The 57671-nt window shown below is 60.9% G+C and carries 52 protein-coding genes and 5 pseudogenes (2 of these 57 only partly in view); 29 read left to right on the top strand and 28 right to left on the bottom strand.

Features of this window, described 5'->3' with window-relative positions; genetic code table 11:
• The 5 genes in view from H8B03_RS06740 to H8B03_RS06720 are tightly spaced (at most 40 nt apart) and all read left to right on the top strand, a layout consistent with a single transcriptional unit that may run on beyond the window.
• Positions 1-220, top strand: partial view of a B12-binding domain-containing radical SAM protein gene (locus H8B03_RS06740; RefSeq protein ID WP_193140964.1) — the end only. It extends 1370 nt beyond the left edge of the window; only the last 220 of its 1590 coding nucleotides appear in the window; its start codon lies beyond the left edge, outside the window; the stop codon is at positions 218-220.
• Positions 217-1353 (top strand): fatty acid desaturase, encoded by a 1137-nt coding sequence (locus H8B03_RS06735; RefSeq protein ID WP_193140963.1) that lies wholly within the window; start codon positions 217-219, stop codon positions 1351-1353. Before H8B03_RS06740 ends, H8B03_RS06735 begins: the two co-directional genes overlap by 4 nt.
• Entirely contained in the window at positions 1353-2519 is a 1167-nt protein-coding gene (gene cfa / locus H8B03_RS06730) for a cyclopropane fatty acyl phospholipid synthase (protein WP_193140962.1), read from the top strand. The genes H8B03_RS06735 and cfa overlap by 1 nt, the downstream gene beginning before the upstream one ends.
• On the top strand, positions 2503-3978 hold the full coding sequence (locus H8B03_RS06725) for an NAD(P)/FAD-dependent oxidoreductase (protein ID WP_193140961.1): 1476 nt from the start codon (positions 2503-2505) through the stop codon (positions 3976-3978). The genes cfa and H8B03_RS06725 overlap by 17 nt, the downstream gene beginning before the upstream one ends.
• 40 nt (positions 3979-4018) lie before the next feature.
• Complete coding sequence (locus tag H8B03_RS06720; protein ID WP_193140960.1) at positions 4019-4351, top strand: hypothetical protein; 333 nt, start codon at positions 4019-4021, stop codon at positions 4349-4351.
• Positions 4352-4520: 169 nt separating this feature from the next.
• Here H8B03_RS06720 and H8B03_RS06715 read toward each other — a convergent pair whose 3' ends face one another.
• From H8B03_RS06715 to H8B03_RS19105, 9 genes are all read right to left on the bottom strand, one after another.
• Entirely contained in the window at positions 4521-6104 is a 1584-nt protein-coding gene (locus tag H8B03_RS06715) for a hypothetical protein (RefSeq protein WP_193140959.1), read from the bottom strand.
• 65 nt (positions 6105-6169) lie between these two features.
• A complete protein-coding gene (locus H8B03_RS06710; protein ID WP_193140958.1) occupies positions 6170-9412 on the bottom strand; it encodes an AMP-binding protein in 3243 nt (1080 codons plus the stop codon).
• Positions 9409-10791, bottom strand: a complete 1383-nt coding sequence (locus H8B03_RS06705) for a cytochrome P450 (protein ID WP_193140957.1) — start codon at positions 10789-10791, stop codon at positions 9409-9411. Before H8B03_RS06705 ends, H8B03_RS06710 begins: the two co-directional genes overlap by 4 nt.
• A gap of 587 nt (positions 10792-11378) precedes the next feature.
• A protein-coding gene (locus tag H8B03_RS06700; protein ID WP_226925753.1) for an IS3 family transposase occupies positions 11379-12514 on the bottom strand; the annotation gives its coding sequence in 2 pieces (ribosomal slippage) (positions 11379-12247 and positions 12247-12514; 1137 coding nt in all).
• Between the two features lie 112 nt (positions 12515-12626).
• Entirely contained in the window at positions 12627-14876 is a 2250-nt protein-coding gene (locus H8B03_RS06695; RefSeq protein WP_226925752.1) for a type I restriction endonuclease subunit R, read from the bottom strand.
• 88 nt (positions 14877-14964) lie between these two features.
• Positions 14965-15675 (bottom strand): IS6 family transposase, encoded by a 711-nt coding sequence (locus H8B03_RS06690; RefSeq protein ID WP_193140956.1) that lies wholly within the window; start codon positions 15673-15675, stop codon positions 14965-14967.
• A gap of 183 nt (positions 15676-15858) precedes the next feature.
• Positions 15859-16575 carry a response regulator gene (locus H8B03_RS06685; RefSeq protein WP_193140955.1) on the bottom strand — a complete coding sequence of 239 codons (717 nt, stop codon included), beginning with the start codon at positions 16573-16575 and terminating at the stop codon, positions 15859-15861.
• Positions 16572-18791: an ATP-binding protein gene (locus tag H8B03_RS06680; protein ID WP_193140954.1), complete on the bottom strand. Its 2220-nt coding sequence runs from the start codon at positions 18789-18791 to the stop codon at positions 16572-16574. Before H8B03_RS06680 ends, H8B03_RS06685 begins: the two co-directional genes overlap by 4 nt.
• Entirely contained in the window at positions 18788-18916 is a 129-nt protein-coding gene (locus H8B03_RS19105) for a hypothetical protein (protein ID WP_264299179.1), read from the bottom strand. The genes H8B03_RS06680 and H8B03_RS19105 overlap by 4 nt, the downstream gene beginning before the upstream one ends.
• A gap of 146 nt (positions 18917-19062) precedes the next feature.
• Between H8B03_RS19105 and H8B03_RS06675 the strand changes: the two genes are divergently transcribed.
• The 12 genes and pseudogenes from H8B03_RS06675 to H8B03_RS06625 all read left to right on the top strand — a co-directional run bounded on the left by H8B03_RS06675 (position 19063) and on the right by H8B03_RS06625 (position 28744).
• A complete protein-coding gene (locus H8B03_RS06675; protein ID WP_193140953.1) occupies positions 19063-19233 on the top strand; it encodes a hypothetical protein in 171 nt (56 codons plus the stop codon).
• A 30-nt stretch (positions 19234-19263) separates the two neighbouring features.
• Positions 19264-20301: pseudogene (gene cysK / locus H8B03_RS06670) on the top strand (cysteine synthase A); the annotation flags it as partial.
• Positions 20302-20397: 96 nt separating this feature from the next.
• Entirely contained in the window at positions 20398-20739 is a 342-nt protein-coding gene (locus H8B03_RS18960; protein ID WP_319022450.1) for a glutaredoxin domain-containing protein, read from the top strand.
• 217 nt (positions 20740-20956) lie between these two features.
• On the top strand, positions 20957-21172 hold the full coding sequence (locus H8B03_RS06665; protein WP_193140951.1) for a hypothetical protein: 216 nt from the start codon (positions 20957-20959) through the stop codon (positions 21170-21172).
• A gap of 324 nt (positions 21173-21496) precedes the next feature.
• On the top strand, positions 21497-22078 hold the full coding sequence (locus H8B03_RS06660) for an OsmC family protein (RefSeq protein WP_193140950.1): 582 nt from the start codon (positions 21497-21499) through the stop codon (positions 22076-22078).
• A 177-nt stretch (positions 22079-22255) separates the two neighbouring features.
• Positions 22256-22396: a hypothetical protein gene (locus H8B03_RS06655; protein WP_193140949.1), complete on the top strand. Its 141-nt coding sequence runs from the start codon at positions 22256-22258 to the stop codon at positions 22394-22396.
• A gap of 29 nt (positions 22397-22425) precedes the next feature.
• Positions 22426-23676 carry an NAD(P)/FAD-dependent oxidoreductase gene (locus H8B03_RS06650; protein ID WP_193140947.1) on the top strand — a complete coding sequence of 417 codons (1251 nt, stop codon included), beginning with the start codon at positions 22426-22428 and terminating at the stop codon, positions 23674-23676.
• Between the two features lie 15 nt (positions 23677-23691).
• Positions 23692-24864: an NAD(P)/FAD-dependent oxidoreductase gene (locus H8B03_RS06645; RefSeq protein WP_193140946.1), complete on the top strand. Its 1173-nt coding sequence runs from the start codon at positions 23692-23694 to the stop codon at positions 24862-24864.
• Positions 24865-24953: 89 nt separating this feature from the next.
• Entirely contained in the window at positions 24954-25805 is an 852-nt protein-coding gene (locus H8B03_RS06640; protein ID WP_193140944.1) for an alpha/beta fold hydrolase, read from the top strand.
• A 38-nt stretch (positions 25806-25843) separates the two neighbouring features.
• Positions 25844-26203, top strand: a complete 360-nt coding sequence (locus tag H8B03_RS06635) for a truncated hemoglobin (protein WP_193140943.1) — start codon at positions 25844-25846, stop codon at positions 26201-26203.
• Between the two features lies 1 nt (position 26204).
• Complete coding sequence (locus H8B03_RS06630) at positions 26205-27260, top strand: adenylate/guanylate cyclase domain-containing protein (RefSeq protein WP_193140942.1); 1056 nt, start codon at positions 26205-26207, stop codon at positions 27258-27260.
• A gap of 8 nt (positions 27261-27268) precedes the next feature.
• Positions 27269-28744, top strand: coding sequence for a sensor histidine kinase (locus H8B03_RS06625; RefSeq protein WP_193140941.1), 1476 nt, complete (start codon positions 27269-27271; stop codon positions 28742-28744).
• Positions 28745-29081: 337 nt separating this feature from the next.
• On the opposite strand, the pseudogene H8B03_RS06620 reads toward H8B03_RS06625, so the two are convergent.
• A pseudogene (locus H8B03_RS06620) lies at positions 29082-29702 on the bottom strand (transposase); the annotation flags it as partial.
• Between H8B03_RS06620 and H8B03_RS06615 the strand changes: the two are divergent.
• Positions 29699-30259 (top strand): annotated as a pseudogene (locus tag H8B03_RS06615) (transposase); the annotation flags it as partial. The pseudogenes H8B03_RS06620 and H8B03_RS06615 sit on opposite strands and share 4 nt — an antisense overlap.
• 1384 nt (positions 30260-31643) lie before the next feature.
• Here H8B03_RS06615 and H8B03_RS06610 read toward each other — a convergent pair.
• Both H8B03_RS06610 and H8B03_RS06605 read right to left on the bottom strand, forming a co-directional pair.
• Complete coding sequence (locus H8B03_RS06610; protein WP_193140940.1) at positions 31644-32045, bottom strand: DUF2442 domain-containing protein; 402 nt, start codon at positions 32043-32045, stop codon at positions 31644-31646.
• Positions 32038-32277 carry a DUF4160 domain-containing protein gene (locus tag H8B03_RS06605; protein WP_193140939.1) on the bottom strand — a complete coding sequence of 80 codons (240 nt, stop codon included), beginning with the start codon at positions 32275-32277 and terminating at the stop codon, positions 32038-32040. The genes H8B03_RS06610 and H8B03_RS06605 overlap by 8 nt, the downstream gene beginning before the upstream one ends.
• Positions 32278-32489: 212 nt before the next feature.
• On the opposite strand from H8B03_RS06605, the pseudogene H8B03_RS06600 reads away from it, so the two are divergent.
• Positions 32490-33465: pseudogene (locus H8B03_RS06600) on the top strand (IS21 family transposase); the annotation flags it as partial.
• Between the two features lie 676 nt (positions 33466-34141).
• Here H8B03_RS06600 and H8B03_RS06595 read toward each other — a convergent pair.
• From H8B03_RS06595 to H8B03_RS06575, 5 genes are all read right to left on the bottom strand, one after another.
• Complete coding sequence (locus H8B03_RS06595) at positions 34142-34828, bottom strand: helix-turn-helix domain-containing protein (protein ID WP_193140938.1); 687 nt, start codon at positions 34826-34828, stop codon at positions 34142-34144.
• A gap of 485 nt (positions 34829-35313) precedes the next feature.
• Entirely contained in the window at positions 35314-36621 is a 1308-nt protein-coding gene (locus tag H8B03_RS06590; RefSeq protein ID WP_193140937.1) for a HipA domain-containing protein, read from the bottom strand.
• A 1-nt stretch (position 36622) separates the two neighbouring features.
• Positions 36623-36844 carry a helix-turn-helix domain-containing protein gene (locus tag H8B03_RS06585; RefSeq protein WP_193140936.1) on the bottom strand — a complete coding sequence of 74 codons (222 nt, stop codon included), beginning with the start codon at positions 36842-36844 and terminating at the stop codon, positions 36623-36625.
• 244 nt (positions 36845-37088) lie between these two features.
• Positions 37089-38207 carry a ParB/RepB/Spo0J family partition protein gene (locus H8B03_RS06580; protein WP_193140935.1) on the bottom strand — a complete coding sequence of 373 codons (1119 nt, stop codon included), beginning with the start codon at positions 38205-38207 and terminating at the stop codon, positions 37089-37091.
• Positions 38204-39514, bottom strand: a complete 1311-nt coding sequence (locus H8B03_RS06575; protein WP_193140934.1) for an AAA family ATPase — start codon at positions 39512-39514, stop codon at positions 38204-38206. The genes H8B03_RS06580 and H8B03_RS06575 overlap by 4 nt, the downstream gene beginning before the upstream one ends.
• A gap of 440 nt (positions 39515-39954) precedes the next feature.
• On the opposite strand from H8B03_RS06575, the gene H8B03_RS06570 reads away from it, so the two are divergent.
• From H8B03_RS06570 to H8B03_RS06560, 3 genes are all read left to right on the top strand, one after another.
• Positions 39955-40647: a hypothetical protein gene (locus H8B03_RS06570; RefSeq protein WP_193140933.1), complete on the top strand. Its 693-nt coding sequence runs from the start codon at positions 39955-39957 to the stop codon at positions 40645-40647.
• A 156-nt stretch (positions 40648-40803) separates the two neighbouring features.
• The gene (gene arsB / locus H8B03_RS06565) at positions 40804-41841 is read left to right on the top strand and encodes an ACR3 family arsenite efflux transporter (RefSeq protein WP_193140932.1); all 1038 of its coding nucleotides are present in this window, start codon (positions 40804-40806) and stop codon (positions 41839-41841) included.
• 233 nt (positions 41842-42074) lie between these two features.
• Positions 42075-42455, top strand: coding sequence for a hypothetical protein (locus H8B03_RS06560; RefSeq protein ID WP_193140931.1), 381 nt, complete (start codon positions 42075-42077; stop codon positions 42453-42455).
• Positions 42456-42472: 17 nt separating this feature from the next.
• On the opposite strand, the gene H8B03_RS06555 is transcribed toward H8B03_RS06560, so the two are convergent.
• Both H8B03_RS06555 and H8B03_RS06550 read right to left on the bottom strand, forming a co-directional pair.
• A complete protein-coding gene (locus H8B03_RS06555) occupies positions 42473-42748 on the bottom strand; it encodes a DUF6522 family protein (protein ID WP_193140930.1) in 276 nt (91 codons plus the stop codon).
• Between the two features lie 23 nt (positions 42749-42771).
• On the bottom strand, positions 42772-43200 hold the full coding sequence (locus tag H8B03_RS06550; RefSeq protein ID WP_193140929.1) for an Rrf2 family transcriptional regulator: 429 nt from the start codon (positions 43198-43200) through the stop codon (positions 42772-42774).
• Positions 43201-43377: 177 nt separating this feature from the next.
• Here H8B03_RS06550 and H8B03_RS06545 point away from each other — a divergent pair, with 177 nt between their 5' ends.
• The gene (locus H8B03_RS06545) at positions 43378-43632 is read left to right on the top strand and encodes a hexameric tyrosine-coordinated heme protein (protein WP_193140928.1); all 255 of its coding nucleotides are present in this window, start codon (positions 43378-43380) and stop codon (positions 43630-43632) included.
• 78 nt (positions 43633-43710) lie between these two features.
• Here H8B03_RS06545 and bla read toward each other — a convergent pair whose 3' ends face one another.
• Positions 43711-44535 carry a class A beta-lactamase gene (gene bla / locus H8B03_RS06540; RefSeq protein WP_394355451.1) on the bottom strand — a complete coding sequence of 275 codons (825 nt, stop codon included), beginning with the start codon at positions 44533-44535 and terminating at the stop codon, positions 43711-43713.
• 314 nt (positions 44536-44849) lie between these two features.
• Here bla and H8B03_RS06535 point away from each other — a divergent pair, with 314 nt between their 5' ends.
• Together H8B03_RS06535 and H8B03_RS06530 are read left to right on the top strand one after the other, a co-directional pair.
• On the top strand, positions 44850-45392 hold the full coding sequence (locus H8B03_RS06535; RefSeq protein ID WP_193140926.1) for a hypothetical protein: 543 nt from the start codon (positions 44850-44852) through the stop codon (positions 45390-45392).
• A gap of 64 nt (positions 45393-45456) precedes the next feature.
• The gene (locus H8B03_RS06530; protein ID WP_193140925.1) at positions 45457-46560 is read left to right on the top strand and encodes an AI-2E family transporter; all 1104 of its coding nucleotides are present in this window, start codon (positions 45457-45459) and stop codon (positions 46558-46560) included.
• Between the two features lie 31 nt (positions 46561-46591).
• On the opposite strand, the gene H8B03_RS06525 is transcribed toward H8B03_RS06530, so the two are convergent.
• The 4 genes and pseudogenes from H8B03_RS06525 to H8B03_RS18955 form a co-directional block, all read right to left on the bottom strand.
• On the bottom strand, positions 46592-48085 hold the full coding sequence (locus H8B03_RS06525; protein WP_193140924.1) for an efflux transporter outer membrane subunit: 1494 nt from the start codon (positions 48083-48085) through the stop codon (positions 46592-46594).
• A 35-nt stretch (positions 48086-48120) separates the two neighbouring features.
• Positions 48121-49269 (bottom strand): HlyD family secretion protein, encoded by a 1149-nt coding sequence (locus tag H8B03_RS06520; RefSeq protein WP_193140923.1) that lies wholly within the window; start codon positions 49267-49269, stop codon positions 48121-48123.
• 3 nt (positions 49270-49272) lie between these two features.
• The gene (locus H8B03_RS06515; RefSeq protein ID WP_226925751.1) at positions 49273-49749 is read right to left on the bottom strand and encodes a DUF3302 domain-containing protein; all 477 of its coding nucleotides are present in this window, start codon (positions 49747-49749) and stop codon (positions 49273-49275) included.
• Between the two features lie 228 nt (positions 49750-49977).
• Positions 49978-50085 (bottom strand): annotated as a pseudogene (locus H8B03_RS18955) (IS5/IS1182 family transposase); the annotation flags it as partial.
• A 319-nt stretch (positions 50086-50404) separates the two neighbouring features.
• Between H8B03_RS18955 and H8B03_RS06510 the strand changes: the two are divergent.
• Positions 50405-50794, top strand: coding sequence for a hypothetical protein (locus tag H8B03_RS06510; protein WP_193140922.1), 390 nt, complete (start codon positions 50405-50407; stop codon positions 50792-50794).
• Positions 50795-50807: 13 nt separating this feature from the next.
• On the opposite strand, the gene H8B03_RS19200 is transcribed toward H8B03_RS06510, so the two are convergent.
• From H8B03_RS19200 to H8B03_RS06490, 4 genes are all read right to left on the bottom strand, one after another.
• Entirely contained in the window at positions 50808-51080 is a 273-nt protein-coding gene (locus H8B03_RS19200) for a transposase (RefSeq protein WP_394355450.1), read from the bottom strand.
• 66 nt (positions 51081-51146) lie between these two features.
• The gene (locus H8B03_RS06500) at positions 51147-52460 is read right to left on the bottom strand and encodes a sorbosone dehydrogenase family protein (RefSeq protein ID WP_193140920.1); all 1314 of its coding nucleotides are present in this window, start codon (positions 52458-52460) and stop codon (positions 51147-51149) included.
• A 652-nt stretch (positions 52461-53112) separates the two neighbouring features.
• Complete coding sequence (locus H8B03_RS06495) at positions 53113-54525, bottom strand: amidase (protein ID WP_193140919.1); 1413 nt, start codon at positions 54523-54525, stop codon at positions 53113-53115.
• Position 54526: 1 nt separating this feature from the next.
• Complete coding sequence (locus H8B03_RS06490) at positions 54527-55180, bottom strand: TetR/AcrR family transcriptional regulator (RefSeq protein ID WP_226925750.1); 654 nt, start codon at positions 55178-55180, stop codon at positions 54527-54529.
• 80 nt (positions 55181-55260) lie between these two features.
• Between H8B03_RS06490 and H8B03_RS06485 the strand changes: the two genes are divergently transcribed.
• The 3 genes in view from H8B03_RS06485 to H8B03_RS06475 are tightly spaced (at most 7 nt apart) and all read left to right on the top strand, a layout consistent with a single transcriptional unit that may run on beyond the window.
• Positions 55261-56259 carry a TRAP transporter substrate-binding protein gene (locus H8B03_RS06485; protein ID WP_193140917.1) on the top strand — a complete coding sequence of 333 codons (999 nt, stop codon included), beginning with the start codon at positions 55261-55263 and terminating at the stop codon, positions 56257-56259.
• A gap of 7 nt (positions 56260-56266) precedes the next feature.
• Positions 56267-56755 carry a TRAP transporter small permease gene (locus H8B03_RS06480; protein WP_193140916.1) on the top strand — a complete coding sequence of 163 codons (489 nt, stop codon included), beginning with the start codon at positions 56267-56269 and terminating at the stop codon, positions 56753-56755.
• Positions 56755-57671, top strand: partial view of a TRAP transporter large permease gene (locus H8B03_RS06475; RefSeq protein ID WP_193140915.1) — the 5' portion only. It continues 346 nt past the right edge of the window; the window shows 917 of its 1263 coding nt (coding positions 1-917); its start codon is at positions 56755-56757; its stop codon lies beyond the right edge, outside the window. The genes H8B03_RS06480 and H8B03_RS06475 overlap by 1 nt, the downstream gene beginning before the upstream one ends.

The following is a 57671-nucleotide window of genomic DNA, read 5'->3' as shown; positions in this document are numbered from 1 at the left end:
GCGATTATCACGCACTTACCCTCAGTTCATCCGACCCTTCGGATTGGTAGCGCTGAAGGTTTTGTTTTCGCGTCCGCGAAGCCTGAAGTCGGTCATGGTGATGATGGCAATGTATACTCACCTCGCTGGTTACACTAAACTGGCAATTGGCGAACTCGACCGAGCGTTGGTCTATGAAGGCAATAGGATGGCCGTACTTCCGGAACTAGAGACAACGTGAACCACACCAGAGGTGACAGAAAGGGCCTGGCCCAAAACGCAATGCGCCCAAAGTTTATTTTAGAACCGTGCCTGTATCGGCAACTTAAACAGAGGGTTTCAGAATTTTTTGACGAGACCGGTCAAAGCCGTCAAGGCGGGATCGTGGGTAAAGCGCTAATAATGCTTGGCTGGTTTGCGCTGAGCTACACGACCATGCTCCTCGCTGAAACCATCGAGATGCGGCTCACCGCCGCGGTTTCACTCGGTGCAGCAGCTGCAGGAGTTGGCTTCAATATCTTCCACGATTCCAACCATCATGGCTTCTCCCGCAGCAAGGCCTGCAACGATACCACAGCCATTTTCTGCTGTCTTCTGCTGGGACCGTCGAGGTTTCTTTGGCAACAAAAGCACCATGTATTCCACCACCGCTTTACAAACCTTCACGCTTGGGACGACGATATCGAGACCCGTGGCAGCTTACGACTCTCACCCGACCAGCCGCACCAGCCGTGGCACCGACTGCAACCCTTCTACTGGCCCGTGATCTACGCAGCAGCGACCGTGGAGTGGTTCTTCATCAAGGACTTCAAGCAGTATTTTACCGGCCGGCTAAACCCTTATCTCGACCTGCCGACGATGACTCTGGCCCAGCACTCGGAATTCTGGCTTACGAAGTTCGTTTATGTGGTCGGCTTCGTCGCCTTGCCAGTCTGGGTTCTCGGCGTTTGGTCGGCGTTGGGCGCACTAGCGCTATTCCATGTCGTCTTCGGCCTGATCCTCACCTGTGTATTCCAGCTCGCCCACATGAATGACGTCACCGAGTTCCCGCACCTCTCCGCCGACGAGCGCACGGTGGAGGAGGAATGGGCGGTGCACCAGTTGCGCACTACCGCCGATTTTGCACCTGACAACGTTCTTGCGGCTTGGTATTTTGGCGGGCTAAATTTCCAAGTCGAACACCACCTCTTTCCGGGCGTGAGTCACCGGCACTATCCCGCCCTGGCAAGGATTGTCGCCGAGGCTGCGCGAGATCATGGGCTTCCCTACAACGTCTATCCGAGCTGGCGTGCGGCGCTCCGCGGGCATATGAACAACATTGGCAGGCTCGCGCATCCGTCTGGCAACGGAGTGAGCAACAGAGAGGCAGTCTAATGACCGCCACTTCCCGTTCAAGTCGGGCCGAAGCACTCGTGACTGAGCTGATGGCCAGCGCCGACGTGCACGTGAACGGCGACCGCCCCTGGGACATCAGGGTGCACGATCCGCGCTTCTTCGACAGGATGATCCGCTACGGGCAGCTCGGCATCGGCGAGGCCTACATGGAGGGCTGGTGGGACTGCGAGCAGATCGACGAGATGTCGGCCCGGTTCATCCGCGCCAACCTGCACCAAGAGTCGGTCCGCGACCCGCGCTTCGTGGGCTACTATCTCAGGCAGCGGCTGAAGGGGGTCGGGCGCAAGGCACTCGCCTACGAGGTGGGCGAGGCGCATTACGACCTCTCCAACGACCTGTTCGCAGCCTTTCTCGACGATACGATGAGCTACAGCTGCGCCTATTGGCACGAGGCGCAGACCCTGGAGGAGGCGCAGCGGGCCAAGCTCGACCTGATCTGCCGCAAGCTCGACCTGAAGCCGGGAATGAAGGTGCTGGAGATCGGCTGCGGCTGGGGCGGCTGGGCCCGCCATGCCGCTGAACACTACGGCGCCGAGGTGGTTGGGATCACTGTCTCGAAGGAGCAACTCGCCTGGGCGCGGGAACGCAGTGTCGGCCTGCCGGTGCGTTTTGAGCTTATGGACTACCGCGACGTGAGCGGCAGCTATGACCGGGTCGTGTCGATCGCCATGTTCGAGGCGGTTGGGCAGAAATACTTCCGTACCTTCATGCAGACTGTCGAGCGGGTGCTGAAACCCGACGGCCTGTTCCTGCTGCACAGCATCGTCTCGAACACCCCGATCGAGGCGGCGCAATCGCGCTGGCTTAACACCTACATTTTTCCCAACGGCGAGCTGCCGTCGCTGGCGCAGGTCTACAAGGCCGCCGAGGGGCTGTTCGTGGCCGAGGCCGCGCACCACCTCGACGGCGATTATGCCCGCACGCTGGCGGAATGGGACCGCAGGTTCGTCACCAACTGGCCGCAGATCGAAGCCGATTTCGATCAGCGGTTCTACCGCATGTGGCGGTTCTACCTGCAGATCAGCCAGGGCATCTTCACCTCACGGCTGTGCCACCTGTGGCAGTTTGTGTTCTCCAGGGACGGCATTACCTGTTTGGACATTTCCCGCACTGGAGCGACCTATCCGCATGCCGACAGCCGCTGACCTCGATATCGCCGTGATCGGCGCAGGCTTCAGCGGCATCGCCGCGGCGATCGCGCTGAAAGACGCGGGGCGGCAGCGCTTCGCGGTGTTCGAGCGGGCCGCAGGGGTCGGCGGGGTCTGGCGCGACAACATCTACCCCGGCTGCCGCTGCGATGTGCCGTCGCAACTCTATGAACTGGCTGCCCGGCCCAACCCCGGATGGAGCCGCAATTTTGCCCCGCAGCCCGAGATCCTCGCCTATCTCAGGCAGGTGAGCGCCGAGCCCGGTCTTGCCGACCACTTTCGCTTTGGGCACGACGTGACCGAAGCCCGGTTCGATGCCGCAAAAGGGTTGTGGCGGCTCAAGATCTTTGGTCGCGCCGCAGTCACTGCCCGGGCTCTGATCGTGGCGTTTGGGCCGTTGAGCCGTCCGCGCATTCCCAACATTCCCGGCCGCGAGAGCTATGGCGGCCTGCAGCTGCACTCGGCGCGCTGGGGCCCGGGCGCCGATTTCGCGGGCAAGCGGGTCGCCGTGATCGGCACCGGGGCGAGCGCGATCCAGATCGTGCCCGAGATCGCCCGCGACGCGGAACAGCTCTACGTGGTGCAGCGCAGCCCGGCCTGGATATTGCCGCGCGGCGAGCGCCGGTTTACCGCCGCTGAGCGTGCGCTTTACCGCCGCCTGCCAGCGCTGCACCGGCTGGGTCGCGCCTTTCATTACTGGAAGCTCGAGTTCTTTGGCCATGCCTACCTGCACAAGGGGCTCGCCTATGGCGCGCTCACCGGCGCCGCGCGCTTCAAGCGGTGGCGCGAGGTGCGAGACCCGGAGCTGCGCCGGCGCCTCACCCCCAGCGACCGGATCGGATGCAAGCGCGCGGTGCTGTCTGAAGACTACCTCTCCACTTTCAACCGCCCGAACGTGACGCTCATCGATTCCGCGCTCGACCGGCTCGACGCGGCCGGTGTGATCTGCGCCGACGGCCGGCGGGCCGATGTCGACGCGGTGATCTGGGCGACCGGCTTTCACGTTACCGACCCGGCCGACCTGCTGCCGGTGGTCAATGCCGAGGGGGTGGAGCTGGCTGGGCTGTGGCAGCGCGAGGGGCCGCAGGCCTACCGTGGCACGGTGGTGGCCGGGTTTCCCAACTTTGCCTACCTGCTCGGCCCCAATGGCGGGCTCGGGCATTCCTCGGCGGTGCATTTCGTCGAATCGCAACTGCGCTACGTGCTGGCATATCTCGACCGGCTCAACACTCTGACGGCCCCCGCCGCCCTCGACCTGCCGCGCGACCGGCAGGACGGCTACAATGCTTGGGTGCAGGCCGAACTCGCCAATACGGTCTGGGGGGGCGCGGCCTGCAACAGCTGGTATGTCGATGCGCACGGAGTGAACCGGGCGATTTTTCCAGGGCTGTGCGAGGACTATCGCCGCCATATGCTCAGCTTTGATGGGACGGATTTCAATGTACAGAAATTTTAGTTATTGTCGCATCAATCCATCTTTGTAGGAGAGCAGTTAGATGTTGAGTGAGACACAAAAAAATGTGATTATTTGGGTGGTTGGCACAATTTTTGTTTTAGCGACGGCCGGCTTGGCAACTATATGGGTCTTATTTGCCTATTGGTCAATCACCTTAAATTTCGATGTCGTGTTTGAGAATTTCTTTGTTGCTCTTATTGGGTTGCCTCTTGCTGCTGGAGCTTCAACCGCACTTGTTGTTCTTTTTAGTGAGTTCGTTGGTCAAATAGAATTGGACATTCTTGCTTTGAAATTTAAAGGTGCATCGGGTCCGATCATTATGTGGTGTCTGTCTTATCTTACCATTGTTGTCGGAATTGCCGCGCTCACGTAAAGGATATTATCCTAGCCGATGCATAGTTGCACTCCTTAACATCAACAACAAGATAATTGAAAGGCATCTGAGATAGTAAACCGCGGTGAAGGGCGATTCGATATGGCGGGTACACTCTGGGATGCGCCATTGAATTTTTCTTTGGAAGACTTTTCAGATCGTTGCGCGCTTAACTTGAGTAGCAACCGTTTGGTCCAAAAACTCCAGCTACATGGTTGGAAATCCATTCGGATAGCCGACAAGTGTCATATGCATACTCCACGAAGTAAATAAATCCTACGACCAGCCAAATAGAAACCAATAGGCTGCGTAGCCTGGTGAGAGAAATCGAAATAAACACCCGGCGGTCAATGGATGAGATTTCGGCACCAGCCTTCAACTCCTTACTTATTGAATCAAGGTTGAAAAATAGAAAGACCGTCAAGACTGATACAGCAAGAGCAATAGGGTGCCAAGGTTGGATCTGGGAAAAATCCAGGACCAAAAATAGGCTAAAAACTGTCAATGGCATATCTCCCAGCCGTGATGCGGATATAACTTCTTGAACCGTTTCGGGCGACAAGAGTGAAAGTATGGCAACGGTTAAGGAAAATAGGGAAACTATCAACCGTACCCATTCGTAGACTTTTGCAGTCTGGCTTAGAGCAAATATTGAACGGCCTTGGGAAGTTTGCATTTTTTTGGGAAGGTAGACGACGTAAACTAAAAGACAGTAGAACCATGATGTCGATTTGATGATTAATCTGTAAACGATTGCTGGAGCGAACACCACCGCACTTACAAAGAAGCCCAATACAAGATCACCCAACGCACTTTTAACAAAGAAGGCTCTAACGGCATTTTTAAATTCAAATATTGGTTCGATTCGACCAAGTCCCGGGACTAATTCTGGAGGCGAGAATGCACTCTGCTGAAGCGTCGCGAACAAGAAGTTCCTTGGCAACGATCTTATTCCGTCAGGTAAGAAACGTAATGACGCATACATTCTCGTGAGGAATGCTCTTAGTAGTAGCCCGCCGCAAAAGCCTAGGCCGAGCATTGCATATGGCAGCAAGCCGATACCCTCGGTCGGCGACGGCCCAGATGTTCCAATCGCACGTGCATGAATATTGGCTCGGGTTCGTTCGGTGCCCGGTTGACCTCTTAGAGGCAGCAGCGAGGAAGCGATCGCCAACACCATCCCAATCACGACCGGTAATACAGCGTCCGGCATATATTGCATGGATGCGAAGAAGTTAGCGATCACTGATGCAGTTGTTGTGGCGTATGTTAGGGGCCTAGGAATTCGGACCGAGATCGTTGTAGCAATGGCCAAACCAATATTGATAGAAAAAATACCAATAAAAATGTAGTGTAAGAATTCAAGCGACCAAGCGTGTGTAGATGAAAAGTAGATAAAGTATAAGGCGCAGAATAGGCCAGACCCAATTGATGGAAGCACCGCAATCAATATTGCCTTCACAGACACCAATTCCACCCATGGACTATTCCAGTACGAGGAATAAATCTCTGCGCCGAGTCTCACCGATTTCTCGCTTCTGATAAGAACAAGGCAAACAGCAACCAATCCAGTAAGGGCTAGAACCAAATTTTCTGTGATACCGATGCTGAGCCAAGTGATTGCAACCGCGCAAACTGTCTGAAGGGTGGCGACAATCGAAATCCGCCCAGACGGTCGTTCATTCGATCGAATGCGCCATACTACAAACGATCCGCTGTGGCTCTGGTTCTGTGTCTTATAACTTTCATTCATTCACGATCCTTTGAAAAACCCGCTTTATTGCGAGGTGGCCATCTAACGTGCGATCGATGCTCGCTTCAACAAAGCTTCCTGGAAGCAATGAACTTCATTATTCCGCAAATGATCTCCTCCAGCGGAGGATCCGCACGGCCCATCGACGAGCGGTCGCGCGCTGCGCGGTAGGCGTTACTGTTGTAGCGCTTGAACTCCATTGACGAAATGTTGTCGACTGAATCCACGAGAAAGTCTAGGAGCGGATAGATAGGGTCGGCGCGGGTGCATCGGCGGATCACCTCCGGCACGAAATCGGGCAGGTCGAACATGTCGAACTCGCTGCCGATTTCGCTGCCGATCAGCTCTGTGATCATCGACATGGTTTCGAGCGCGTCGCGCACGACGTGGAAGCTCTGGCCCAGCGTATCGTCGAGCCCGGCAATGGCGACCATATTGTCGGCGGTCACATCGGCGGGCATGAAGCTGACCTGGTTGCCTGCCGTGACCCCGAGCCCATGTTTGATCATGAAACTCAGGAGTCGAATGGTGATGTCGAGATTGCCGCCTCCGCCGCTCAGCGCCGGGGTGATCAGCGCCGGGCGGAACACCCGCGCTCGGAGACCCTGCTCCATCGCCGAAAAGACCTTTTGCTCGGCAACCCATTTCGACTGGCTGTAGCCAAAGTCGAGCTTGTCCATTCCGTCGTTGCGGTCACTCTCATACAGAAAATCCCTAGAGGCCCAGCCGAAAATGAAAGTGGTCGAGACATAGTTGAGCACCTTGGCGCGCCCGTCAAAGCAGAGGTCGAGCACAGCCGAGGTGCCTTGCACGTTGGCCTCGCGCATGTGGTCGTAGTTGAGCAGGTAATTCACCAGAGCGCCATTGTGCCAGATCGTGTCGATCCCGGCAGCGAGCCGCTCCCAGTCTGCCTGCGCAAGCCCGAGGCGCGGCTGTTCGAGGTCGCCCAGAACGACGTGGACGCGGCTCTCGAACGCAGAGCGGCTTTGTGGGTCGGCGATGTTTTCGGCAAACGCTCGGGCCAGCCGCTGATGGGCATCGGTCATGTTGCGCCCGCGCACCAACACGTGGAGGTCGGCCTCGGACTGACGCAACAGCGTGTCAATCAGGAACGGGCCCAGAAAACCCGTGCCGCCGGTGACCAGGGTCCCGAGCGCCGGTGCGTCGGTCGGCACCCGCATGCGGTGGCGCGGTGTCTGGTAGGCGCAGTCGGCCAGCATCTTCGCGCGTTCGGCGTCTAGCTGCGCTTCAAAGGCGTGAGCGAAGAACTCTGTCATCATCGCGGTGGCGGCTTCGGGTGCGCTGTCGAACAGGCGGGCGATGCTGAACAGCTCGCGGATCGAGATCGCCGAGAGCAGGCGCGGGTTGACCCGTTCGGCCAGCGCCGGCGCGCCGCGCTCAAGCAGCGAATCCTTGATCCAATTGAGGAAAACAACAAGGTCGAGTGAGTCGATGCCGACATCGAACAGAGTGAATGCCTCCTCGCCGGTCAGGCCATAGCGGTCTTTGAGAAGCTCGAGTTCATAGACGTCGGCCGCGCCCTTCGTGTCCTGCCCGCCGAGCGCATGGCGGGTGTCAACCAGAACCTGGAGCCCGCCGGTCTGCAACAATTCGCGGGTGCGGGCCCGGCGCACTTTGCCCGAACTGGTCCGCGCAACCGAGCGTGGCGGCACAAAGACCACCCGCGCCACCGGCACCTGCAACCCTTCGCGGATCGCCCGCACGATCCCGGTCTCGTCCGGCATCTCGCGGCCGCGCGCGACCTCGGCGACCAAGGTGATATCATTCTCGGAGTCGTCGCCAGAGGCGAAAGCGACGACACCGTTGCGGCGCAACTCGGGCAGTGCCTGCCGCGCCAGTGCCTCGATGTCTTCTGGATAGATGTTCTGGCCGCGGATGATGATCATGTCCTTGAGGCGGCCGCAGACGAACAGCTCACCGTCGTGGAGGAAGCCAATGTCGCCAGTACGCAGGAAACCTGCCGGGGTGTCGGGCGCATCGACCAGCCTTGCTTCGAAAGTGTCGCGGCTGAGCTCGGGTTTCTGCCAGTAGCACTGCGCGCGCCCCGCGCCCGCCAGCCATATCTCTCCGGTGTGCCCTTTGGCGACCTCGATGCCGCTGTCCGCATCTACGATGCGGATCTCGGTATCGCCCAGGGGCCGACCACAGCTCATCAACGGCAGCGCGTGGCTGACGCCGGTGGTCTCGGTGATCAGCGACACCTGCCCCTGGGCAAGATGCCGACGGTCGACCGAGACCGCGTGGCGGCCATAGCTCGTGACCGCGAGAGTGAATTCGGCCAGACCGAAAGCCACGTAGAACGCCTCGTGTTTCAGTCCGCAGACGGCGAACTTGCGGCGGAATGCTTCGAAGTTTTCCGGCAACACAGGTTCGGCGGCGACCATGAAGAACCGCAGCGACGACAGATCATAACGGTCGAGGTCGGTGGTGGGCACACGGCGTTCGTTGAGGCAGAGTTCAAGCGCGAAATTGGGCACCGAGGTCGCCGTCGCCCGGTAGCGCGACAAAAGCTCGAGCCAGATCGCCGGCTTCTGGATAAACGACTTGGGCGAGAGGCCATAGGTCGTCCCGCCCGAGAGCGCGATGTAAATGAAATACCCGATCAGCCCCATGTCGTGGTGCTGTGGCAGCCAGGTGACCGCAACCGGGTGGGCGTGATCGACGACAGCGCGGCAATTGGCGATCAGGTTTTTATGGCTCACACAGACTCCCTTGGGGTGGCTGGTAGAGCCCGAGGTGTATTGCAGAAACGCAATCGGGTGGGGCCGGTGTTGCACCTGCGCCTGCGAGTCGGTGGCGCGTGCTGTCGTGTCGATCACCGGCAGCGCCCGCAGTCGCCTGGCAGCGGCCTGCGGCACCGGGTCGGTGTGACGGTGGCAGCCCTCTTCGAACAACTCCAGAGTGCGGTTGCAGGCGAGCCAGGCGGCGGCGGCGCTGTCTTCGAGTATATGATCGAGGCGGCCGGTCCAGGCGACGAAATCGAACGGGCTGAGCGGCGGCGTCGGCACGGCAACGAGGCCAACCTTGGCGCAGGCGAAGAGCGCGGTGATGATCTCGATGCCCGGCTGGTAGGCAAGGATTACCCGGTCGCCGACTGCTAGCGCCTTGTTTGCGGCCAGGTCTGCGGCGATTGTGTCGACCCGCTGCGCAAAGGCCGCGTAGCTGAAGTTTTCCAGGGTCTCCCCGCGGACGTCGAGAAAGGCGAACAGAAGGCGGTCCGGCTGGCGCGCGCCCCAATCCTCCAGGATGGCATTGATGTTTGCAGTCGGCGATGGAGGAAGGTTCACTGTGTCTGGTGCTTTCGGGTGATATGGGCCCGAACAGGCCCCAGCGGACTGAGGATGAATTTTGGATCGATGCCGGGTGTATTTCCGTCCAAAAATGTGACGTCATATTGGTCAACAAAGCGATGGAGCAAAGTGAAAATCTGAAGCTTCGCGTAATTGACCCCGATGCACCGGCGCGGGCCGGCACCGAACGGGATGTGGAAAAACTCGCGGTGCTGCCACAGGCTGTTGTCGAACCGGTCGGTTTGGAACTGGTCGGGTTGGGACCACAGCGTCGGGTCGCGGTGCAAACCATAAAGGAATATCACGATTGTGGTGCCACGCGGGATCGGCACGCCCGCGATCATGTCGTCGGCCAGCGCCACCCGGTCGATCATCCAGAACGGCGGGAACATCCGCAACGCCTCCTCAACGATCGAATTGGTCCGCGGCAGGTTCTCGATATCGGAGAACACCGGCGCGCGTTGCCCAAGCACTTCGGCAAACTCAGCGGTGACAATGTCGCGCTCCCTTGGGTTGGCATCGAGCAACAGCATCAGCCAGGTGAAGGCGTTGGACGAGGTTTCGTGCCCGGCCACGAGAATCTGCATCGCTTCCGCCAAAACCTGGGGCAGGGTGAGTCGCGCGACGCTGTCGGTGTCGGGATCGGCCATCTCGAGCAGGAGGTCGAGCAGATCGGGCGTGTCGCTAGCCGGGGCCTCCAGCCGTTCTTCGATCCGCGCCTGCAACAGCGCATCACCGCTTGCGCGGTCGCGCTGCTGGCGGGCCAACTCGCCGCTCAGCTGCCACCACGGCCGCAGGAACGGCATCACCACCAGCTTAGTCATGAACGCCTGGATCGACTTGATCAATCCGCTCAGGGTGCCGATGTCGTCCAGGGGGAAGGACATGCCGAAGAACGAGCGGGCCGCCATCGCAAAGGTGATCAGCGTCACCTCTTCCTTGAACGAGACCTGACCCGCCGCCGCCCGCGCCTCGAGCCCTAGGAGCGCGTCCTGAAGCGCCGCCTCGATCGCCGGGCCGAGGCCGTCAAGGCTGTGTGGGTGGAACGCTTTTGCCAGCCGCTGGCGCTTCGGTCGCCAGTTTTCCCAGCGGTCCGTTAGCAGGCCCTCACCGAGAAACTCGGCCATGATCCCGGTCTGGATCTCGGATTTGTGGAAATTTTTGTGGTTGGTCTTGAGCACATGGCGGGCGAAGACCGGATTGGTTGTGATCAGGGCATCGCGCACGCCGCCGAAACTGTAGTGAAAGCTCGGGCCGAGCCGGTCGACGTGGCGGGCGAGCACCGACACCGGGTTGGCGATCATCGCCCGGGCATCCCGCACGCCCTGCCAGCGAGGCACACGCGGAACCGGTGTGTGTCTGGCCGGTTCAGACATTGAGGACTCTCCGCGCCCTGCCTGCCTGTTGGCCGGTTGCGAGCCGCGCGACCGGCCAACACGGCCTGATGGTTTGGCGGGTGTTCATCGATCCAAGTCTCGGTCAAAGCACGGTGGATCGGGGCGGGCGCGAAGGCTGCCGAAACGTCTTGCCGCCTGCGGAGCTGGGACGGGTCTTGGAGGCAAAAAAAGGCCTCGCACTAAGTAGCCAGCGTACTGTTTCATCCGCGCAGCATGCCACCGTTCATCGGGTGTCGGCAAGTCTCCCGAAGATTGCTCAATGACTTGATTTCCACCACTTCCACGAAAAGACTCATGGGCGTAGAGTCAAGCCGGAAAAAACGTCTGAGACGCAATCAAATTAATAATGCTAGGACAGATTCTTCAATAGCCCATCCATCGTAGATCCAAAAGAGTATTTTAAGGTCCTATGTGAAGTGGTTAGGGCCAACTGTATAATCGGGGGGAAATTGATCGTCGGTCGCGTATCCGTGCCGGCAAAGGTATAGATGGGGTTGATGCCGAGAGGTGGTCCTGAATTTTCGACCAGTTTGCCGCCGGTCTAAGCTATAGCATGGGTTTCATTTTCAGGCAGCGGCTTTCAGGTTCGGGGCCCGACTATCATATGCCTCGCCCGGCGTCAGCAGCCCGTGGGATGAGTGCGGGCGCTTTTCGTTGTAATAGGCGATCCAGGCGCCGAGCCCCTCTCGGGCTTCAGAGCCGGTCTCGAAGGCGTTCAGGTAGACGCACTCGTATTTCAATGATCGCCAGAAGCGCTCGATCATCCGATTATCGATCCAGCGACCGCGGCCGTCCATCGAGATCTTCACCTTGGCGTCGTGCAGCACGTCAGTGAAGTCGGTGCTGGTGAACTGCGAGCCCTGGTCGGAGTTGAATATTTCTGGCGGGCCGTATCGGGCCAGCGCCTCCTTCAGCGCCTCGACGCAGAACCCGGCATCCATGCTGTTCGACAGCCGCCAGCTCAGAACTTTCCGGCTGTGCCAGTCCATGACCGCCACAAGATACAGGAAGCCCCGGCGCATGGGGATATAGCTGATGTCGGTACACCAGACCTGATTGCGGCGGGTTATGGCCAGCCCCTTGAGAAGGTACGGGTAAATCTTGTGCTCGGGATGCTTCCTGCTGGTCTTCGGCTCCTGGTAGATCGGAACCAGCCGCATGAGCCTCATCAGCCGCCGGACCCGGTGGCGCCCGCATCTGTGCCCTTCCCGCTGCATGTGACGGGCCATTTGCCGCGAGCCGTACCAGGGCGTCTCGAGGAACTGCCGGTCGATGATTTCCATGAACGCCAGGTTCTCAGCGCTTTCGCCGCGCGGGTGATAGTAGAGGCTGGAGCGCGCCAGCGACAACAGGCTGCACTGCCGCCGGACGCTGAGATCGGGATGATCCTGCTTCACCGCTTTCTGCCTCCAGCGCCGAGGATGAGACTGGAGGCATCGGCCAAAAAATCCCGCTCCACGACCAGCTGGCCGATCTTGGCGTGGAGCTTCTCGACATCCTTCTCGGAAATCGCCGGCTCGGCCGAGGCGCCACCGCCAAACGCCGATGCCATGTTCTCGATCACCGTTCTCTTCCATCCGCTGATCATGGTCGGATGGACGCCGTACTTCTTGGCCAGCTCGGCCGTCGTCAACTCTTCACGGATAGCTTCAAGCGCAACCTTGGCCTTGAACTCCGCAGAATAGCGTTTCCGCTTCGTCATATGGTGGTGTTCCTTCGTCAGTCGCTACAGCTTAGCAACTGGTCCGAAATCCTGCGACCACCTCTATCTAACCGGCTCAATCCTGCTTCCTCAATGCTTGTTGGCCTGCTGACTAGCCGCGCAGAGTGCTGTTCCGCAGCATTTCCTTGATGCTCTGGTACAAGGAGGCTTTGAAGGACGGGTCTTGGGAGTGGAGTTTGTACAGCTCGAGCTCTTCTTTCCGTCGCCGTAACATGACATCTTTCATGATCTTCTCGAATGCTAGATCGCGCGAGAATGGATCCGGATTTTCGCTAAACTTTTCGTCGTAATCGGGATGCGCCTGCACGCTGTCGACGATGTTAAGAAACTTCACGCGTTGCTCTTCCGGTGTCGCGCTCCATCCCTGAAACCAGCGTTCATTGAAGCTTCGGACGATCTCTTCGAGCGGATCTTCCTGGACCTCGCCTTCACGATACCCACGCGGATTGGGGTTTTGTGGCTCAAGTTCTGACTCAGAAGCGTCCAGCCCGATGGCGTGGTTCAACTTCGTTCGCTCAAGGCCGTACGAGGAGAGGTCGACGGCTTCGAGCAGTTCGTCGAGTGCATCTTGGTTCGGATCCTGAATCTTCAGTTTCGGGATGAGGAACTTAATGAACCAGAATAGCTTCTCCCAGGCCAGCACCTCGAAGGGCATTATGGATGCCATCTGGCCGTAGACCTTCACGAACTGCTTGGCTTTGATCTTGTAGTCGATCTTATCCTTGTCCTCGAGATCCAGCTCTACGTTGAACCGCTCCGCCGCAGCGTCAATCAGGGGGCTGAGCGTCTGCGCATCTTCCCCATCAAAAAAACGGGTACAGAACTCCTCGACTTCGGACCACTCGTAGACGCCCGCCTCGTCGAGTGTCGCCTTCAGCTCGTGCAACACGTTTACGTCGGTTGCCTCTGACAGCGTTGTCACGGTGAAGAATGGATCGAAGGCAGCCTTGATGTCATCGGTAGAGTTGAAGAAGTCGAGAACAAACAGGTCTTCAGTCCGCTTGCCCAACTTCGGCGCGGAGCGATTGAGGCGCGACAATGCCTGTACTGCCAGTACAAACTGCAATTTTTTGTCAACATACATGGCGCAGAGCTTCGGCTGGTCGAAGCCGGTCAGATATTTATTCGCCACGACCAATAGGCGGAACTCGTCCTTGTCGAACTCCTTCCGCGTCTTGTCTTCTGGGAAGCCGTTCATCTCGGCCTCAGTGTACTTGATCCCGTCGACCTCTTTTTCTCCAGAGAAAGCGATCAGGGCCTTGAAGGGATTCCCGCGCTTCGCCAGCTCCGCCTGCACGGCCTTATAGTAGCGGATCGCCATCTCGATGTTTTGAGTGACGATCATGCCCTTCGCCTTGCCGCGTAGCTTCTTGGCATTCACGACGTTGTCCATAAAATCCTCGACCATGATCTCGGCCTTGGTATTGATCGTCTGCTGGCTGCTCTCCACGTAAGCCCGCAGCTTCTTTTGCGCCTTTGCCGTGTCGAAAAGCGGGTTGTCTTCGATAGACTTCTGGATCTCGTAGTAGCCCTTGTAGGTCGTGTAGTTGGCTAAAACGTCGAGGATGAAGCCTTCCTCGATCGCTTGCTTCATGCTGTAGAGGTGGAAAGGCTTAAAGGTGCCATCAGACTGCTTCGTCCCAAATTTTTCCAGTGTCGTGTTTTTTGGCGTTGCGGTAAAGGCGAAGTAGGAAGCGTTACCACGCATCTTGCGACCTTGCATAGCGGCAAGGATCTTATCCTGTGCGTCCACTTCGTCGGGATCTCCGCCGCTGCCCATAGTCTGGTTCATCTTGTCGCTGGCGAGGCCACTTTGGCTGCTGTGCGCCTCGTCAATGATTACAGCGAAGCGCTTGTCGCTTAGGTCTGCGACGCTTTCGTAAATAACCGGGAATTTCTGGATGGTCGTGATGATGATCTTCTTGCCATTTTCCAGTGCGGCTTTCAGGTCAGCGGACCGCATCGCGGGGGCGACGATGTTCTTCACCTCGGAAAAATCGCTGATGTTGTCGCGCAACTGCTTGTCCAGCAGGCGGCGGTCCGTCACCACGATTACGCTGTCAAACAGCGGCGCATCCAGCGCCCACGCGCCTGGCAGGTCCAGACTTGCTGGATAGCTCTCGATCAGCTGATAGGCGGCCCATGTGATGCTGTTCGACTTGCCCGACCCGGCCGAGTGCTGGATCAGATAACTGTAACCAACGCCATGCGTTGCGGTGTGGTCCAGCAACTTTCGAACGACATCAAGCTGTTGATAGCGGGGGAAGATCAGGGACTTCTTGGCCAAAGGGTCGGTCTTGCCGCCTTCCAGCAAGACAAAATGCTGGATGATCCCGGCCATGCTGGCGGGCTGGAGGACTTCTTCCCACAGATAGGGGGACTGTTGCGTTAATCCGTAGAGGTTGGCGGAGCGCCTCTATGGCTGTATTTTATGCGGCCAGGCCGAACATTTCGTGGACGAAGGCGATCTCGCCCTGGACGCCCGGTTTCATGTTGTCGATGTGGTGGTTTTTGATGGTCCGGATGGCTTCGATGGCGCGGAGTGTCGATTTGGCGGATCTCAGCGTACGGAAGCTTTGTCGATATCCAAGCAACCGCTTCAGCGCCGCATGATCACTTTCAATCCGGTTGTTTCTCCACTTCTTGTCGATATGGGTGATGCTGTCGAACTGGGGATCGTAACGTCGGTTCTCGTCCTGGATCACCTTTCGGTAGGTGGGCGCCTTGTCTGTGCATATCGTGACTGGGCGATGAAGCCTGACCTTCTCGATCGCCCTGCGCAGAAAGGCTTTCGCAGCTTTCGCATCGCGCCGGGCAGTGAGTCTGAAATCGATCATCTGTCCATGCCGATCAATTGCCCGCCAGAGGTAGCGCCACTTCCCGCCAACGCGGACATAGGTCTCGTCCACGTGCCAGTCCAGGCTGATCCACCGCCGCCGCTTGTCAGTCTCGTCAGCCAGCCGTGGTCCGAACTTCTGCACCCAGCGGTAGACCGTCGAGCGATCAACATTCACACCGCGTTCAGCCAGCAAATCCGCTGTGTCCTGGTAAGACAAGGGATAGCGTAGATACATGCGAACGGCACAGAGGATGACGCTCGCGGGGAAACGGTGGCGCTTGAACGGTTGCTGGCTGGACATGATCTACCTCGTGTTCTCCGCATGGTTAGAAAAAACAACGACTAACGCAACAGTCCCGTTCGGGGACGTTTTCGGGGTTCATATCACCCGTCGGATCTCCTCTTGGCGCGCGAGGCACAGATGTCGCGCCGTGCGGCTCCTTTCCCCAGCCTGTGGAGAATCCGCCGGTGTTGGGTCCGCCCCTCAGTCCGGGTCGAAAACGTATCCCAGACCGCGGACCGTCCTGATCAAACGAGGCTTCTGGGGGTTGGTTTCGATCTTTCTGCGCAGCCGGGAGATCCGGATATCAATGCTGCGGTCGAACGGATCCCACGAGCGGTCATGCGCCTGCTCAAGGATCTGGTCGCGGTTAAGAACGCGGGAACGGTTTTCGGCAAAGAGCTTGATCAGGCGAAATTCCATGGCCGTCAAAGGAACCTCCTGCCCGTCCTCCTGAAGTAATTTCGCGGCCCCGAGATCCAGCGTGTAAGGTCCGAACGGAAGGGCGTCGGTTTCGCCGTTCATGGCAAGTTCCGGGCTCTGTACCGGGGCGCGCCGAAGGACAGCCTTGATCCGCGCTTCGAGTTCGCGCAGGTCGACAGGTTTGCCGAGATAGTCGTCGGCACCCATTTCGAGCCCGACAATCCGGTCGATGGTCTCACCCGCGGCGGTCAGCATCACCACCGGCGTGCGATCCTCGACCCGCAATGTCCTGAGCGCGGACAAACCGTCCTCGCCGGGCATGTTGACGTCGAGCAAAATCAGATCCACGTCCTGTACGGCGATCAGGTTTCGCATCGCGGCCGTGTCATGGACCGCAAGCACCTTGAAGCCGCGCTTTCCGAGGTATTCTTCCAGCATCTCGCACAGGTCGACTTCGTCGTCACAAACGAGGATCGTGGTCGTCTCGTTCTTCGTCATGCGCTTCCTCCATGGGCGAGAATTTCGGACACGAAATCACGCAGTTCCGTCGGCGAGACGGGTTTCTCAAGATAGGGCCTGCCGGAGTCACGCAGCAATGCCTGGGACGTCCGGCCCAACGTGTCCCCGGTGACAAATCCCATTTGTCCCAGCAAGTCGGGATAGTCGCGCCGCACCGTTTCAAACAGTTTCCGGCCATCCGTGTCGGGCATGTTCAGGTCCGAGATAATGCAATCGGTCTCTCCAAGCGACAAGACTTCGAGCGCCTCGGCGCCGGAATACGCCACACGGACACGGAAGCCCGCGCGTTCCAGAACCTCGCCATGAAGATCCGCCACATCGGGTTCGTCATCGACCACCAGAATACGCGATTGCACCGGGCGGACCGGTTTTCCCTCCGCCGGCGCGTCGGCGTCGGCGGCGATCGGCGGCAGATCGACGACGATGCGGGTGCCATCGCGATAGTCGGTGTCCAGCCGGATCTGGCCCCCATGTGTCTGCACGACACGATGACACCATGTCAGCCCGATCCCCTTGCCATTGCCGATCCCACGGGTGGAAAAGAATGGTTCGAAAATCTTTCCAGCGATGTCTCTGGACACGCCCGGCCCATTGTCGGCAACGGCGATACGCACATGGCCCGAGCGCGGGTTCAGCCCGGTTTCGATGACCACGCGCCCCGGCCCGTCGGTGTCGGACAGGGCAGCGTGCGAGTTCTGCAGCAGGTTGATGAGCACTTGCGCAAGCTGGTTGACGTCGGCCCTGACTTTTGGAAGCCCCGAGGCGAGCTGCAGGTCAATATCCAGATCCAATTCCATGCCACTATGGCGCAGGACGTCCACCGCCGTCCTGGCAATATCGTCCACACAGGCGGGCGACATCTCGGCCGGTTCCTGACGCACCATCGAAAGATAGGTTTTTACGACATCCGAACACTGCCCGGCGGCGTCCTCGATCTTGCGGGCGTGTCTTTCCACCTCCGGGCCGGCCCCTTCCTCCCGCAACATCAAGGCATGTCCCCGCACCACAGAGAGCGGATTGTTGAGGGCATGGGCGACATTGGCCAGCACCCCGCCAAGTGCGCTCAACTTCTCGTTCTGGAACAGGCGCTCGCGCTGACGCGCCATATCCATTTCCATTTCGAGTTGATCGGTCAGATCGCGGGAGAATGAGACAATGACGTCGCGGCCTTCATAGTCGATCAGCCGGGCAGAGACCGCGCCCCAGAAGGGACGGCCGTCCGGGTCAAGGAAACGCGCCTTGAAATCGTTCACGAACCCGTTTTTCCGCAGCGCCGTGAGGAAATCATTCCGGTCCGCCGGATCGGCATAGAAGGATCGGGTATTCGGGTTGTGCCCGAACATCTTGTCGATTTGCGGTCCCCGGAACAGGACGACCCCCGTTTCCGCCTCGGTCATCAGGATCGGTGCGGGGCAGTTCTCGACCACCTTGCGGATGATGTCCCCTTGGCCAATCTGCTCGCGAAGGTCGATCAAAGTGGTGACCGCGCAGGTCTCGCCGGCGAATTGCGTCATCCGACCGCTGAACGACATCGGAACCGTCTGTCCATGCCTGTCAACAAATTCGATCCGCCGGTCATCGACCTTACCGGTGCGGCGCAATTCCTGAACGTAACTGTCGCGGTCGGCCGGGTCGAGATAGTGTTCACGCGCAAATGTCGTCTTTCCAAACAGCTCCAGCGCCGCTGGTGAGCGATACAGGATGAGACCGTCGCGCAGGCGGGCCATCACCACCGGCACCGGGTTGGTATCAAGGATTGTCCGCAAAAGTTCTTCGCTTTCGCGCAGCATCCGGGCTGCGTGGTTTGCCTCGGTCACATCCGTCCGGATGACGATGAACCCGCCCGACGACACGGGATTGTAGCGCACCGAATGGACGCGTCCGTCGCTGTGAGGCTGAACAATCTCGCGAGACTTTGGGCGACCGACATTCGCCTGCCACTCCGCCTCCCGCGCGCTGGCATCTGCATAGAGTCCGCTGGCGACGCAAGCCTGCAACATGTCCTCCCACCGCAAACCCGGCACGATCATCTCGGCGATCGGTTCCAGCATCTCCGCGAAACGCTCGTTGCAGGTCACAAGCCGCCGGTCGGCGTCGAAAACCGCAATTCCCTCGGCCAGGGCGTCGATGGCTTCCATCGGGAAACTGTTGCCGGTCACGTCGGGCTTTCCGATATGTGGAACTTCATTGGTCATTCTTCCCGGCTAAGCCATCGATGTTTCACGTCGTTTTCAACTGCTGCCGGTTTTGTTTCAAATGTATCAGCCGCGCCGGGCACTGCCGCTGCCAAATCGAAGAATAATCCATTAAAAACAGACATTTACCAGGAGTTCCTTGCCCACCGCCCGTTGAAATCCTTGAAACGCCAAACCTCGCAAACGGACATGCGACCGCAACACGGCCCGCACAATCTGGCGTCATCGGCCAGTCAGGCCATCCCGAGACAGACCAGGAAGGACGAAACCGATGGACGCCTCCACAAACACAACGTTCCACATCGATGCCGCGATGGACATCCTGCTGCCGCCCCGCAGCGCGCGCCGGACGCCGCACACACATCACCGTCTGGATGACCTCGGCGTGGTAAAGACATTCACGGCCGACCCTCGGCGCACCACCAGCAGCGTTTTTGGCTGATCTTCGTTTTCCAACAGGAGTTCCCACCTCATGACCGGCATCAAGGCTTCGATTCTCGACACGATCGGCAACACCCCCATCGTCCGCATCAACAACATCGCGCCGGAGGGCGTCGAGCTTTACGTCAAATGCGAAGCGTTCAATCCGCTCGGCTCGGTCAAGGATCGTCTCGCCCTCGGCGTGATCGAGGCCGCCGAACGTGACGGCTCGCTCAAGCCGGGCCAAACAGTGGTCGAGGCGACCTCCGGAAATACCGGTATCGGCCTTGCCATGGTCTGCGCCCAGAAGGGCTATCCCCTGGTGCTCGTCATGGCCGAGAGCTTCTCTGTCGAGCGTCGCAAGTTGATGCGATTCCTCGGGGCGAAGGTGATCCTGACTCCGGCCTCTGAAAAGGGGACCGGCATGGTTGCAAAGGCCAGGGAACTGGCCGAGGAACATGGCTGGTTCTGGACCCGGCAATTCGACAACCCCGCTAATTCGGAGGTCCATGCCCGCACAACGGCCATCGAGATCCTCGACGATTTTGGTGAACAGGGGCTGGACTACTGGGTATCCGGTTTCGGCACCGGCGGCACGATGAACGGGGTCGCGAAGGTGCTCAAGGCGCGCTCTCCAAACACCAGGATCGTTGCCGCCGAACCTGACAACTCCGTCCTTCTGGCCTCGGGCATCGCGCAGAGTTTTGACACCGATGGCGCGGCGAACGGATCGCACCCGAATTTCCGCCCGCATCCGATGCAGGGCTGGTCCCCCGACTTCATTTCGCAACTGGCGCAGCAGGTGCTCGACGCGGGCCATATCGACACGTTCATGGCAGTTTCAGGGGACGATGCGATGCAATGCGCCAAGGATCTGGCAGCGAAAGAGGGCATTTTTTGCGGCGTCTCGTCCGGCGCGACCTTTGCCGCCGCGCTCCAGATCGCGAAATCGGCGCCGAAAGGATCGAAGATCCTCGCGATGCTGCCCGATACCGGAGAGCGCTACCTCTCCACCCCGCTCTTTGCGGATGTTCCCGAAGAAATGACCGAGGCAGAGATGGCGCTGTCCCGCTCGACACCGAATTACCGCTTCGACGTCACCGCAACGCCCGCGCCCGCCGCCGCGCCGACACCGGCGGCCCCGGATGCCCTGGCCGAAGTCGAGGCGATCATTGCCAGCAAGCCGGTGGTGATCTTCGCGCTGGAATGGTGTGAGTTCTGCTGGTCCGTGCGCAACATGTTTGCCGAGGCGGGGATCGCCTATGACAGCGTCGATCTCGACTCGGTGGCCTTCCAGGACGGCAACAAGGGCACGCAGTACCGGGCGGCCCTGCGCGAGATCACCGGCGCCCCGACGATTCCGCAGGTCTTTGTCGGCGGCCAGCACATCGGCGGTGCCTCGGAAACCTTCGACGCCTTCAACTCCGGCGCGTTGCAGGCTGCGCTTGGCGCTGCCGCGGTCTCCTTCGACCCCGAAATGTCCCGCGACGCTTATACCTTCCTGCCCAAGTGGCTGCATTCCCGTTGAGATCATGAAACGAACCGCTGCCTGACTGTCGCATCGCAGGCTAAGCAACGTGCGACCGAATACGGCCTCGGGTGTCACGCGGCCGTTGCCCCCGGATCCGTCCGGGGGCAACAGCGTTGCCTGCTTGCCAGGATCACCGCCGACGATCTGCTGGACCTGCCACAGGACGCCTCAGTCGGCTTCGCCACCGGGGCGACAATGGCGGGCTTCATTTGTCTTGCCGCCGCTTGCACTGGACCTGGCGAAACTGCCCGGTGTAACGCATCACAATGAGGTCGGCCTCAACCAGGTCACGATTTCCTACCACGAGGATCGGAACAGGCTGAACCTGTCCTCCGAGATGGAGCAGTGGCTCAACCTCGACCCGCGAAACGTCTTCCGCACGGCGGACTGGAAAGGCGAGACAGCGCTGCGAATCTCGCTGACCCCCTGACAAAACGGGAGACGAGCGTGCCCGGCAGCTCGCCGCCAGAATAACACGCCATTGGAGAGAGATCCGGATCGCTTCATCCGTGCGCTGACGCCGGTGCATATCCGTTTCCGAACGCCCTGCCGGTCTCCGGCGGGGCGTTCTGGTTTGCGCATTCCTGACTTTGTTTCAGTCAGTTACACACCGCCCGGCTTGGTTACATTTGAAACGCGCAGGCGCCCCTCCTGACCGCTTCCTGAAACGCAACCCCCGTAGAACTGCACTCACGGTCCAATTGGAACCGCCCCCTCCGGTCCCCCGCGGACCCCAACAACAGGACGATACAAGATGAACACCCAAGCAATGGAAAAGCCCGCAAAAGTCGCCAAGAACGGCGTCGACGTTCCCACCCTTCTGGCCACCATTGGCGTTGTGAAGGATGCACCGCCTGCCGCTCAGTTCCAGTTTCGCGCCAAGGGCGAATGGGTCAGCGGCACGCATTCCCGCGCCACGGTCAACGGTTTCTTCGGCGCCGGTGAAGAGCAGGGTCGCGCGCAGGATTTCGTCATCGAAGGCGATCACCCGGCCGTTGTCTGCGGGGCCGACAAGGCACCGACCCCGATCGAATACCTGCTTTCGGCGCTGGCGGCCTGCCTGACCGCAGGTGTCGGCAACATCGCTTCGGTCCGCCAGATCGACCTCGAGTCCGTGGAAACGACGGTCGAGGGCGACATCGACATGCAGGGCATTCTCGGTCTCGACGACAACGTGCGCAACGGTTTCAACACCATCCGCGCGACCGTGAAGATCAAGGGCGATGCCCCTGCCGAGGCGCTTGAACGGGTGGTGCAGCAGTCCATCGCCCGCTCGGCCGTTTTCGACATGCTGACCAATGGCACGAAGCTCGACGTGACCGCCGTCGCCGCATGATCCGCACTCTCCGGCGGCCCTCCTCCCCCGCCGGAGACCCCCCAAACCGCACCGCAAAAGGAAAAACGCCATGAAACGCCCCGCTTTCCGCAACGCCATCGCCAAGGCGATGGGCTTTCCCCCGATCCTGCCAAACCGCAAGGCCGGTTGGATTGCCTGAGCCGAGAGGACGCCTTCATGATCCGTTTGAGCCCGCACATCCGCCATCGCGGCAGCACGACCCTCCTTGGCCGCTGCCCGCATGCCGGTCGCAGCGCAATCGCCCTGGTTTCCCGCCACGACCTGATGTCCGCAATCGGCTCGGCGACGGATCGCTGACCCATCCTTTTACCTGAAAGACCGCTCCAATGGCCCGCAAGACAGACGTTCTCATCATCGGTGCCGGACAGGCCGGGCTCGCTCTGAGCCGGCACCTGACCGACCTGGATATCGACCATGTGATCCTTGATCGGGGTGCGGTCGGGCAGCGTTGGCGTGCGGAACGCTGGGCCTCGCTGCACTTGCTGACGCCCAACTGGATGACGCGCCTGCCGGGCTGGCGATATGACGGCGACGATCCGCAGGGCTTCATGCACAAGGACCAGGTGGTCGGGATGCTTGGCCGATATGCGCGGTCCTTCGATGCCCCCGTCGCGGAGTTCACCGAGGTCGAGAGCCTGCGGCAGACGCCCGCCGGCTACCGCATCCGCACCAGCAACGGCACGTACGTCGCCCGTTCGGTCATCATTGCAACCGGCGCCTGCGACCGTCCGGCGGTACCCGGCTTTGCCGCGTCAATCTCTCCCGCGATCGCGCAGGTCACAACGCGTGACTACATTCACCCGCGCCAACTGGAGCCTGGCGGTGTGCTGGTGGTCGGCGGTTCCGCCACGGGTGTGCAACTCGCAGAGGAAATTCACCTGGCAGGCCGTCCCGTCACGCTGGCAGCCGGCGCCCATGTCCGGCTGCCGCGCCGCTATCGCGGTCGGGATATCCTTGACTGGTTCGACCGCTGCGGGATGCTCTCGGAAGCGCGCGACCCGGCAGTTCCGGCGCACAAGGCGCTGTCGCAACCCTCGCTGCAACTGATCGGTTCGGACCCGCCGCGCGATATCAACCTGCGGTCCCTCTCGCGACTGGGAGTCCGCTGCGTCGGGCGGGTTGTCGGTGCCGATGGGAACCGGGTTGGTCTGGGCGGCACCCTGGCCGCCGATGTTGCTGAAGGCGAATTGCGGCGCAAGCGCACGCTGGAACGCGTTGACACCTTCATCCGGGTCAACTCCGACCAGGCCGAACCAGCCCCGCAGGAAGATGCCCCCTTCATCCCGCAAGATGCCGCCCTACGGGAACTGGATCTCGCCGCCATGGATATCCGGACGATCCTCTGGGCAACCGGTTTCCGGCGCAGCTACCCTTGGCTCGACATTCCCGTTCTCGACCGGACGGGAGAGATCATCCAATGCGGCGGCATCACACCCTGCGCCGGTCTTTATACGCTTGGCCTGCCCTTCATGCGCAGACGCAATTCCACCTTCATCGACGGTGCCGGGCAGGACGCAGCCGACATCGCCACCCATATCCTGCGCCATCTCGACAACTCGGCCCACGCCGCCGCCTGACACAGGGAGCCGCCAATGACCCATCTCTCCAATGCCGCCCACTATGACGCCCTGATCGTCGGGGCCCGCTGTGCCGGGGCCGCCACCGCAATGCTGCTGGCCCGCGCCGGTGCGAAAGTGCTTGTCGTTGACCGCGAACCTGCAGGGTCCGACACGATGTCCACCCATGCGCTGATGCGCTGCGCTGTCGAACAACTTGACCGCTGGGGGCTTCTGGAAAACCTGATCGCTGCCGGAACCCCACGGGTGCGCTGGACCACCTTCCACTACGGCGCCGAAAGCTATCCCGTGGAGATCCGGCCCAGCGGCGGGATCGATGGGCTCATTGCGCCGCGCCGCAGCCTTCTTGACGGCGAACTCGTGACGGCCGCACGCGCCGCCGGGGCAGAGGTTCGGCACCGGACATCGCTGGTCGGCCTGGTTCATGATGCGACAGGGCGTGTTCGCGGCGCGCGCCTGTCCCCCGCGCAAGGATCAGACTACGAGGTTTCGGCAGATCTTGTCATTGGTGCCGACGGCCGCCGGTCCACCCTTGCGCGTCATGTCAAAGCGCAGACACTGATCGAAACGCCCAACCGTTCCGGCTGCGTCTACGCCTATTTCGAGGGCATCCGGGACCGTGGCTATCAGTGGTTCTACGATACACGGGCAACCGCGGGCGCCATCCCAACGAATTCCGGGCTGCACTGCGTCTTTGCCGCTGTCCCGGACGGTGTGTTTCGCGCCGCGCGCAGCGGTGCCGATCCGAAGGCTCTGCTTCTGACCCTGGCAGCCAAGGCGAATGCCGAAGTGGCCCGCGAGTTGGTGGAGGCGGACCTGCGGGAACGCCCCATCCTGTTTTCCGGTGCCAACGGGCATTTGCGGCAGAGCCAAGGACCGGGGTGGGCACTGGTAGGCGATGCCGGCTATTTCAAGGATCCGGTTTCGGCGCATGGCATCAGCGACGCATTGAGGGATGCTGAACTCCTGTCCCGTGCGGTTCTAGGGGCCAAACCCGATGCGCTTGCCTCCTATCAGGATACCCGCGACGCGCTTTCACGCGACCTGTTCCGAACCACGGACCGGATGGCGTCCTACGACTGGTCCCTGCGCGGGATGCAGCGCCTGCACATGCAGCTGAAAGACGCGATGAAAGCCGAACTGACCTGGATGCGGGAGAACTTCGAGCCGGTTGCAACAGCTGCGTGACGGACACTGAAACAATCGAAACACCCGCCGACAGCAAGCCGAAACAGTCACCCGGTAGACCAAGGGAAAGCAACAACAGAGACAGTCCCATGCCCCAAGAATTTATCCACACCAACACCATGACCGCTGCCACTGGTCTTCCGGTCGTCCTTCTGCACGGAAGCGCGATGACCGCCGATACCTGGAAGGGCCTTCGCGGCTATATCGGAGCCCGGTTCGACGTGTGTACGCTCGATGTCTCCCGGATCCGCCAACTTGCCGATCTCCAGGCCGGGACCGTTCCGTCACTGGACGAACTGACCGAGGTGGCCGTGGCGGAACTGGCGCGGATCGGCACCCCGGTCCATATCGTCGGGCATGACTTCGGTGCGGTGCTGGCATTGAAGATCGCAAGCGCCTATCCCGGCGTTGCGGGCAGCCTGTCGCTGATCGAGCCTACAGCCTACAACGCTGTTTTGCCCGACTGTCAGGCAGGCTGGCAAACGCGGCAGGAGGTGCGTGCAACGGTCGCCATTATGCGCGCCAGCCTGATTGAAGGCGATGGGTGGCGCGCCATGCAGAACTTCATCGATCTGGTGCACGGTCCGGGAACATGGGACCGCACTTCGCGCGCGCATCGCACGGAACTGGCCCTGCGGGCAGGAGAGACCCTCGCCGATCTCATGGCGATTTCGGGCGACCAGATGGGTCCGGTGAGCCTGGCAGGGGTCGTCTGTCCGACATTGCAGGTCACGGGTGGCAAAACGTGCTGGATGAACAAACAAGTGGCGCAACAGTTGCGTGTCGCGGTGCCTTTCCTGCGCGACGAGATTATCGCTGATGCTGGACACCTCCCGCATCTGAGCGATCCCCATAGAGTCGATCCTCTTGTTTACGATTTTCTTGTGCGCGCCAACGCACAGTGGCAGGATACCCGGATTAACCTGCGGCACGCTGCCTGAACCGGCCAATCATTCTTGGTGAAATGGAGGGAAGGACTTTGGAAAAGACCCTTTATGACAAGTATGGCGGCTTTTCTACAGTCAGCCGGATTGTCATGTCGCTCTACGACAAGCTTCTGGAAGATGACGATCTGGGTCCGTTTTTCGACGATGTGGACATGCCGAAGCTGATTGATCACCAGACCAAATTCGTTGCGTCCCTGATGGGCGGACCGGCTTCTTTTACCGATACGCATATCGAACGGGCCCACCGCAACATGACAATCGCAGATAGCCATTTCGATCAACTGAAGACGCTTGTGGACAACACGCTTGCCGAATTCGACGTGGAAGCAGAAGACATCCAGACCGTGCTTGGTGCTTTCGAGTCGCGGCGGAACCTTCTGGTCAAGGCCTGACATGTCGATCGAAGCAATCAATGAACAGTTGTTGCGCGCCATCGGTGTCGGCGTGGCGCTCGTCGATCTAGGCACGATGGAACTCAAGTTCCGAAACGACACCTTCCTTGATTGGTTCGGCGGCGCGGAGGCGAGCAGTCGCGTGGCGGACCTGTTTCCCTCGCTGGACCCCGAAGCCCTGGCGGCCAATCTACAATCCGACGGAAGTTTCACCTCGGAAACAAGCTTCAAGCTGAAGCGCCGGCGCATGACCGTGGCGCTGGAGTTCACCCGAACCAACGATCCCTCCGAACGGATTGCGGTGCTGGTGTGTCAGAACATCACCCGCATCAAGGAACTGGAATCGATGATCGACTCCTATTCGATGATGGTGGAACGCAACACGCACGAGATCAAACGCGAGAAGGAACAGGTCGAGAAGCTTCTGCTGAACATGATGCCGCGCTCGGCTTACGAAGAGTACAAGTCCTTCGGTGTCGTTGCGCCGCGGGTCTTTGACTCCGTTTCGGTGCTGACGCTGGATTTCGAGGATTTCGACCGCATCCTGGAGGCCAACGACCCTGCGGTTATCGTCAGTGAACTCAATGACATCTACACCGCTTTCGACCGGATCGGAGAGCAGTTCGGCTGTGAACGCGTGCGCACGAATGGCGACAGCTACTTCGCCGTTTCCGGGGTGCCGGACCCGGTTCAGAACCACTCAGAATCCGTGGCGAATGCTGCCGTGCGCTTCCTGCGTTACCTCGCGCGGCGCAACGAGAGCCATCCGATAAAGTGGAACGCGCGGTTGGGGCTGGCATCGGGTCCGGTCATCGGCTCTGTGGTCGGCGTTCAAAAATACATCTACGATGTTTTCGGCCCGGCGGTCGAACGCGCCAGTCGCACCCGCGCGCTGGCGCCGCCAATGGCGATTGCGGCCCATGTCAGCATCCGCGACCTGCTGGATTCCCGTTTCACCCTGGCGCCCCTGGTTCCCAAGCAGTCTCGTCCTGCGCCTCAGGAGGGGCTTTTCCTGCTTGCCGAATCCGCGGCTCCTGAGGCGCAGGGGACGTTGTGAAACCCGGCTTGGCAGACGACCTGCCCCAAGTGTCAGAATCACCAGGGGCGGTGTCGATTGGGGAAGCCATCGACCTTTTCGAGGAAGCGATTGTGTTCTTCGATTCAGAGGCGCGGATCGTTGCGTCCAATGCAAGCTTCCTGAAGACGTTCGAAGCCATTCGGGAGTTCGTGGCTTCTGGGTCAACCTGGGACATCTTCCTGCTGGAGGCCGAGCGCCACGCCCTGCTTGACGCACAGGTCTGCGAGTCCCTGCGTCTCGCCGAAGATCTCATGCTGGAAGGGCACATTGATCCGCCGGCCATAGAGTTCTCGACAGACACCCGAAGGGCCTTCGCCGCCCGCCTCAAGGCGGTTTCAAATGGCGGCTTTGCGCTCGTCCTGTCGGAAACCTATGACCACCGCGCCGAGGCGGATTCGGATCGTCTTGCCGAGTTGATGACCTCCAAGGTGCTGGAAGCTTGTCCCGCAAATCTCACGATGTCGCGGATCGGCGACGGGCAGATCCTGTATCGGACCCCGGCGGCGACGGAACTGCTGGGCATCTCACGCAACATGCGCGACCATTTCATGCACGTTGAGGAACGGGCCGATTTCATCACGGCCCTTCTGCCGGATGCCCGCGTCGACGACATGCGGGTGACGGGACGGCGCCGCGACGGATCCGCCTTTGCCGCAGCGCTCTCGGCGCGGCTGATCGACTATCGGGACGAGGAAGTCGTCGTGGCAGAGATGACGGATCTGACCGATGAATTGACGATGCGGGCAGAGTTGGAACGCCAGAAGGATCTCGCATTCCAATCGGAAAAGATGTCAGCCCTGGGCGAGCTTCTGGCAAGTGTTGCGCACGAGTTGAACAACCCGCTCTCCGTGGTGATCGGAAACGCTATGATGCTGGGCGAAGAGCCGTTGGACGAAAGTGCCATGAAGAGGGTCTCGAAGTTGAGCGCCGCCGCGGATCGTTGCGTGAAGATTGTTCGCACCTTCCTTTCGATGGCCCGCGAGCAACCGCTGGAACTCTCTCCCTGCAATCTCGGCGATTTGGTGGAGACCGCTATCGACGCCCACAAAAGTCATACCGACAGCTCCACGCCAGAATTGCTGGTATCCCTATCCGACAGATTGCCGGATGTCGTGGTTGACGAGGTTCAGATCGTGCAGGTGATCCTGAACCTGCTCAACAACGCAGAGCAGGCGATGGCCGATGCGGCAGTGGGCGATCAGGTGCGAATATCGGCGGAACTCGCGGAAACCAAGACCCTGGTTCACTTGACCATTTCAGACAATGGGCCAGGCGTCCCGAAGGAGATTCATGGTCGAATCTTCGATCCGCTCTTCACGACCAAATCAAGCGGAAAGGGCACCGGCGTCGGACTTGCATTCTGCCATCGCGTCCTTGCAGCACATGGAGGCTCGATTCAGCTCGACAAATCCATGGAGGGCGGTGCCCGTTTTGTGTTGGAATTGCCCGTGGAACGTTGCTGAACGAGGCACCGACGGCGTCGGACTGGAAACCCAGAAGCCAGCATTGATTGTGCCGTTTTGCCTATTGCACCGGTGCCACCAGCGACGGCCTTGCCCTCGCAGAGAAGCGGGGAACGGCCCTTATTGCCCGCTTGGGCTCTACGTCAGGAAACGGCTAGCGCGCTCGGCTAAGCCTCGACGTGCTAGTCGCCGATCCGTTGCGCAAGCTCGGCCGGCGTCCGCTCGTCAGTCCTAACAGGCTGCTGAAAAAGGCTCGCGCTTGGAACATCTTCCCTTGGACGGAGGAATCGTGGGGATGTTGGCTGTGGGCAAATAGCCCCTTCGGGTTCTCCCCGCCTCAGGCGGCAAGGAGTTTCGGCAGCCTCGCCAGATTGCAGGCCGCCATCGTTAACGTGAAGCGGGCGCGAACCCGCTCGATGCCGCGATACATGGTCTGCGCCATGCCGCCGACGGTCTTGGCCCAGCCGAAAGGCTCTTCGATTTTCTTCCGTCTCCGCTGGGATTTGGCGTAGCCCGGGTGCCGTGTGGTCCTGCCGTCGATGGCGGAATGGCGGGACTTCTGCGCGACCTGCGGTGTGACGACCATCTGGCGGAGCTCGGCGACGAAGTCGGCGCTGTCGTAGCCGCGGTCGGCTGCCAGGGACAGGCGCCGTGTCGATCCGGGTGAATGCCGATGGAGCATGTCGATGGCGGCACGGCGTTCGGCGTGGCCACCCGCCTGCGTGAGGTCGGCCTGCACGATCAGACCGGAGCGGTTTTCCATCAAACTATGCCCCATGAAGCACAGCACGGCCCCGGTGCCGGGCGACTTCTTGAACAGTCGGGCCTCCGGATCGGGCCTCGACGCGTGGGTCGCGTTGGAGCGCCGTTCACCACGAAAATCGACTTCGGCGTTGCGGCTGCGGTGTCTGGGGCGGGTCATTGGTTCGGGCTCGGCGGTGGATTGGTCGGGGGAAGACCGATTTCACTTATCTCAAGGTCATCGGCTGGGGCTGGTTCTATCTCTCCACGATCCTCGACGATCACAGCCGCTACATCGTTGCTTGGAAGCTCTGCACGAGTATGAAGGCCGAGGACGTCACCGATACGTTGGAACTGGCGCTGGCTGCATCGGGCTGTGACCAGGCGACGGTCGTCCACAAGTCTCGGCTGCTATCCGACAATGGTTTATCTTACGTCGCTGGAGATCTCGCCGAATTCCTCGACGACAAGGGCATGGATCACGTTCGCGGAGCACCGCATCATCCCCAGACGCAGGGCAAGATCGAGCGCTGGCACCAGACCATGAAGAACCGCGTCCTGTTGGAGAACTACTACCTGCCGGGCGACCTGGAACGGCAGATCGAGGCCTTCGTCGAGCACTACAACAACCACCGTTACCACGAGAGCCTGGGCAACCTGACACCCGCCGACGTCTATCACGGTCGGGGCGCTCACATCCTCTCGATGAGAAGGGAGATCAAGAAACAGACAACCCGGAAACGCCGCTTGCAGCACGACAAGGCCGCCGCATAACATCAAACAGAAAGCGAACCAGAACCCTCTTTACAAAATCGCCTCGCGCTCTCCGAAAAACTCTGACGACGGACAGGCGACAGATGCTGGCGCTGCGTGATCTCTTTCCGGGTGCCGCGCACGATCTCGGCGTCCAGATGTTCGCGACGCCCCGCGAAGCTGGGCGATGGTGGTCATCTTGTTGACACGGATAGCTGCCTTGAACATGGGGGCAGCGTAGGGAGGCCGGGGAGAGTTGTCATTTCAAATGACAACCTACTAGGCAATTCTCTGCGAGCCGCTCCGCTAATTGCCATTGGGCCGGAGGCGCTGCGCCCTCCTGGACTTCCCTTCAGGCAGTACTTGACTTATCCATTACTGATACGATATTTATTATCGTATCAGTAATGGATATTGAAGCATGGCATGATATCGGGCATCAACGGTACCAACCTTGTACTGGAATCAATGGTCAAACTGCGGATCGAGAACGGGATGATTGATCGTGCAGGTATAGTGAGAGGTGAACACGGATACATCGTTCAATTCTATGGCCGCGCGGCTGAGTGGAACGGGGAACCAGTCGTTCTTTGTAGCGCCAGAAATCCGTATGAACCTAGGCAGTTCAAGAGCTTAGACGGGGCGGTCTCTCAGGTTTCAAGAATTGGCTTGGACAAGCTAACCATAACGGCAGTGTCATCGACGACTTAAGATCGCGCCATAATTGTATCTGTCGGGCCACAAAGGTAAATTTATTCATCCTCAGGATGGCGGCAAACCTCAATATCTGTCATCAGTTTTCTATTAAAATCTTGAGGTTGCCTGTGAGAATACCTTCTATAATCGGACTAGCAGTCCTTGTTTCGGCATTGGTTGGGTGTGCGCCACAAACGCCGTACGATAGGTAAAAGGCGGGTCAACCTATACAGAATTTCCCCTACAAAGCTGGTGCTAATGAGGTTGAAATTCAGAGATCCGTCACCAATTGCCAAATTGAAGCGGCTCAGAGAGTTCCGCAGCAAATGGTTTCTCGAACAACACCATCTTACACCACTCCCGTTCAGACGCAGTGCAATCGAATTGGTACGCAGACATTTTGCAACTCCACGGGTGGCGACACATACGGTGGTCAGACGTATACATCCGATGCAAATGCGGGACTGAGGGTCCAAGCTTTCGCTCAGTGTATGGGTGACAAGGGATACCGCTTTGTGAATGTTCCTGCATGTCCTATGGGCACAACTGCTGCGGACTTGGATAAGTCACCAGTGCTTCGCCCGTTTTCCAGAAATACCTGCTATTTTGTTACCGAAAGCGGGCAGAGCGCTGTAGGTAACTTGGGCGAATAGTTCTTCGCAAGAAGATCGCCGCTTCTCCCATTGGGAGCGGCGGCTGCATACACACCTCAGGCCTGCTTGCGCGGCCTGCCGCCTTTGCGGCCATTCTCGCGGGCAGCCGCCGTTTTCGCTGCGGAGGTGGCTTGACCGGCGCGGCGGGCCATGTAGGCCTTCGTGCCGAATAGCCCCGCCATCAGGCCGGGAACGGAGAGGTCCACGTCCAGTGCTTCCCAGTGCAAGCCGTAGCCTGCGCCCAGGATCTCGACGGCCTCCAGTTCGTCCTCGCTGGCCGTTTCCAGACCTTGGGCAAGGCTGGGGGGGAACGCGAAGGTGCAGCCGTTGGTCAGGTCCACGATGATCCGGCTGTTGTGCCGGTCGTAGCGGACGGCATCCGCGCGGGGTTCGGTCTGTTGCGCCATGCGGCCACGTTCGAGAGCGGCATCAATCTCGGCGTCTTTCAGTTCAGCCATGGATTTCCCTCCATTTGGCAAGAAACAGGTCCTGCTGATCGTGAACAACCTGGACCGCCCGGCAAACTTCGTTGCCCTTCATGCCCTGCGCCCAAACCAGAACCGGCGAGCCGTCGGAACCGATCAGATTGATCTTGGCCTGGCCATCGCCAATCACATGAACATGGGCTGGTTCGTGATCTTCGGTGAAGATGATGATGCGCAGCCCGTGCGCGCGGTAGATGGTGACCATAGCTCAAAATAACCTATCATGTTGGGTTTTTCAAGATCACGCGTCAGTCGAAGCTAAAGCCGTTCGTTACATCAGGAACCAGCTAGCATGGCGCACAGTGTGTGAACAGGCATGCAATTTTGACCCGGTAGAGGGGTGATCTGCGTCCAAAGGTGACGCCATTACACTGATGTGGATGATGCCCCCGCGGTCATTGGGGAGCACAGTGTGGGATGTTGGTCGTGGAGACGATAGCGAAGATCCGGCGGGCGTATTTTCCGGATTGAGGCATTGAGTCGCCATTGGTTGGAGACCAATGCCGAACAAGTCGATCAAGCAGATCTGCCGTGAGCTGCGGGTATCGCGGAACACGGTGCGCAAGGTGATCCGGTCCGGTGCGACGGAGCTCACCTACGAGCGGACCATTCAGCCGTTGCCGAAGATCGGGCCTTGGAAAGACATGCTCGACGAGATGCTGGCGGTGAACGCACGGAAGCTCAAGCGCGAGCGACTGACCCGCATCTGCATTTTCGAGGAACTCCGGGCTCGAGGATATGATGGTGGCTATGATGCGGTCCGGCGATACGCGGCGACGTGGTCCAAGGAGGAAGAGGAGGCATCTGCCGCCGCCTATGTGCCGCTGAGCTTCGATCCGGGAGAGGCCTACCAGTTCGACTGGAGCCACGAGATCGTAGTGATCGATGGGGCGACGACCGCGGTGAAGGTGGCGTACGTCCGCCTCTGCCACAGCCGGATGCTGTTTGTGCGGGCCTATCCGCACGAGATCGAGCCATGGGAACGCCACTGGTCCGAGAGACCATGGCGAGGGGAGATGGTGTTTGATGCGCTCGACAAGGCCTTTTACTTCTTCGGTGGAGCCTGCGCGCGGGGCATCTACGACAGCGGGAATTGTCCGCCATTGGTCCGAGGACAATGGCGAGTGGACAGGTCGAGAACCAGGTCGGCGTTGTCCGACGGCGGTTCTTCGTGCCCCGGCCGAAGTTCAAGAGCTACGCCGAACTCAACGCCTGGCTCGAGGATCGCTGTGTTGCCTGGGCCAAGGCCAACCCGCACCAAGAGCTTCGGGATCGAACGATCTGGGAGGTGTTCCAGGACGAGCGCGCGAGACTTGTGCCCTACGTCGGCCCGTTCGACGGCTTCCATGCCGTTCCGGCGTCGGTCTCGAAGACCTGCCTCGTCCGGTTCGACAGTGAGGAGGAATAGAAAAAGGTCCGGGGGACCTTTTTCCTGACGAACCGCTACTCCGTGGATGGGCCGACCATCCGAGTTTGCCATCCTCACATACGTAATCGGCATCTATAACTCGAGTTGTCGGCATTCAGCCCTGGGCTGGAAAAGCCCCTTGGCCTTCGAGGCACACGCCGCACAATTGAGAACTTGAAGCGGCATCAAATCGGGACAGGTCCAGTTGCTGGAAGGGATTGCCTGGCGCCTGGCGCACCGTAGTCCCGCAATGGCCCACTATTCCTCTGCGATTCCCAGACAAAGTTGATCTCCGTTGTGCAGTATTCGCTTTTCCTCGAACCCATTGGGCACGGGTGTCTCACTTGACAGCTGCACTGGATTCGGGACGGGTCTGATCTTCGTGCCTCCTCCAGCCTGCATTTCTTTCAACAAGTCCCCCAAGGCATCGCTCTGGGGCTCAGGGTCTGCTTGCTTGGGACGCCCAAAGGCGCGGTCGAGAATTGCCAGGCAGGCCGACACACGGGCCGCGTCGCTTTTGCCATGCCTCATCACCTCCGCAAGCATTTCCAGAGCTTCAGGTGCATAGCTCTTGGCGATCTCTGACAAAGTTGCGCTCTGCGATTGGGTTGCCTTGTTCCTGGCCCCGTGCGGTCGACCAGCGCCTGGCCTTGCTCCACCCCTACCCATGTTTTCTCTCCGTTTGATTGATCTTTGAATTATTCGCCTCTTCACTGAACCAAAAAACAGCCAATCGATGATCGACAGAATTGGGTCGGGGAATTTTTTGATCTTTCAGCCAAAAGACAAGTTTTCCGCTGAATTCAGAGGGCGGAAAGATCTCACTGAGCGAGGGCAGAGCCGCATTTCGCAGAAACCTGTCCCAGGCGTCGTTTTCCGGGCTGCCAACGGCAACCGGAAACCTGCCCGGGGGTGGGTTGGCCCCTTGGTTCATTTGAGTGGTTTTAGTATATATTGGGATACTGGACATTCTGTCCGCTTTTTCCGGACTTTTTGTCCGGTTTCTCAGTTCCGGAGAGGGGCTGCAATTGTCCGGGTGTTTTGCTGAGCAAATCATTGCGTCCAGCTTGGGAAACCGGTAGTTGCGCCGCCGCTTGTCAGTGGCCGCTTGTGTGCAGATGATCCAGCCACCGTCGACCAGAGCCTTTCTGGCACGCCGGATCGTTCTCTCATTCAGATTGGTTCTTGCCTGAATTTGCCTGTCAGACGGAAAGCAGCGGCCATCTTTCACATTGTAGAACTTGAACAGCAGAATTCGGAAAATCTGTTTCTGGCTGCTCGTCAAAGAGGACTTTTCTACCCTCTCGGCCAGGATCTGTCGTGATTTTCTGGTGGTTGTGTCTGACACAATGCAGACTCCCTTGTTGGGTGCTCGCATCATGCTTGATATGGAATCTATGCGGAAATCTGGGCCATGACCAGAGATGGTTGTCGCGCTGACCCAAAAAGATTTCGGCACCACTCGCCTGCCAGTTGGAACATCTCCGGGAAGGACCTGCGGCTATCGCCTGTTCAGGGGCCACAGACCCAAAGGCTCGTAGGCCTCTTCTGCAAGTAGAATGGCCCTTGAGAGGTAGATCCAGCAGCAGCCCCCTTCTGCCGGTACGGGCTTGCTCCACGGATTCCGGGAACCGCTGTCATTTTAATGCTCTGGACTGGCTCTTGTGCATAATCACACTGAAAAGCACAAGACTTCCAATATTTCTGATGACGTCTTATCACCCCCGATAAGCTGCCATTATCAGAGGCATAGGATTTGGGCCGAAATCCAAGGCCCTACTGCCCTGCCCCATTTGACTGGCGATTGGCCTCATTCGGCCCCTGTGATCTCTGTCAGGGACGGTTCAGCACCACCAGATCGCGCGCAGGAACCTCAAGGTCGAGCCCGAGGGGCGCCGCCAGCGCGGTAGCCTGTGCCGAAAAGGCATCGCCAAGCCGCTTGTGACCGGGACCGCGCATCTTCGGGATCCGGTCAACAACGGCCCGGGTCAGCGCGGCCAGCCTGTGCCGCATGGGGGCGGTCAGGCTGCGATATCCCAGATCCTGCGCGAACCGCACCAGATCCCGGTCCGTGATCTCATCGGCCATCTGCGCCGCCCCGATATCGAAGGACAACTGATGCGTGACCTGATCGTCGATCAACGTCGGAACGATATCGTAAAATGGCGCAAGCTGCGGCCGGCCCGTCGGATCGGGCGCGTAGAGCAGGGCGTGGTTCTTGGCATGGTTGTCTGTGTTGCCCAGCAACAGGTTGATCATCGTACCTTCCAGAAAGGCCGAGCGCGCCTGCGCCGGGGCGCTGCATTGCGCCAGAATCCGCCCCGCCGCCTGTGCCGAGAATTGGCGCGGGCCGCTGCCATTGCGTTGATACTTCAGGTACGGCCCCAGCCCCAAGGCCTGGCAGAAATCTTCCTGATGGGTGCGATGCACCTCCGCCCCCCGCACCGACCGGTCGAAACGGGCGATCAGCAAACCGCGCAGGTCGCCCTGCCCGATCACCTGCGTTTCAGCCACCGGATGCGCCAGCAAGCTGGCCGCGATCGTCATCAGCGCGTGTTCCTGTTCGACCAGCCGCAGGTCGCGCGCCCGCGGAACCTTCAGGATATGCGTTGTCGGCGCGCCGCTACCCGGGCGCGGCAGCGCAAACCCCCCATTCAGCAGAACCGTCACCGCCACCTTGCCCTGCACCCCGGCCAGGGGCGACGGGTCCTCCGACATCTCGGGCAGACGACGGTGGTCCCGCAAGGCGCGCAGGATCGCCTCCAGATCCTCCGACGACAGCACCGTATAGTCCCTGTCCAGATGACCGGGGCGCTTGCCCGGCCCCTCCCCCTCCGGCACCACCGAGATCGCACCGGGACAATCCCGGCCAAGATGCGCCAGCAGCCCCACGATATCTGTCTGCGCGATCCCATGTTTCTGCATGACCTGATCCCGCATGGCGTTTTCGAACAGCAGGTTGTCGAAGAAGCCCCGCGTCGGAACATCGCCGAAGGGCGCATGCTGAACCGGCAGCGACAGGGACAGCGGATGGGGCAAGTCCTTTCGCACGTACCGGAAGGACACCGCACCATCGTCGGCGCGGTGCAGGGTGCCGACCGGGGTGGCCTGCCCTTCTAGAAAGACGTCCAGCCGTTGCATCTCAGCCCTCGGCCGTCAGGTCGAGCCCGAGGTCGCGGCACAGGGTAAACACCACCCCGATCTGCGCGGTTTCCTTGCCCCGCTCGGCCGCGATGATGGTCGGAACCGAGATCCCCGATTGCACCGCAAGGGTCTCTTGCGTCAGGCCCAACGCCTTGCGGCGCTTGCGAAGGGCAACGCCAAGATCGGCGGGGGTCTTGATGGTGTGACGGGGGCGCGGCATGGAAACCTCAAGGCTCGTTTAGGTTCTGGCAGTATTAGGGGTAGCGGCCCAAAAACTCAACGTACTTTTAGATTTCATCGATTCAGAGTGGGGCAGTCCCTGAAATCTAAACGAGCTTTGATATTTTTGTGGCGGAATTCGCAGAAATCCTTGCGCGCTTCAACCACGGGCGGACCGCGGCCCCAAAAACCGAAGGGGCGCGCCCGGCGGCACGCCCCCTCCCCGTCTCGCGTGATGGCCCGGTCTAGTCGTCCAGCATCGCCAGCAGTTGCTGCACGGCGGCTTCCAGCTTTCTGCGATCCATCGTCGTGAAATCGGCATCCAGTTTCAGCTCCAGCCGTCCCATGGACGCCGTGCATTTCGCCGCCCCCCTCGGGCTTTGCACCTGGAAGGTCGTGCGCGCCTTGCGGGGCGATTTCCCGGCCCGTGGCGCGCTGTTCCCTGCGGGGAACGCGTCCTGTGCGGGGTCGCTGCCCGTCTCTCCCTGCCCCACATAGGCCTTCAGGATCTCCAGTTCCCCGGCCGCATCCCGTGCGCCGCCGGTCACCAGGGTCCGTTGCAGATCGGCCAATGTTTCCGGCTCGGCCTCGATGCGTTTGCGCACCGCCAGACCAAGCGCACGCGGGATCGCCTGCGGGTGTTGCAGATGCCGTTCCAGCACCGTCAGCAGCTTGGCAAAGGCGCGGATATAGCTGCGCTTTTGCTTGCCGACGGAGCCATAGAGCGCATCGACGGCCTCGTCGGTCGTCTCCGCCGTGGTCGCGTCGCTTTCGGCATAGCTGCGCGCCAGGGCCGCCATCTCGGCAAAGGAGATATCGGTGCGCACGAGGTTTTCGTCGACCATCCGGCGATACAGCCCTTCCAGCGACTCGCCCTGCCCCAGTACGACCGCTGGAATGCTGTCATAGCCGCCATCGGGGTTCTCGGCATCCAGGGCCCGGAACGCGGTCAGGCGCCGCAACCCCTGCACCAGTTCAAAGCCATCGCCGGCGGCTTCGACCTGGATCGGGTTGGACAGGCCGATTTGCGCGATCGAGGTTTTCAGATCCTCAAGATCCTCGGCGCCCACGCTCTTGCGATCCCGGACCAATTTGGTGGTCCGGATCTCGCCCAGCGGCACCCGTTGCAGGACAAGACCCTGGTTCCGCAGCGACACATACTCATGCGCCAAGGCATCGTTTTCGGCCCGGATTGCCTGTTCGGTCTCGGCCCGGTCACGCAGGGAATCCGCGTTTTCGCGCACGGCGCTGGCCATCGGCCCCCGGCGCGGCTCTAGCGAGGAGATGCGCGGACCGCCGGGGCGCGGTTTTTCCTGTTCCTCGGGCATGTCGATGTCAAAGACGCGACGTCTCTTCTTGGTCATTCACTCTCCTCCATCTTTTCCCAGGCTTCGGTCAGGTTCTTGCGAAACTCGGTATAGGCCCGGTCAAAGGTGGCGCGGGCGCGCCGCCATGTTTCACGGGTCATGTCGCGATAGTCGATCTCGTAGACCGAACTCAGGAATCGCCCTGACTGTTCGACGGCGCGGGTCAGCTCGATCGGATGCTCGGTCACACGGTCGCCGAAGACCTTGCCGAAGGCTTCGTACATGGCGCGGTGCAATTCGTTGCCCGGCTCGAACCGGGTCAGAAGGAACCGCAGGTCAAGGAAGGCTTTCGGGCCGGTGGCGTTCCCCGCGGGGAACGCGGCATCCTTGAACCCGGCATCCAGATCCTCCAGCGCCTCGCTGAGCTGGCCGATGAAACTGGTGGTGCTGTCGTATTCCCAGTAGCCGGGGCCGGACGGGATATAGAGCACATCCGCCGCGAAGACAGCGTTCATCGATTGATAGCCGATGGCCGGCGGGCAATCGAAGATGATGATGTCATAGCTGTCGGCCGGGATCGCCGAAAGATAGCGGTCGACGGCGGCAAAGAACGACCAGTCCGGGTTCAGGTGCCGGTACTGGGCCGAGGCGAATTCGACAAAGGCAGCGTTGGCGCACGACGGGATCAGGTCGATGGTCGGCCAGGACGTCGGCTGGATAAAGTCCGAAATGCGCAGATCTTCCAGACCCATGTCGCGCACCGAAGCGGGCAGGCGGCGTTCCACCACCTTGGTGCCCGACGCCGCGCCCGAGCTGGCACTGTTCATGCGGTCGGTCTCGCGGATCAGGTCGCGCGCCATGATGCCCCAGACCGTGTAATCCTCGGACACGTCGCTGAGCCCCATGGAATGGCTGAGCGTCGCCTGCGGGTCGAAGTCCACGCACAACACCCGGTAGCCGTCCAGCGCCGCCGCGTGAGCGAAATGCAGGGCCACCGTCGACTTGCCTGCACCGCCCTTGAAGTTGGCAATGGCGGCGCGGATCGCGCGCTTGCCGGGCGGGCGCGGGGGCATCAGGGTCTTGCGGTTCACCTTCATGCGGCGGCGCAATTCGTTGATCTCGGCCAGCGAGAACCAGCGCTGGCGGCCGTCTTCCTCGACCTCGCCGACGGGCAGGGAGGGGTCTGCCGACAACCGGCCGCGAAAGGTGGACTGGTTGATCTTAAAGATCAGCTCGGCCACCTCCCACGAGGAAAAGCGGCGCAGGGTCTTTTCCATTTCCGGGGAGAAGGTCTGCTTCCGGATCCAGCCCTGCATTTTCAGCGAATGTGACTGAAGCTCCTGAAGGTCGCGATAGTTGTACATGCCCACCTCATGAGACGTAAATTCTGCTCTATTCGTGAAATACGCCTATTTGCCTGTTTTGGCAAAACAGAATATTCTCGATCCACGCGAAACCCGTTGTCCGACGGGGGCCTTGTGGCCTTGGCGCTACGGATGCGAATCGCCGAACGCCCTAGAGCGCCGCGCCAGATGCTGAGGCGCGCGTGTTTTGGGGGGACAGGATTTGGCGTAGGGGCGCCATTGGGGGGACAAATCCGGTCAACAGGGGGACGCATGGGATGTCCCCCATCACCTGTGAACCCTAAATCTTTGATTGATTAGGCGGGCTGAACGGGGACGCCGGGGCAAACACGTTGACAGAATCGAAAATTGGACGCTAAATCCTGAACCATAAGCAAAAGCGTCCGGACAACCGGAGGCACGGTTCCCAGGAACCACAGGCACGAGCAGGATACGGTCCAATGTTGGCCAAGCAAGCTGTGGGGCAGGGAGCTGCCTCTCGAAAATACGATGTGCTCACGGCATTGGGCACCATGGCCTGCGCCGAGACAAGCTCGGTCCAGCGGACGATCCTCAGATTCATGACCCTGATCACCGCCCGGTACAACTGGATGCGGGACGAGCTGTCGATCGGCCGCGCCGATATCGCCCGGCTGTGGCAGGTGAACGAGCGGACGGTCAAGCGGGAGTTGGCCAAGCTGAAGACCCGGGGCTGGCTGACGGTAAAACGTCCGGCGGCGCGGGGCCGGGTGACGGTCTATGGCATCGACTGGGCCAGTATTCTGGAGGCGTCGCGTCCGACCTGGGCCAACGTGGGGCCAGACCTTGAAGCGCGTTTGGGCGGGGCGGCGGGGTCTGCACCGGAACCTGTGCGGGCCAAGGTGGTCGCATTTCCGACCGTGGACACGGCAGGGCAGGGGGGCTGGGGCCGCGCGGCGGCCATCCTGCAGGGCGAGGATCCGGCCTTTTATGCAAACTGGTGTGCGGGGCTTGAGTCTGCCGGGGTGTCGGACGGGGTTCTGGAACTGATCGCGCCCTCGGCGTTTCACGCGCAGTACCTGCAGACACAGGGTTACGACAAGCTGTTCCACGCGGTGCGCCGGGGTCTGCCCGAGGTTCAGCGCATGGTGGTGGCGGGACAGCGGCCGGGGTAGCCAGATTGCTGGTCTGTATACGACCAATTCGGCGTTGCAGTCCTACCTGATCCTTGCCTATCCCAAGGCAGAACGGGTCACGATGGAAGTGGGGCTCTACCCTATGGCCAATCCCGCCGGGCGGTTGTCGGATGAACAGAAGGAATTTTCTGTCCCATGAGTACATTTGAACGCTACCTTTCGCTTTGGATCGCCCTTGCCATGGTCGCGGGGATCGCGCTTGGCAGTGCCGCCCCCGCGCTGGTCAACGCCGTGGCCGCGGCCGAGGTGGCCAGCGTGAACCTTGTGGTTGCGGTTTTGATCTGGGCGATGGTCTATCCGATGATGGTCGGGGTAGACCCGTCGAGCCTGCGCAATGCGGTCAAGCAACCCAAGGGGCTGGCCATCACGCTGATCGTCAACTGGCTGATCAAGCCTTTCACGATGGCCGCCCTGGGGGTGCTGTTCTTCGAACATGTCTTCGCGGATCTGATTGCGCCGGCGGACGCACAGCAATACATCGCCGGGCTGATCCTGCTTGGCGCCGCGCCCTGTACCGCCATGGTGTTCGTCTGGTCGCAACTGACCCGAGGCGACGAAAGCTATACCCTGTTGCAGGTGTCGGTGAACGATGTGGTGATGGTGTTCGCCTTCGCGCCCATCGTCGCCTTCCTGCTGGGGGTCACCGATATCCAGGTGCCCTGGGAAACGCTGGTTCTGTCGGTTGTCCTGTTCGTCGTGCTGCCCTTTGCCGCCGGGTTCGTGACCCGCAAGCGGCTGGGCACCGAGGCCCGGATCGCCGCCTTCCAGGCCCGGATCAAGCCGTGGTCGATGATCGGCCTGATTGCCACCGTGGTGATCCTGTTCGGTCTGCAAGGGCAGGTGATCCTGGATCGCCCGCAAGTGATCGCCCTGATCGCGGTGCCGATCCTGCTGCAATCCTACGGGATATTTGCGCTGGCGTACGGGGCCGCCTATGCCCTGCGGGTGCCGCACCGGATCGCCGCCCCCTGCGCCCTGATCGGCACGTCGAATTTCTTTGAACTGGCCGTCGCCGTTGCCATCAGCCTGTTCGGCCTGAACTCTGGCGCGGCGCTGGCGACGGTGGTCGGCGTGCTTGTCGAAGTGCCGGTGATGCTGTCGCTGGTGGCTTTTGCCAATCGGACGCGGGCGGGTTTCGCGGCAGAGCCGGACGCAAGGACCGAGACGCCCTAGGCCAGGGTGCAAATGCGCATGCCGCTCTTTGCGTGGTCAGGGCGAGGCGGCCAAAGCGCGCGCGCCCGGTTTACGATTTTCTGCGTCCGCCTTCTTGCGGCGGGAATTGGGAGTATACTTCCAGTCGTGCCGGGTCTGGCTGCCGAAGTCTTCTGAATGCCGGGGGACAGCTTGCCCGGACGCCGACGATGGCATCCCGATGCGCGGGCAGGCGGCAAGGAAGGATCATACCCATGACGGACACGCAACGACCGACGCGGACCCTGAGAACCCTCGCCGTCGTGGCGATCGGGTTCGGCGTGCTGACCGTGATCTCGGGCACCACGACCTTGCTTGGCGGCATCGACATGGGGGCCGTGGTGTCCTTCGTGCTTTGGTTCAACACCTGCGCGGGGATTGCCTATGTCCTGGCGGGTATCGGCCTGTGGCAGGGGCGCCCATGGGCCCCGCCGCTGGCCGTGGCCATTTTCCTGGCCACCCTGCTGGTCTTCGCCGCCTTCGGGGTACATGTGCTGCGTGGCGGTGCCTTCGAAATGCGAACCGTGCTTGCCATGACGCTTCGCACCGCGGTCTGGGGCGGGATCGCCCTTGCCGCACGGCGCGGAGCGGGTTGAACCGTCGGTGCCAGGTATCAGGCGGTGCCGGTTCCGCCACTGCGGGCCGTCATAGGCACGCGCGTCGTCGTCAACACGTTGCCCAGTGTATCGACCACCAGGCGAACGCGGCGCGTCCCGTCGCGCAGGGTCACGCGAAAGCGGCCCGCGTCGTCGCCTTCGCCACGCTCGACCAGGCAGGTCATGGCCCCGTCCTGCATCATCTGTCGGATCTCTTCCGGCGTGCGGTCGAACAACCGGCCAAGGTCGCCCGGGTCTGCTTCGAACCCGTTTTCGGTCGGTTCCAGTTTCATCGCCAGTCCTCTTGCCTGTCCGGTCATGCTGTGGCCGCCGACACCTGCCCGGGCCGGGACAGCGCGATATCGGCAAGGGTGGAACGGTCAAGGTCGGCAATGAAGGCCGCCTCGGCGCGGCGCAGGCGGCCTTTCAGCCCGCAACGGCCGTCGATGGTGCAAGCTCCCTTGCCCGAGAAGCACTCGACCAGCGCCTGGTCCTGCTCCAGCACGCGGACAACATCGCCCAGCCGGATCTGGTCCGACGGCCGCGCCAGCATCGCGCCGCCCCCGCCGCCCCTGCGCGTGGTGACGATCCCGGCCTGTGCGAGGCGCTGCACGATCTTGGTCAGGTGGTTGCGCGACAGCCCGAATTCCTCGGCCAGCTCGGCGGTGGAAAACCCGCGTTCGGGCGCGCTGGCCAATCGCATCAGCGCGCGCAGGCCATAGTCGGTAAAGGAGGTCAGTCGCATCGGCACTCCAATCGGTATTTACAATACTTATTAAATCACGTAGCCCGGAATACAAGCACGCATTGTGCGACGGCCCCCGGGGCGCGCCCCGCTGCGCAGGGTCATCGTGCAACCCCCGTGCCGTAATTTGCCCTTCGGGGCATCCACATTTCCCGTTGTGCCTTCAAGGAGCCTGCCATGACCGACCAGCCCGCCCCCACCGACACGACTTCCTGGTTGCCGAGCCTGCGGACGGACACGCCCGAAGCCGGGTTCCAGCTTGCCATCACCATGGCGCGCCGTGCCGTGAAGGCGACCCAGCCTGACATGGACACGCTGAAGAAACTGCGTCCCGCCTATGCCGGGGATTCCGACAGCCTGATCCAGGCCTCGGGGGTCGTTGCCAATTACTTCGCGACCGTCGCGGCGGCGAACGACTACTGGAAGTCGTAAGCCGGGGACCGGCTGCCGAAAGTCCGGAGCAGGGAACCATCAGACCGCTGAAGACCGGCCCGGACGGGCCTGGGGCGTCTACTTGGCTTGCAGGGCGGCGACCATCGCCGCGCCGATCCCGGCAATCGCCGCGTTGCGTTCCGACATGTCGGCGTCGTTTTCGGTCAGATAGATCGCCACCAGCACCGGTTGCGCCCCATCGGGCCAGATGACGGCAAGGATCGACCGCGAGCCGAACCCGCCCGCGCCGGTCTTGTCTCCGATGACCCAGCCGTCGGGCAGGCTGGCGCGCAACAGATCGTCGGCCACTTCGTCGGCGATCATCCAGTCGGCAAGCTGCCTTCGGGACGCCTGGGTCAGGGCATCCCCGAACAAAAGTGCCTTCAGGGTGGTCAGCGCAGCCCGCGGTGTCGTGGTGTCGCGCGGGTCGCCCGGCGCCCCCTCGTTCAGGTCGGTTTCCCAGCGATCCAGACGGGTCGTTGCGTCGCCGAGGTCGCGCAATGCGCGGGTGAACCCCTCTGGCCCGCCGATCGTCGCCAGCAGCAGGTTGCCGGCGGTGTTGTCGCTGATGGTGATCGTCGCCTTGCAGAGGTCACCAACCGTCATGCCGGTCTCGACGTGCCGTTCGGTGACCGGCGAGTAGGCCACGAGATCCGCGGCGGCATAGTGGATCCGGCGCTCCAGAGTGTCCTCACCGGCATCGACGCGGCGCAGGATCACGCCGCACAGCAGGCTTTTGAAGGTGCTGGAAAGCGGAAAGCGATCATCCGCGTGATGGGTCCAGATCCACGCACCGGCCAGATCGGTCATGGCGACCCCGATACGCCCCCCGATCCGGGTTTCCACATCCAGAACGCTGAGCCGCAGCGGGTCTTCAGCCGCAGCGCTGTCCGCAGATATCATCCCGGACAGGAGCAACAGGATCGCCCCGGCCCAGCCTTTGGGATTGATCGTCACTGGCGTCATCACGGCCTCGTCTGTTGGGGTTCCTTGACGGTGTATAGACGGCTTTCCGCGCCGCGTGGGGAAAACCAACGTGGCAATCCGGGGGACAAGGCGGCGGGGCGGCGGCCCGCCCCCCGGGGCGCAAATGCCCCCTTGCCAGACCGATGCGCTGGCACGGATAGTTCTTCAGGCATTCTGCGGCGGCCCGGACCCGCATCCTTTCGGGCGGATCCGGGACCAGCCCAGTCGATACCCAGAGGAGATTTTCCACCATGGACAGCCAAGGCGATACGCAATCCCCAAGTGTTTCCCGCGCCACCATCGTCGCGATGGTCGTCGGGCTGGTGGTCCTGGGTCTTGCCTTCGGGACCATTGCCGTGACCGATGTTTCATCGGCGGGCAGCCTATTGTACTGGAACCTGCTGGTCATTCTCGTGGCCGCGGCCTCGCTGGCCAACAGCCGGTATCATGCTGGACTGAAGCTCACGGATTTTCGCACCATCCTGCCGATGCTGCTGCACTGGCTGGCGGTGCTGGTGGTGATTCACCTGCTGTTCCTGCTGGTCAGCACCGGCCGCATGGCCAACGCGGATGTGGGGCTGACCTGCGCCTTCATCCTGACACTGGGCACCGTTCTGGACGGGATCCGGGGCAACTGGCGGATGATCGTGCTGGGGCTGGCGCTGGGTCTGCTGACCATCGGGATGGCGATTGTCGAACAATACGTCTGGGTTCTGCTGATCGTGGCCCTTCTGGCCATCGCCATGCTGCTGATCGGCGCGCGGCTGACAGGGCACCGCAAGGGCGACGCTTGAGGCCGCCTGCCGGGGCTGCCCGGATGCGATGCCCCCGGTCCGCTCGGCCTGACCGGATCTGCCGATGACCCCGTCAAACCGCCCCCCAGAACGCCCCGGCCCGGAACGGCTTGCCATCGACCTGACGATCCGGATCGGGCTGCTGATCCTGTTTATCGGCGTGATCGCCGCGCTGGTGCATCCTTTCGTGACCGTGATGATCTGGGCGGTGATCCTGACGGTCACCCTTTATCCGGTCTACCTGTGGATCCGCGATCGTCTGGTCCGCAGCGGCATCGTCGCCGCCGGGATCGTGACCGTGCTCAGCCTTGCGCTGATCCTCGGGCCGATTGGGCTGCTCAGCGCCAGTCTCATCGAATCCATGCTGGCCATCGCCGAAGCAGTTCGGGATCGGAAGATCGACCTGACGACCTTGCCCGACGCCCTTACGGACCTGCCGACCGTGGGCCCGGAGATCGAAAAGTTCTGGACGCTGGCCACGGACAACACCGGCGACTTCCTGAAACACTATGGCCACACCATGCTGGCGCCCAGCGAATGGCTGCTGAAGGTCGTCGTCGGCCTGGCCGGCAGCACGCTGGTCTTTGCCATTGCCATCGTGGCCTCGGGATTTCTGTTCGTGCCCGCGCCGCGTCTGGTCGCCGCCCTGCATGACATCCGGATGCGGATCGTCGGCCCGAAAGGCACCGATTTCGTGACCCTTGCGGCGGCCACGATCCGCAGCGTGTCGCGCGGCATCGTGGGCGTGTCGGTCTTGCAGGCGCTGGCTTTCGGTTGCGTGGCCCTGGTGATGGGCATCCCCCATGCGGGGCTGCTGACAGCGATCCTTCTGGTGCTGACCATCGTCCAGATCGGCAGCGGCATCGTCATCTATCCGGTTCTGGCCTGGGTCTGGTTCACCCGCGATTTCTCGGCGGCCCTGGTGTTTGCCCTCGCCATGAGCCCGATCTTCGTGCTTGAGAACCTGTTGAAACCGATCGCGCTGTCGTCCGGGGTCACCACACCGACGCTGGTGGTGGCCGTGGGGGTCTTCGGCGGGTTGATCGCCTTCGGCCTGCCGGGTCTCTTCATCGGCCCCGTGGCGCTGGCGGTCTTCTTTGAGCTGGTGGTGTTCTGGGTCTGGCCCGACCGCATTCCAGCCGCAGAGGCCGAGGCCTCTGACGAATAAGCGGGGCTTCCGGCGTCCCGTGCCGCCGCGCTCAGTAGCTCTCCCCAAGCGCCAGGTACAGGTTGACCCGGTTCGTCAGCAGGGCGGACTGGCTCTGGATCACGTTGATGCGGCGGCCGATGGCAAATTCAGTCAGGTAGAGAAGCGCGACCATGTCGATGGTTCCGGCGTCATAGTCCTTTTCGCCCAGTTGCACGGCATCCTTGGCGTCGTCATAGGACGCCCGCCAGCTGCCAAGCGCCTGCCGCAGCAATTGTTCGTTGGCCATGCGCGCCTCGACCTCGCCGAAGGCTTCCAGCACCGTCTGGCCGTAGTTCGCCGTCGCTTCCGCCTGCCGGGCGGTCATGCGCACCACGTCGGCCTGCAGGGCGCCGCCCATGAAGATCGGTTGCAGCAGGCCGACACCGATCTGCAGGAACCCCGGATTGCCAGCGCCCAGCAGCGCCAGGCTGGGATCGACCAGTTTGCCCCCCGCCGCGGTCAGCGAGATCCCCGGAAGCCGGGTCAGCTTGGCCACCTCGACATTGTAGAAGGCCGCGATCACCTGCTCGCGCGCGGCCACCACGTCGGGACGCCGGTCCAGCAGCGACAGTGGCAGGCCCGCCGAGAGCGTGCCCGGCATCCGCGGGTAGCTGCTGGCGGGCTTCAGTTTCAGTGACGGGTACCGGCCCAGCAGAACCTCCAGCGCGGCGGCGGCCTCGTTCGACTGCGCGCGCAGTTCGACCCGCGCGGCCTTGGCTGCGTTCAGACGGCCCTGCGCCTGCACCACGTCGAAATCCGACACGACGCCAGCGGCCTCGCGCTTTTGCGCCAGCGACACAAGCTGGGCGTATTGATCGACGACATCATCGGCGGCCGCCAGCAACTGGCCGATCTCGATATAGGCGATCCAGGACCGTCCCACCGTCGCGGCAATCGACTGGCTGGCCCAGACGGCCTCATTTGCCACCGCGCCGGCCCCGGCCACCGCCGCCGCCTGGTTGGAGCGCAGCTTGCCCCACAGATCCACCTCCCACGATACCGCGATCCCGCCACCGCTGTGTTGATGGGTGCGATCCGCGTCCAGATTGCGGATCTGGTGCGACCCAGCAGAGGCGCCCACCCAGGGCATGATCGGCGCCCCGGCGATCTGCGCCGTTTGCAGGGCCGCCTGCACCCGTGCCGCCGCCGCCGTCAGATCGCGGTTGTTGGTCAGCGCCTCGTTGACCAGCGACGTCATCCGGGAATCGCGGAAACTGGCGACCCAATTGTCGCCCACAGCCGAACTGGCCGCGCCCTTGCTGGACCAGGCCGCCGGGATCGCCGTGGACTCGGGCAGGGCGTCATCCAGCACCGCCGAAGGTTCGGGCGCCAGGGCCAACTCGCAGGCTGCCAACGCCAGCACGCTCAACAGGCCCGCCGCCGCACGCACCCGCAGGCCCGTAAACCGACGCGTCGCCCGCCGCGTGCCCCCGCCCGGCGCTTGATGTTCCGAAAGGCTCGCGCCGTGCCGTGGTGCCATGTGGTTGCCTGCTTCTTGCGTCATCTTGGTGTCCTTGCCCGACCCCGTTGTGTCCGGCCCTAGAATGGCATCGGATACAGGAAGCGCTTCCAGGTGTAGGTGCGCAGCGCGATCTGCCCGACCCAGGTGAACGGATTGGCCGGATCGGTCAGCACCAGGGCCGCGCCTTCGGCACCGATCGGCGTGTGCGGCGGCGGATCATCCAGCGTGATCTGCACCGCGTAGCGGCCTTCGGGATAGGTCGGCAGGTCGATCCAGGAGGGCAGGCGGCCCGATGGCATCATCTGGCCCCGGCCACTGGCCCACCAGATATCCTTGACCGTGGCCGAAAACGTCTCGCCCGGATAGAGGTTGAGCGCGACCACCACCTTCTGCCCCGGTTCCATGAACTTCAGGTTTTCCTGCCGGTACATGGCCAGAATATAGGGATCGTCGTCGGCGATGAACGAGGCGATGGCACCGATCCGCAGGATGCCCGCCACCATGCCCGGCTGCACCTGTAGGTTGACGATGCTGCCATCGGCGGGCGCGGTGATCTGGGTGTTTTCAAGATAGTATTGCGCCTGTTTCAGCGATGCTTCGGCCTGAAGCACCCCGGTGTTGACGCCGTCGATCTGCGAGTCGTAGGCCGCCTGCGCGCGTTTGAGTTGCGCCTGCGCCTCGGCCACCTCGGCCTCGGACGTCAGCACATCCGTCTGCCAGCGCTGCGCCTCGGCCTCGGGTGCGGCGCGCTGCGCCGCCAGACCCGTGTAGCGGTCGGCCTGGCTCTGCTTGTAGGTCAGTTCGGCCTGCGCCCGCGCCACGGATTCCTCGGCAACCTTCACATCTTCCTGCAACACCACCGCATTCTGTTTGGCCGCCGCCACCGCCGCCGTCGCGGCATCCACCTGGTATTGATAGATGCGGGCATCCATGCGGATCAGCGGGTCGCCCTTTTTCACCGCCTGCCCTTCGGTGACCAACACCTCTTCGACGGTGGTGGGCTGTGACAGGCGCGGCACGATCTGCACCGTGTGGCGCACCAGCCGAACATCCGTGGTGAGCGGCGAGATGAAGCGCATGCCGACCAGTGGCACCAGCACCAGATGTAGGCCGATGAACACCGTGGTCACGCCCCAGGCCGGGGTCAGCCGCAGCCATCTGAACTTGAAAAAGACGAGCCAGACAAACACCGCATAGGCGAATGTCATCGCAAAGACTGCAAACACCGATCAGATCTCCCGCTTGTCCGATTGCGGCGCCGTCGGATCAGGGCGGCTGCCCGCCTCGCGCTTGTCCGCCTCGGCCGCCGTCTCGTTCTCCAGCCGGCGCATCAGGGCCTCGACCTGCTCCTTGGGGAGATCACGGCCATAGGCAAAGCGCGACAGGCGTTGCAGGTCTTCCAACTCGTGCTTGCGTTCTTCGTCGGGGAAGTACCGGATATCGATCTTGTCGGTGGGCTTGAAGGCCCAGATCAGGGCCTGGATCCACGGTACGATCGCCAGGAACCCGACCCAACCCATGGTATAGACCGCCTCGGCATCCGGGTGATTGCGCGAAATCGCGATCCGTCCCGGCAGGCCCAGCAGCCAGACCACGAAAGACAGCGCCCCAAGCACGGTCAGCATCAGGCAGGCCACCATGATGGCATCCCAGAAATGGGGGCTTGCCTGGAAATTCACCCAGGCCGTTTCAATCCGTCCAAACATTTGACCTTCCCCGGCATCCGGTTTGTCTGGTCACACCATCATGCGCGACACCGCGTTTGTCCATGCCCCGCTAGGCGTTCCCGGCCAACAGTCAATCCATTGCGACAATTGTTCATGCGAGACCCGCCGAGGCGACCCCTGTGGTGCCGGCGGCCTCAGGGGGTCTTCGAACGCCGCGAACCTTACTCGGCACGCCGATCAGCGCGGTGCCGTTATAGAGGCTGGTCACTTCCCGAACCCCTCCGGACGGTGTTGCCACGGCGCATTCGTTCGGGAAATCCAGAAAACGTCCTCAGGAACAAGGCGGTGGTTGGTGGGTTTGCGCCCGTTCGGGTGCGGACAGTTAGAAGACACCGTTCCAAATGTACTCGCTCAATCGACTTGAATATGGTCCCCCGGACCGTTTTCCGGCCAGTCTCATTCTGACATCATGGCTCGTGCCAAGCTGGTTTGCATCGCAGAGACCAGCTTGAATCGGGCATGTCCAGTGGTGGGAATCTCTTTTATCAACATGATCTGATGGGTCTTTAGGTTGCGCAATTGCCCACTTATCGCGGTTTGCATAATTTGCAATACTATCCCTGACGGGGGCAGACTTGTCCTTGGGTTGCCAACAAGCTGAACCTCAACAATGAGATTCCGGGAGAACGCTGAAATGAAGACGACGATCTTAATTGGAACATGCGCCGTCTTTCTTCTCGGCACAGCAGAAATGTCCGTCGGGCAGCAAGCCGATTCACCGGCGACTTCGGTTGAGAAAAACGCGCCGAATTCAATTGCCTGTTCTCAGGAACGCGGCGAGGTGCTTGGTGAGTGCAGCTACCGCCTCGACCGGGATGAGAAAGGGAAAACAACGGTGACGGTGATCTTCGCAAATGGATTCACGCGGCGTCTCTTTTTCGAGGATGGCAAGTTCCTGAAAGCAAGCGTGACTATGTCCGGTGTTGGCACCAATGGCGATTGGAGCCTCGAGAGCGGCACGCATATGATTCAGGTTGACGGTCAGCAATACCAAGTGCCCGACACCCTGGTCACGGGCAATTGAGTTTCGCGCATTTTCACAGGGTCATTTCGTACAGGGAACTGAACGATTTCCGACTGGTAACGGAATGATCGGCGACGTGTTGTTCAAGGTGTTGGAGTTCGATGTCTTCGGAATTGGCGCGCGTGATTGTTGAGACACATCGCCCGCCCCAGAACTGGCAACGCCAGTAGATTTTGCGTATGGCCGGAAACTCACGTTGAAATCGTTGCGACGAACGGCCCTTGAACTTGTGCAAGCGATCCGAGATGGCCGAACTTCGGTGGACCCGATTGGACGTCGGAGGGATTTCTCAAGGGCGGGGGTACAGAAAGACCCCGCGCCCCTTTCGAGGCGCGGGGTCTTCCTTGAAAAGCTACTTCATGCTTTCTGCGGTTACCTTGTAGATTTCGCCCTCATCAGTGGCGACGTACAGGGCGTTGTCCGGCCCCATGACAAGGCCACGGAAGCGCGCCGAAAAGCCGAGAGGCATCCGAGTGATCCCGTTGATGCCCAAGCCGTCGGGTGTAACGCTGATCAGGTCAATTCTCGAACCCGCTGGCGTATCACCAAAAGCGATGCCCATGATGCCGACAGCCAGGCGGCCCTCGTAGATGCCCCAATTCTCTCCTTTGAGAAAGGCGGCAGAACTCATGCCCTGAGAAAACCCGTTGTTGTTCCATGAAGATGGCATCAGGTCGTCAAAGCGTGTGTCACTCATCGGCGTATAGGCTGCGCGAACTGCTGGGTCTACAGCGTCCAGCTGGTTCGGCTCGTACCCACAATACTGATCCGGGCACTCGCCTCTGCCACCGGTGTTCTGAGCCGGATCCCATCCGGCGTTGCCGCCGTTCACAAGCGCCGTGATTTCATCGTTGTGCCACGGGCCATGTTCCGACGTGAAAGCCTTCCCGTCGCTTGGGCGGAAATCAATACCTTGAACATTTCTATGCCCGTAAGTGTAGATGCGCTTGTCATAGCCTTCGGGCGGATTGTTGTCCGGATGCGCATTCCCATCGGCATCGATCCTCAGGACTTTACCGCACAGCAGTGTTCCATCCTGCGGACAGACCCCTCTGTGACGATCGCCACCCGTCACCCAGAGATAACCGCCAGGTCCAACGCGGATCCTGCCGCCGTTGTGAGCCCCCGGTCCGCCAAAAGGCTGGTTGGAGTCAAACGGCTTGTATTGAATGTCAGTGACAATATCCGTTCTGTCAGAAACGCTTTTCAGGTCGTCGCTGACCTTGAACCTCATAACGATGTTGCCGTCGCACCTTTCGAAATTGGTCTTGCAGCCATCGCCGTGATATTTGGATGAGGTCGAATAGACGTACAGGGTGCGGTTCTTCGCGAAATGCCTATCTGCCACCACGCCAAGCATGCCGGCTTGTCCTTCGCAGAACAGGTCACTACCGGCATCTGCATAACCCTCGGAGTCGACCATTCCATACAGGGCATTCACAGTTCCATCGGTCATTCTTACAGAAAGACCATCGCATTTTTCAGTGAAGAACATTGTGCCGTCCGGCAAGAATGCCATGTCCCAGGGCGCATCCCGTTCCGCCAGGACAACTGTTGCAGTAATCTTGGGAACGTCCATCGCTTCCTGGTGCTCGTCCGACCTTGCGGTGGATGCTGTAGTCACCACGCACAGTGTCACGACAGCCGATAAAAGCTGTTTCTTCATATTATCCTCCCGTTCGTCTTTTACTTTTTTGCCGTTACGAGGGTCCGATACTCGGACGAATACTACTTACGCAACAAAGGTAGGTTTTCCGTATGGCGTACTTCAAAAACACTCGATGGACATTGTCCGTGGCAGCGCGAGACACGATCAATTTGACCCTGACGCAGGCATCTGCAGACTGCAGTGTTAACCATACCCTATCACTTTTCCCAGCGCGCAGGAACGGTGAAGTTGTAATCTGCCGGGCGCACCATGGTTGCCGAATGAGGTGGGGTGTCCCATCTGAAATTGTCTACCGCTAAATTCTGGAAATGGAGGCAAGGAAAGGCGAACAAGCCGCACAAGCCCGAGGACGTGTTTCGGAAGCTGCAGCAGGTTGATGTGCTTGTCGGATTGTCAGCGTCGCAGCCAAGTTGACAGTCGCCGTCAACATGGTTGGCCGCCGCCCGGCTTTGTTGTCCAGGTTGCCTTGAAGGATTCACGGCATGAATCCAGAACGATAGCCGGGATGCCTGCGCAGTTGGCCCCCGTCGAAGTCCAGGACCATGAACAGGTCATCCTGCAATGACTGCGGTGGGCAGCGTGGATCGATTTCGATCTGGTTCGACCCCGCGATGGTCTGGGTTCTGCCACCGACCGGCAGTCCTGTCCGTTAGCGGCGCTTGCTCCAGCACGGCAGGTCTTGCCAGATCGTGCCGATTTCGCTCTCAAGCCGTTCGGCCATATCCAGTGCAAACCAGTCATCGTGCATCGGCGCGACAAGCTGCACGCCAAGCGGGATGCCGTCTTCCAGATGGGTGGGCAGCGCCACGGATGGCAGGCCGAGCAGGTTGATCGCGTGCAGGGGCAGTTGTGCGTCAAGGATTTCGGGGATCCGGTCGGGTGACTTGAAATCCAGATCGTTTTCGATGGGACGCAGCAGGGATGTCGGCATCAGGAACAGGTCGATATCGTCGAACATCACAGACCAGGCGCGCTGAAGCTGGATCTTGCGGGTCATGGCACCGAACAGCCCGGCGATATCAAGGAACGCAAAGCGGTCGAAATACTCCTGCAACACGCGGTTCATGGCAGGTGATCCATGTTCCTCGATGGCGGGGCGCATCGTATGGTTGACCTCGGTCATCAACATGTTTCCCCAAAGCCGCGCGGTTTCATCGGCAAACGGCGGGGTCACGTCGCGCAGGGCAAAGCCCGCAGCGCGCAGACCGTCCACGGCGATCTGCATGGCGTTTTCAACCGCCGGATCAACGGGCGCGTCGAAGGGGTTGACCGCATAGCCGATGGTCACGGTCTTGTCGCGTGTCCGGCCGCTGTTGGCCGCCTGAACCTGCAAGGGGTCACGGCAGTCGCGCATCGACATGACCTGAAGCGCCGCGCGCACATCCGCGACGGAGCGACCAATGGGGCCTTGCACCGACATGGTCTGCGTCAGCGGCGGGCGTTCAGCGGGCTGGTTGGGGTTCATCGCCGGAACCCGGCCAAAGGACGGGCGAATGGTGGTGACACCGCAGCAATAGGCCGGATAGCGCAGCGACCCGCCCAGATCGTTGCCATGCGCGATGGCTCCGATGCCCACCGCAACCGCCGCCGCGGCCGCGCCGCTGGACCCGCCGGGGGTTACGGTCGCATCCCACGGATTGAGCGAAACGCCGTGCAGCGGATTGGACGTGCTCCAGCGCATCGAGAATTCGGGTGTGTTGGTGCGGCCAATGATTACCGCGCCGCCGGTTTTCAGGTTGGAGACAACCGGTGCATCATCCGGCCCGGCACTGTCCTTGAACGCCGGGACGCCGTTGGAATTCGGGTATCCGGCCTGATCGACGTTGATCTTGGTGGTCACCGGCACGCCATGAAGCGGCCCCGGAGCATCGGGCAGACCGGCCGCGTCAAGTGCGCGCGCGGTGTCGAGCGCTTCGGCAACCGGGGTGGTGATGACGTTCAGCGCTGGATTGAGCGCCTCCATCCGGGCGATATGGGCCTGCGTGACCTCGACGATCGACACGTCCTTGCGTTGGATTTTTCGGGCAGTCTCAGTCGCCGACCAGGATGTGATGTCGTCCATTTCAGGGGCTCTCCTCGGGGGGCGGCAACAACAGTATTGCGCGGCCAATTGAATAAATTTCGGCTTCCAGCCGTGGCATGTCGGTCGTAACCGGGCCCGATCCGAACAAGACGGAATGGGTCAGCACACCCAGAACGGTCTGCATCATGCGGTGAATGGCCATCTGCGGGTCGGCAATGCCGCGCTGTTTCAGCCCTTCGGCCAGTTCGACCCTCAGGCGGTCTTCGAACGCCCGGCGCAACTCGCGAAGCGGGGCCCAGATTGCCGGTTGCGCCCTGACTCGTTCCGCCATGGATCGGTAGAATTCCGGATTGTCGCGGAACTGGTCGCATGTCAGGTCCAGCAGCCGCCTGAGCCGGTCGTCAAACGGGGCATCGGCAAGGTCCAGCTGTTCTAGATCGGTCAGGGCCTGGTTCTTGAACTCGTCGATCATCCGCGTGATGATGCCCTCTTTCGAGCCGAAATGGTGATAGAGGCTGCCGGTCGATACACCTGATTCTGCCGAGATTTGCGCCAACTGAACCGCCTCAAAGCCGTCCTCAGACATCAGGACCCGCGCGGCGTCCAGCACACGCCGAACAGTTTTTCCCCCACGTTTCTGTTGCTTACGGCCAAGGGTGGCTTGTTCGTTCACGTTGTATCTCTCCCTTCGCATTAAATACTAGAATTAGAACTCTAGTTCAAGTATTGATCCTGCAAAGCCCTGGAGGAGGGTTTCCATTGGAGGAGGTTACAATGACAAAGACACCATTCATCGCTGCCGCGCTTGTATCGCTGATTGCAACGGGTGCTGCGCAGGCTGACACTTTGAAAGTATCCACCGCTGCGCCCAACGGGACGCCCTGGGTGACCCATCTGGAAAAGACCGCCGCCAATCTTGCCGAGATTTCCGGCGGCAAGACAACGCTGGAAGTTTTTCCGGCGGGTCAGTTGGGTGCCGAAACCGACACGATCAAGCAGACCGCCCGCGGGCGTCTGGATGCGGGCATCTTTTCGGTGACGGCCGTCGCTACGGTTGTCCCCGAAATCTCCATGCTGGTGACGCCGTTCTTCTGGGACAGCTTCGAGCAGGCGGACTGTGCGCTTGACGACCACCTTGTCGAAACCTTCGACACCCTGTTCAAGGAACGTGGTCTGCGACTTGTCCAGTGGCAGGAACTTGGCTGGCAGAACCTGTTTACCAACGAACCAATCAGCGGACCGGCCGATGTCGCGGGCCTCAAGATGCGGGTCGGCCCGTCGGACAACCACGACATGTACTGGCGCGCCGCGGGTGTATCCGGTGTGCCGCTGGCGTTTTCCGAAGTCGCAACCGCGCTCCAGACCGGTCTGGTCAAAGGTGGTGAACTGCCGACGATTTCCTATGTTGCCGGTGGCATCGGAGAGATTTCGCCGCACCTCACCAACACGCGCCATATCTATCAGCCGTCGGTGATGCTGATGTCGACAAAGGTCTGGGACGCGATGTCCGAGGAAGAGCAGGCGCAGTTCAACGAAGCGATGGAACCGGCGCAGGCATTGCGCATTGCGGTACGCGGGGCGATCGACTTTTTCAGTGCCAAGCATGTTGAATCGGGCGGTACGGTTGCCGATTTCGACGATGCGCAGCGCGCCGAATGGGCCGCCCTGTGGACCGATGAGAAGACGCAAGAGCTGATCGCGGCTACGGGTGGAGATTCGCAGCGGGTCTATGACGCTGTTCTGGCCGCCCGCGACGCCTGCACGGCCAACTGATCCCGCCATGAAGCGGTTCCTGTCGGCCTTGTTGACAGTCGAAACACTGGTCGCGGGCGTGTTCTATGCGATTGCCGCCGCGATCCTGTTTGCCGATGTCATCTCACGCGAACTCTTTGCCTCCCCGATCTGGGGGGGGCAGCGCATGGCGGTCCTGTTGGCCAATGGATCGGCTCTGATCGGGATTGCCGTCGCGGTCGCCCTGAACCGGCATATCCGCCCGTCGGTTCTGGATGGGGCCATTCCGGCCCGGTTTGATCCGGTGACCGTTCGACTGGGCCATCTTGTGGGGGCTGCCGTGATGTTCGGCGGCGCCTATTTCGGCGCTCTGCTTGTGCTGGACAACAAGGCGATGGGGTTTACGACTCCGCCGCTCAAGCTCGAGGTCTGGATCGCACAGCTTGTCCTTCCCTACGGCTTTGCCTCGGCGGGACTGCGGTACCTGTTTTTTGCGATCGATCCCGATCTGCAACCCAAGCATGAGGACCGCATCTGATGGCCGCTTCCGTAATTCTCTTGCTGATCGTGGTCGGATTGTTGGCGCTGCGTCAGAACGTGGTGATCATTCTTGCCGTCACGGTTGCCTATCTTCACCTGACCTGGGGTGATGGTGATCTGCTTTACATGGTCGAGGACGCCTGGATCGCCATCGACAAGGAAGCACTGTTGTCGATCCCGATGTTCATCCTTGTGGGTGCGGTGATGACGCGCGGGTCCATTGCCAGCCGATTGATTGATGTGGCGATCGCGTTCACGCAAAACCTGCGCGGCGGCCTGGGGGCCGCGGCCATCCTGAGTTGTGCCGTCTTTTCCGCCATTTCGGGGTCGTCCCCGGTGACGCTGCTTGCCGTGGGCGCCGTGCTGTATCCGGCGCTTCTCGCGGAAAACTATCCGAAGAAATTCGCGCTTGGCGCGCTGACCTCTGGCGGGACGCTGGGCATCATCATCCCTCCGTCCATTCCGCTGATCATCTATGGCATCGCGACCGAAACCTCGATTGTCGATCTGTTTCTGGCCGGTCTGATACCGGGGCTGATGCTGACCGCGATCATGGTGGCCTTTTCACTTTACGTGAACCGTGACATGCCGACCCCGACGCCTGAGACCCGCAAATCCTTGCGGACGGCGGTCCTGCGGGGTGGTCCGGCACTGTTCATGCCGATCCTGCTTCTGGGCGGGATCTATTCGGGCTATTTCACGCCAACGGAATCCGCCGCGGTCGCGCTCGTCTATGCGCTGCTGGTCGAGATGTTCATTCACCGCGAGGTCGGCGTGCGCGATCTTTACTCGATCGTCCAGGACACGGTCGCGTTGCTCGGCTCGATCGTGCCGATCATCGCCATCGCAATGAGCGTGAACGTGTTCCTTGCAACCGAAGGTGTGCCGAACGCATTGGGTGCGTGGCTTCAGGC

It is taken from the genome of Meridianimarinicoccus sp. MJW13 (assembly GCF_014901205.1).
Classification (GTDB): Bacteria; Pseudomonadota; Alphaproteobacteria; order Rhodobacterales; family Rhodobacteraceae; genus Meridianimarinicoccus.
This window is presented reverse-complemented; position numbering and strand designations above follow the sequence as displayed.

Coding starts and splice junctions, on each gene's coding strand:
- H8B03_RS06545 (WP_193140928.1), top strand. CDS start 43,378: ATGACCGACCAGCCCGCCCCCACCGACACGACTTCCTGGTTGCCGAGC.
- H8B03_RS06590 (WP_193140937.1), bottom strand. CDS start 36,621: ATGCAACGGCTGGACGTCTTTCTAGAAGGGCAGGCCACCCCGGTCGGC.
- H8B03_RS06695 (WP_226925752.1), bottom strand. CDS start 14,876: ATGGCCGGGATCATCCAGCATTTTGTCTTGCTGGAAGGCGGCAAGACC.
- H8B03_RS06480 (WP_193140916.1), top strand. CDS start 56,267: ATGAAGCGGTTCCTGTCGGCCTTGTTGACAGTCGAAACACTGGTCGCG.
- H8B03_RS06500 (WP_193140920.1), bottom strand. CDS start 52,460: ATGAAGAAACAGCTTTTATCGGCTGTCGTGACACTGTGCGTGGTGACT.
- H8B03_RS06490 (WP_226925750.1), bottom strand. CDS start 55,180: ATGCGAAGGGAGAGATACAACGTGAACGAACAAGCCACCCTTGGCCGT.
- H8B03_RS06655 (WP_193140949.1), top strand. CDS start 22,256: ATGATCCGTTTGAGCCCGCACATCCGCCATCGCGGCAGCACGACCCTC.
- H8B03_RS19105 (WP_264299179.1), bottom strand. CDS start 18,916: ATGTCTGTTTTTAATGGATTATTCTTCGATTTGGCAGCGGCAGTGCCC.
- H8B03_RS06510 (WP_193140922.1), top strand. CDS start 50,405: ATGAAGACGACGATCTTAATTGGAACATGCGCCGTCTTTCTTCTCGGC.
- cfa (WP_193140962.1), top strand. CDS start 1,353: ATGACCGCCACTTCCCGTTCAAGTCGGGCCGAAGCACTCGTGACTGAG.
- H8B03_RS06690 (WP_193140956.1), bottom strand. CDS start 15,675: ATGTCCAGCCAGCAACCGTTCAAGCGCCACCGTTTCCCCGCGAGCGTC.
- H8B03_RS06675 (WP_193140953.1), top strand. CDS start 19,063: ATGGACGCCTCCACAAACACAACGTTCCACATCGATGCCGCGATGGAC.
- H8B03_RS06570 (WP_193140933.1), top strand. CDS start 39,955: ATGTTGGCCAAGCAAGCTGTGGGGCAGGGAGCTGCCTCTCGAAAATAC.
- H8B03_RS06605 (WP_193140939.1), bottom strand. CDS start 32,277: ATGGTCACCATCTACCGCGCGCACGGGCTGCGCATCATCATCTTCACC.
- H8B03_RS06720 (WP_193140960.1), top strand. CDS start 4,019: ATGTTGAGTGAGACACAAAAAAATGTGATTATTTGGGTGGTTGGCACA.
- H8B03_RS06580 (WP_193140935.1), bottom strand. CDS start 38,207: ATGACCAAGAAGAGACGTCGCGTCTTTGACATCGACATGCCCGAGGAA.
- H8B03_RS06705 (WP_193140957.1), bottom strand. CDS start 10,791: ATGTCTGAACCGGCCAGACACACACCGGTTCCGCGTGTGCCTCGCTGG.
- H8B03_RS06685 (WP_193140955.1), bottom strand. CDS start 16,575: ATGACGAAGAACGAGACGACCACGATCCTCGTTTGTGACGACGAAGTC.
- H8B03_RS06645 (WP_193140946.1), top strand. CDS start 23,692: ATGACCCATCTCTCCAATGCCGCCCACTATGACGCCCTGATCGTCGGG.
- H8B03_RS06555 (WP_193140930.1), bottom strand. CDS start 42,748: ATGAAACTGGAACCGACCGAAAACGGGTTCGAAGCAGACCCGGGCGAC.
- bla (WP_394355451.1), bottom strand. CDS start 44,535: ATGATATCTGCGGACAGCGCTGCGGCTGAAGACCCGCTGCGGCTCAGC.
- arsB (WP_193140932.1), top strand. CDS start 40,804: ATGAGTACATTTGAACGCTACCTTTCGCTTTGGATCGCCCTTGCCATG.
- H8B03_RS06585 (WP_193140936.1), bottom strand. CDS start 36,844: ATGCCGCGCCCCCGTCACACCATCAAGACCCCCGCCGATCTTGGCGTT.
- H8B03_RS06575 (WP_193140934.1), bottom strand. CDS start 39,514: ATGTACAACTATCGCGACCTTCAGGAGCTTCAGTCACATTCGCTGAAA.
- H8B03_RS06560 (WP_193140931.1), top strand. CDS start 42,075: ATGACGGACACGCAACGACCGACGCGGACCCTGAGAACCCTCGCCGTC.
- H8B03_RS06650 (WP_193140947.1), top strand. CDS start 22,426: ATGGCCCGCAAGACAGACGTTCTCATCATCGGTGCCGGACAGGCCGGG.
- H8B03_RS06495 (WP_193140919.1), bottom strand. CDS start 54,525: ATGGACGACATCACATCCTGGTCGGCGACTGAGACTGCCCGAAAAATC.
- H8B03_RS06610 (WP_193140940.1), bottom strand. CDS start 32,045: ATGGCTGAACTGAAAGACGCCGAGATTGATGCCGCTCTCGAACGTGGC.
- H8B03_RS06725 (WP_193140961.1), top strand. CDS start 2,503: ATGCCGACAGCCGCTGACCTCGATATCGCCGTGATCGGCGCAGGCTTC.
- H8B03_RS06550 (WP_193140929.1), bottom strand. CDS start 43,200: ATGCGACTGACCTCCTTTACCGACTATGGCCTGCGCGCGCTGATGCGA.
- H8B03_RS06660 (WP_193140950.1), top strand. CDS start 21,497: ATGAACACCCAAGCAATGGAAAAGCCCGCAAAAGTCGCCAAGAACGGC.
- H8B03_RS06535 (WP_193140926.1), top strand. CDS start 44,850: ATGGACAGCCAAGGCGATACGCAATCCCCAAGTGTTTCCCGCGCCACC.
- H8B03_RS06715 (WP_193140959.1), bottom strand. CDS start 6,104: ATGAATGAAAGTTATAAGACACAGAACCAGAGCCACAGCGGATCGTTT.
- H8B03_RS06515 (WP_226925751.1), bottom strand. CDS start 49,749: ATGTTTGGACGGATTGAAACGGCCTGGGTGAATTTCCAGGCAAGCCCC.
- H8B03_RS06485 (WP_193140917.1), top strand. CDS start 55,261: ATGACAAAGACACCATTCATCGCTGCCGCGCTTGTATCGCTGATTGCA.
- H8B03_RS06630 (WP_193140942.1), top strand. CDS start 26,205: ATGTCGATCGAAGCAATCAATGAACAGTTGTTGCGCGCCATCGGTGTC.
- H8B03_RS06680 (WP_193140954.1), bottom strand. CDS start 18,791: ATGACCAATGAAGTTCCACATATCGGAAAGCCCGACGTGACCGGCAAC.
- H8B03_RS06530 (WP_193140925.1), top strand. CDS start 45,457: ATGACCCCGTCAAACCGCCCCCCAGAACGCCCCGGCCCGGAACGGCTT.
- H8B03_RS06525 (WP_193140924.1), bottom strand. CDS start 48,085: ATGACGCAAGAAGCAGGCAACCACATGGCACCACGGCACGGCGCGAGC.
- H8B03_RS06640 (WP_193140944.1), top strand. CDS start 24,954: ATGCCCCAAGAATTTATCCACACCAACACCATGACCGCTGCCACTGGT.